Source organism: Sulfuriflexus sp., from assembly GCF_032250955.1.
In the GTDB taxonomy this organism is placed as follows: domain Bacteria; phylum Pseudomonadota; class Gammaproteobacteria; order AKS1; family AKS1; genus Sulfuriflexus.
Genome location: NZ_JAVVES010000019.1, coordinates 1 through 44,006, shown reverse-complemented (window position 1 = coordinate 44,006; position 44,006 = coordinate 1). Strand labels below are relative to the sequence as shown.

Here is a 44,006-nt window from a genome sequence, read left to right as displayed (position 1 = left end):
AGGTCGGATACACATTCATCACACACCCTGATACGCTGATAGCTAAACAGCCTATCGAGAGAGATACAAGGTCGGATCAGCGAAGCGTGATCCGACGTGCCCATGTTAAAGCCCGCGTCGGATTACGTCGTTATCACTCCTAATCCGACAGGTACCTGACCCGATCTATAAAACCAGAAAAACTACACCGTAGGCCGGATCAGCAAAGCGTGACAGTAGAGCCCGGAACAGCCCTGAGCCAGAATCCATGCCTTCTAAAACCGGATGACGGCTGAAACATGCCGTAATGACGAAAGGCGGTAACCCCGAAAGGGTTCTGTGAACGCCGCGGCGTCCACGAAACGATCAGCCCGCCGCGTTCAGCATATTCACTTCAAAACGCGGCGAGTCACCCGGCAACCGGATCATGTCACCGCTATGAAAACCGAACTGGCCGGCCCGGCGATCGGCGAAATACAGCTTCAGGCTTTCGGTAATGACCGGGAAGGCTATCTCGTCCCAGGGGACCTGTTCTTCTTCGAGCAGTTTGACCTCAAGGCTTTCTATGCCGGCGGCAAAGACCGGTTCATGCAGACGGGCACGGTATAAAAGATAAATCTGGTTAATGTGTGGCAGATTAAACAGCGTAAACAGATCCATGATCTCGACCTCGGCACCTGCCTCCTCCAGGGTCTCACGCAATGCCCCCGCCGCTGCGGTCTCGCCGTTTTCCATAAACCCGGCCGGCAACGTCCAGTATCCCAGCCGTGGCGCGATCGCGCGCTTGCAGAACAGCAGTTGTTGCCCGTATTCGGGGATACAGCCGACGACAACCTTGGGGTTCTGGTAATGAATTTCACCACACTGGTCACAGATATGCCGCGGCAGATGGTCGCCTTCGGGAATGGACAGACTCACCCCGGCCCCACATTGACTACAGTAATTCATATCGCTTATCCGTTATCCTGTTAAATCCTACTTTACTACAGTGGCGCATTGTCATTAAATGAAGCCTCCCACAGGAGGGAACCATGTCCGAGGCGCACCCGATTATCGCTATCACCGGTTCCTCCGGTGCCGGTACTACCACGGTACGGGAGGCATTCACCGATATCTTTCGTCGCGAGGGGCTGTGTGCCGCTTTTGTCGATGGTGACAGCTTCCTGCGTTATGAACGGGCCGATATGCACCGGGCCATCGAGACCGCGAACCGCGAGGGCAGACCGATTAGTCACTTCGGTCCCGAGGTTAACCGTTTCGACCTGCTCGAGACCTGCTTCCGGCAGTACGCGGAAACCGGCCAGGCCGAGGTCCGCGATTATATCCGCGAAGACCGTGCCGTCGAGTTCGGCTGTGAACCGGGGAGTTTCGACGCACCACGGATGCTCCCTGAAAACAGTGAGTTACTCGTATACGAGGGGCTGCACGGTGGCGTCGTCGCCAACAGCTGGACTCGTCGACACATGTCGGCCTCGCACAACCCTGTCGTTATCGAGCGTCGCCAGCTTAACAAGCAAAACGGCATTGATGTCGCGCAATACGTGGACTTTCTCATCGGCGTGGTGCCGGTCGTCAATCTCGAGTGGATCCAGAAGATCCACCGCGACATGCAAACTAAGGGCATCCCGGCCGAGGAGACCACGACCACGATTCTCCGCCGCCTGCAGGATTACATCCACTTTATGACCCCGCAATTCTCCCTCACCGATATCAATATCCAGCGTGTACCGCTGGTAGATACCTCGAATCCGTTTATCAGTCGTGACGTGCCAAGCCCGTCCGAGAGCATGCTGGTGTGCCGCTTTCGCGAACCAAAACAGTACGATTTTCCCAACATGCTGAAACAATTTGCGGGGGCATTTATGTCACGATCGAATACGCTGGTGATCCCGGGCGGGAAACTGCGCATGGCACTGGAAGTGATCTGCACACCGCGGATCATGGAGCTGATCCGCACGGCGCGCGATCAATCAAAGACTACTTGACCTTGAGCAACTGGACGTCGAAGACAAGCGTCTCGTTCGGGCCGATTGCATTGCCGGCACCTTTTTCACCGTAGGCCAGGTTCGATGGAATGTAGATTTCCCAACGGGCGCCTTCCTTCATCAGCTGCAGGGCTTCGGTCCAGCCACTGACGACCTTGTCGACGGCAAAACTGACGCTCTCGCCACGCTCGATGGAGCTGTCAAAGACCTTGCCATTGGTAAACCGACCCTCGTAATGCACTTCCACTTCATCCTTGGCGCCGGGTGACTTGCCCGTGCCAGCCTTGACGACCTTGTACTGCAAACCACTGTCGAGGGTCTTGACACCCTCCTTGCCCTTGTTTTCAGCGAGGAAGGCGTCGCCGGCCTTCTGGTTGGCCTCGGCCATCTTTTTGCGCTGTTCGAGGGCCACTTCCTGAACGCGGGTTACTACGGCCTGCATCTCTTCGGCCGTCAATAACGGTTTGGCACCAGAGAAGACATCATGCACCGCGCGCGAGGTCGCCTCGGCATCCAGCGACATACCCTGGCGGGCCAGGTTTTGTGCAATCTGGAAACCCAGCGTGTAGCTGAGCTTTTTCCCGTCATCGTCCAGTTTCAGTTCTTCGGCCTGTACCTGCGCCGCCGCCAGGCCCATTGTGCAGGCCAGTACTATCAATGTTCGTTTCATTATCACTCCTCGTGATGCGTCATAATCTGCCTGCATACTAACACTGATTGCCGGTCAATTTCCTGCCAGACAGCTCGGTATTGCGGCATAAGACAGGTAGAATAGGCGAATGTTTCATTTCACTGCCCTGCCCCCGCTCTCACTCTATATCCATGTGCCATGGTGTGTGCGCAAGTGTCCCTATTGCGATTTTAATTCTCACGCTATGAACGGTGACATACCGGAGACTGCCTATATCGACTGCCTGCTCGCCGACCTGGAACAGGACTTGCCGTCGATCTGGGGACGGGTTGTCAGCAGCATTTTCATCGGTGGCGGCACGCCGAGCCTGCTTTCGGCCGAGGCCGTAGACCGACTCCTGTCCGGGTTACGCATGCGCCTGTCCATCGACGCCTATGCCGAGATCACACTGGAGGCAAACCCCGGCACACTGGAGAGCGGCAAGTTTCATGAATTTCGGGCCACCGGTATCAACCGCCTGTCCATCGGTTGCCAGAGCTTTGACGATGCGCAGTTGCAGACACTCGGTCGCATCCATGACCGGCGCGAGGCTATTCGTGCCGCCGAGGCCGCGCACGCGGCCGGTTTTGAGAATTTCAATCTCGACCTGATGTTTGGCCTCCCCGGGCAAGACGCTTTACAGGCACTGAGTGATATCGACACCGCCATCGCCCTTGAGCCGACGCATATCTCCTACTACCAGCTGACCCTCGAACCGAATACCCTGTTTCACCATAACCCGCCCACCCTGCCGCAGGATGATGCCATCTGGGAAATGCAGACCGCTTCCCAGGCGCGGCTCGCCGCCAAAGGTTTCGGCCAGTACGAGATTTCAGCCTATGCCCGGCCCGGCAAGGAAAGCCGGCATAACCTGAACTATTGGTCCTTTGGTGATTACCTGGGCATCGGGGCCGGGGCGCACGCGAAGATCTCGGCCGCCGATACGCAAAGCATCACGCGTACCTGGAAACAGAAACACCCGGCCACTTACATGCAGACAGTGGCGAATGGCCAACACATTGGCGCCCGTGACCGGCTCTCGGTAGAGGATACCGGCTTTGAATTCATGCTCAATGCCCTGCGCCTGAAAGACGGCTTTGCTACCAGCCTGTTCAATGCCCATACCGGCCTGCCGATTACTGTCATTAGTCAGGCCCTTGCCACGGCCGAACAACGCGGCCTGCTCGAACACACGGTAAAACGCATCAAGCCGACAGAAATGGGGTTTCGCTTCTATAATGACCTGGTAGAGCTCTTTCTGCCTGAAGAGAACACGGCGAAAAAGGAGAGTGCATCATGATCGAGGCAATCCATATCAGCTGCCCGTATTGCGGTGAAGTCTTTGAAACCAGCGCCGACTGCTCGGCCGGCAATCAGGAATATATCGAGGATTGCCAGGTCTGCTGTCAGCCCATCAATATTACGCTGCATGTTGCCGGCACAAGCCTGGTTGATGTTGAGGCAAAGCGTGATGACGAATGACCGCTATACTGGCTCGGCGAAAGCAGAGGGGTGTTTATGCAGCATTATGATTTCATTGTCATTGGCAGTGGCCCGGCCGGCCAACGCGCCGCCATTCAGGCCGCCAAACTCGGTAAGCGCGTAGCGATCATCGACCGCAGCGGCATGCTCGGCGGCGGCTCCGTGCATACCGGCACCATCCCCAGCAAGACCCTGCGCGAGGCGGCTCTGTACCTGAGTGGCTGGGACCAGCGCGGGCTGTACGGACGCAACTACCGCCTCAAGGCGAACCTGGGTATCGACGACCTCATGCAGCGTCTGCATATCACCCTGCAACACGAGACCGACGTCGTTCACAACCAGCTCGTGCGTAACGGCGTCCAGATTATCGACGGCACGGCCTGCTTTGTGGATGCGCACACGCTTACCGTTGAGGATGAAGAGGGCGGCAGCGAGACGTATTACAGCGATTATTTCCTGATCGCCGTCGGCAGCCGGCCGGTTCGTCCCGAAGGCATTCCCTTTGATAACAAACACGTCGTCGACAGTGACGGCGTGCTGGAGGTCACCGACATGCCCTCCAGCCTGGTCGTCGTCGGCGCCGGTGTGATCGGTGTCGAGTACGCCTCGATGTTCAGCACCCTCGACGTCAAGGTCACCCTGCTCGACGGACGTGACTCCATGCTCGGCTTCCTTGATAGCGAGATCGTGGATGAATTGATCCATTCGCTCCGCGAGCGCGGTGTCTCCATACGCCTGGGTGAAAATGTCGAGCGTATCGAGCCCGGGCGTTGTGGTGTTGTCGTGCAAACCAAAAGCGGCAAGCGGATTGATGCCGAGCTGGTGCTCTTCGCCGCCGGGCGCATCGGCTCAACCTGGGCGCTGAAGCCTGAAAATGCCGGCATTGAAACCGACCAGCGCCGGCTTATCGCTGTCAATGAACACTTCCAGACCAGCGTCGCGCATATCTATGCCGCCGGTGACGTGATTGGCTTTCCCAGCCTCGCCTCGACCTCCATGGAACAAGGGCGACTGGTGGCAATACATGCCTTTGGCAAGCACAAGCTGACCATGCCGACCTCCTTTCCCTTCGGTATTTATGCCGTCCCCGAAATCAGCATGGTTGGCAGCACCGAAAAAGAACTGCGCGACAAGGGCATCGGTTACGAAATCGGTATTGCCCGTTTACGCGAGACGGCGCGGGGGCAAATACTGGGCATTGAAGAAGGCCTGTTGAAGATTCTCTTCAGCCTTGAGGATCAGCGCGTACTCGGCGTGCATATTATTGGTGAAGGTGCGACCGAACTCATTCACATTGGCCAGGCCGCCATGGTGCTCGGCGGCACGCTGGACTATTTCCTGAACAACGTCTTTAACTACCCCACCCTGGCCGAGGCCTACAAAACCGCCGCGCTGGATGCGTGGAATAAATTAAATTGTTGATGTCGGCTTGTCAGCGAAAGCAGCCGTTTGGTAAATACATCCCTCAGGTTTGGGTCCACCAAAAGCAGTCGTTCAATAACGTTCCGCGTGAGGTACCGAAGGGAGCGTAGCGTCCCTGAGGTCCTGTGGAGCCGATTGTTAGGGCTTTTTGAATTCAGGAAAATATTCATAATGCTCTGAGTGACTAACATTATAGTTACTCATACCTTCTTTGGTTAAGCAGCCTTTTGGGGCAATATAACTGTGTATGGTTTTTTCTTTGCTTGTTTCATGCCATGTGATATTAAAAGCTGCCAAGGAGGGAAAGAAGTAAAGCCCACAATGTGGCAAATGATCATGAATCCACCAAGCGAGATCTTGCCATGATTTGCCGTTTTCATACTGGTCTGCGAACCAGGGAATAACAACACTTACGGTTGCACCTATCGTGCCCGTTGAATCTTGATAGTCGAAGATATGTGACGCGTAATTGGCCTCATTAGAGGCACAATTTAATTTATTTTCGTTCCCAAATTGGTTTACTGATGGTGAGCGATAACCAGAAAATATTGAAATTCTCCCGAAGGTGCTATTCAGTGGTTCAAGTAGTTCCTGGCATAAACTGGAGCATGCTTTTATTGCCACATCAGGGTAATCGGGAATATTCGGTATACCGTGAAAATTTGATATCTCACTGTACATAAAATCGCGCATGTAAAAGGACTTCGATAAACGAGCCCTTCCAAGCGTTTCCAACGATTTAACTGATTGTGGTTTTCTCATTTTGTAGCCCTAACGCCAAGGTAATCGGCGGCTGGTGCGGAGCGGCGTTTGCGCAATCATGGCGAAGCCATGCGCAAAAAGCCGTAGAGCACCAGACGTCCGAGTGAGCACAGCGAACGGCTTGACCGCCTTGTTAGGCTTGGTACTCACGCTATCCACCCTGTTTCCTTCCCTCGTTGAACACCGGCCAAGTATTCCTGGAACGTATCCGGAAGCCCGACAACTTCATCCGTTTCGGGATCCACTTTCACGGAGAATGCGTTCATAACCACGTACTCCACTCCTTCAGGGACCTGTTGCTTTTGCGACTCAACCTCATGTTTTTGTTCGGCCTCCACATCTTTCTTATTTTTACTTAGAGAATCTTCGATCTCTTTTATGCGTGCGTATACGAGCCCACCGAACTCTAGTGCATCCTCCGTTGTTGCGATCTTTCCCCTGTGCACAACGCTGTTTCGCGTTGTGGCAATCTTTGCGTTCAGATTGAGGGGCTTGCCATGCTCAAGCAACCGCAGAAAGTGGAATGCACCGAACTGGCGCTCAGACTGTGCCGCGACTTCTTTCCATGACTTATCGATTTCTCCTGGGGCGATACCGCGCGATCTCAAAACAACACGGATATAGAACTCGTAACACCTCTCAAGTGCCGTGCTAAATGTGGAAATCGCTTCATTCGCATAGCCAGCCAGTAGCGCGCTAGTTGCCGATTCCAGAAGCACTTCGTAACGCCTCGAATCATAGACAACGATGCTCTTATGCCCCTTATCACAGGCGACATGGACGTACCCAACGTCGTCCAGTTCGCCATCGAAGATTCGAAACTGGTACTTCTTCGGATCGGCCACATTGGCACAGGTTGCACAAGGTACTTTGACGCGCATGTCTTAAAAGCCTAACAGTTGACTATACGGACCCGTCGGTCCGTATAGTTAATATCATAAAACGCTAATATTTTTATATAGATGTTTGTTTTCATTAAAACTTATCCCTTCTCTCTCTATAGTACATCATGTAAATCGTGACAGCCTATTGCACAATGCAATACATGCAATAATGTCTGCTTTTCGATGGAGGTACACTTATGGGGTCACTGCACCATGCCACACATTTACTTCAAAACGGTACTGATATACGTCGGAGTCAAACATTACTCGGACACACCAATATCCAAACCACGATGATTTACACACATATTATTAAGGCAGAGCAAAATACCACGAGTCCTTTAGATAAATTGTGGCTGCTAATGGGGCGGATATTCGCCCCATTTTCTTTAGGATTGAATGACTGCTTTCGGTCTACTTTCGAGCGTACCATTAACCAGCCAGATGGCTGCTTTGTGTATTTACCAGCCGTTCGCTGAGAGTTAATAAACAACTGTGACAGGTGTTATATAGACGAGACATTATGAGACCCCGGTTTTATACCCCCGTGTGGCTCACAACCCAAGTTCAGACAAGCTCGGATGGTCGTCAGGGCGGCGACCGAGCGGCCAGTGATATTTTCGTTCTGAGTCTTTGATTGGCAAGTCATTGATGCTCGCTATGCGGCGCTTCATGAGACCAGCTTCGGTAAATTCCCAATTCTCATTGCCATATGATCGAAACCAATGCCCCGCGCTATCGTGCCACTCATACGCAAACCGGACCGCAATCCTGTTACCGGATGTAACCCATAATTCTTTGATCAGTCGGTAGTCCAATTCTTTATCCCATTTTCGCTGCAGGAATGCGACTATTTCCTGTCTGCCGGACACAAATTCGCTTCTGTTTCGCCACTGGCTGTCACTGGTATATGCGAGCGAAATTCTTTCGGGATCTCTCGAGTTCCAGGCATCTTCTGCCAGGCGAACCTTCTTAACCGCAGCTTCTTGATCGAAAGGCGGAAGTGGAGGCTTGGATTCATCAGTCATTTTATGATCCTCTCAGTAGTGGCTTTAGGGATGAATTCCGGGGACAGTTTACCTAATTAATGTCCGCTTTGGGTCCAAAGTGAGCAATGAACACAATGCCGTTTCTGGTGCCGTATAACATAATGAGTATTTACTTATATTTATGTGTTTGTTTTTATTAAATAGCACTTTATGGAAAAGTTGCTCTCATAGCAAATCGGGACCCCGTATTGCAGAATACAAAAGAACCTGGAGTGGTGAATGACTGCTTTGGGTCTACTTTCCCCCTATCATTATGAAGCCAGATGGCGGCTTCCAGTGTTTACCAGCCGTTCTCTAAGAATTAATAAACGACTGTGACAGGTGTTATATAGACGAGATCACTGCTGTCCTGTTAATTCCCTCTCCCTCTGGGATAACCAGCGCCTTGGCTGTCGTAGTTGGACAGCTTAGGCGAATGGCTAGTTGTTCTATCAGAGGGTTAGGGTGAGGGGGTTTAGATTCGATAACACATTGTTTTATTTATTCCCTCATCCTGGCCTTCTCCCTGTGGGAGAAGGGATAACGCCGATTAAAGGGTGATGAGATTTCATGTATTCATGCGCATCTATTAACCTGGCTACCTTATTTATCCGAAACTTACCTATTGTCAGACTTATATTAACGGGATAGCAGTGAGACGAGATATTATGAGTTTGAGGAGGAAATGCTTGATGGATAAATATTCAAGCGTCTATTTTTTCGAAGACAAGATCCCACACGCCATGGCCTAGCCGATGGCCGCGCTGTTCAAACTTGGTTAGCGGCCGTGAGTCGGGGCGCTCGATATAATCATCCGTTGCTGATGTGTTCCTGAAACCTTCGGCCGCATTCATCACCTTGAGCATATGCTCGGCATAATCCTGCCAGTCGGTCGCCATGTGGAAATGGCCGCCGGGCTTGAGTTTTTTTCGTAATAACCGGGCGAACTCCGGCTGTACGATGCGACGCTTGTGGTGCTTCTTCTTGTGCCAGGGATCGGGGAAAAACAACTGCACCAGGTCAAGACTGGCATCAGGAATTTGTTGCTTGAGAATATCCACCGCATCGTCGGTCATCACACGGATATTCGTGACACCCTCACGCTCTATATTATGTAGCAGGTTACCGGCACCGGGGCGATGTACTTCTATACCGATGTAATCCTTGTCCGGATTGTCCTGCGCCATCTTTAACAAGGAGGCGCCGTTGCCAAAACCTATTTCCAGTATGCGCGGCGCACTGCGACCGAATATCGCATCGAGGTCCAGCTGTTTTTCATCATGGTCAATACCGAACCGCGGCCAGAGTTCATCCAGTGCGCGCTGCTGGCCCGGCGTCAGGCGACCTTCGCGACGCACGAAACTGCGGATACGGCGGAGAAACGGTTTTTTTTCTAATTCGGCCATTTAAAAGTCAAAAAACATAAAAGCCCAACGCAGAGGCGGAAAGTCGCAAAGATCGCGGAGTAGAAAAAATCATTAGATATTATTAATTATTTCTTTGCGTTCCCTGCGCCACTGCGTCTCTGCGTTGGGCTGTTCTAATCGATAGTGCCTTCAATCGGAGAGGAGGCACTGGCAAAGCGCTTGCGCGGGATACGCCCGGCGAGGAAGGCTTCGCGGCCGGCCTCGATGGCCTTTTTCATGGCCGAGGCCATGAGGACCGGGTTGCGCGCACCGGCGATCGCGGTGTTCATGAGCACACCGTCACAGCCCAGTTCCATTGCCACGGCGGCATCCGAAGCGGTACCGACACCGGCATCGACGAGGATCGGCACATTGGCATTCTCGACAATGGTAAGGATATTGTTCGGGTTCTGAATGCCCAGCCCGGAGCCGATCGGCGCGGCCAGCGGCATGACGGCAACACAGCCCATCTCCTCGAGGCGCCTGGCGATGATCGGGTCATCGTTTGTGTAGACCATGACCTGAAAACCATCCTTCACCAGCACCTCGGCCGCCTCGAGGGTCTGTACGATATCCGGAAACAGGGTCTTTTCGTCCCCCAGCACTTCCAGTTTTACAAGGGAATGGCCATCCAGCAGTTCGCGCGCCAGGCGACAGGTACGCACGGCATCTTCGGCGCTGTAGCAACCGGCCGTATTCGGCAACAGGGTGTATTTGTCGGTGGGGATAGCGTCCAGCAGGTTCGGCTCATCGGGGTTCTGGCCGATATTGCTCCGCCGGATGGCCACGGTGACGATCTGCGCCCCACTGGCCTCGGTGGCCAGACGGGTCTCGTCGAGATCCTTGTATTTGCCGGTTCCGACCAGTAGTCGCGACTGGTACTCGACGCCGGCGATGACGAGGGGTTTATCGATACTTGCAGTGTGTAGGGCCTGGCTCATGAATATTTCCCGGAATAATACAAAAACAGGCCGGAATTATAACAGCTATGACGACCTGCGCAGCCATCATCCCGCGCGGGCATATGGCCTAGCCGCCGCCGATGGCATGCACGATCTCAACCCGGTCACCGGCGTTGAGCTGGAAAGAGGGATATTCACTGCGTGGCACGATTTCCAGGTTGACCTCCATGGCGATACGCTTGCCGGACAGCTGCAGCTGTTCGACCAGTCCGGCGGCGGTACAAGCCTCCGGAATATCGTGATTTTCGCCATTGAGCTGAATTTTCATCGCGCAAGCCTACCGGTTCCGGCCCGGGATGGTCAATGCAAAATCGTACCCGTGCCTATACAATACCGGTGAATATAAAGGGACATTGTATGACTACCACCGGCACAGACCTCATCAAGGCAGACGAGGCGGGCACCCTGGACGGACTCTTTCTTGCCCGGCTTCACCACAGCCCGGACGCTATCGCTTATCGCCAATTCGACAAATCCCGTGCACAGTGGCGGGAGTTAAGCTGGCGCGAGCTCGCCGAGCAAGTCTCCTGCTGGCAGCAGGCCCTGCGCAATGAGGGTCTGCAAAGCGGTGACCGTGTTGCCCTGCTCATGCGCAACAGTAGCGAGTGGGTCATTGCCGACCAGGCCGCCTTCGGCCTCGGGCTCGTTATTGTGCCGCTTTACTGCGATGACCGAGCCGACAACATTGCCTACATTATCGGCGACGCCGGTGTTCGCTTACTGATTGCCGACGCCTGTATCTGGCATCGCATCGCTGCCGCGGGTGCCGGGCTTGATTCGCTGCAGCGTGTCATCACCGTCTTCAGCAATACTGACAAAGATGATGACAACCGCGTGCTTGCAGCCGAACAGTGGCTGGAAAAGACCGCCCCGGAACCGCTGCAGAAACGTGAGGCAAACGGTCATGAGCTTGCCACTATCGTCTACACCTCGGGAACGACCGGCCGCCCCAAGGGCGTCATGCTCAGCCATCGGAATATCCTCTCGGTTACCGAGTCTGCGCTCGCCACTTACACGCTGTATCCCGAGGATGTCTTCCTCTCGTTTCTGCCCCTGTCACATACCTTCGAGCGGACTGCTGGCTATTACCTGCCCATGATGGCCGGTGCCAGCGTGGCCTTTGCCCGTTCGATTACCCAGCTTGCCGATGACCTGTTGCAAATAAGGCCAACCGCCATGATCGCCGTGCCACGCATCTTTGAACGCCTGTACAAGCGTATCCTGCAGCAAGTGAAACATCGGCCGCTGCCGGCCCGCCTGCTGTTCCGGCTGACGATCCGTACCGGTTGGTGGCGCTTCGAGTCTCGCCAGGGGCGCGGCGGTCTCCTGACCGGCCTGCTGGCGAGGCTGATCAACCCGTCACTCGACAAACTCATCGCCCGTAAGATTCGTGCCCGCCTGGGCGGTCGCTTGCGTCTGTGCGTCAGTGGCGGCGCGGCACTCCCTTACCGGGTGGCCCAAAGCATGATCGGTCTCGGTCTGAATATTGCCCAGGGCTACGGCCTGACCGAAACGAGCCCGGTTATCAGTGGCAACCCGCTCGATGATAACGACCCGGCCAGTGTCGGCGTCGCACTGCGCGACGTGAATATCAAGATCGACGCCAATCATGAATTGCTGGTCAAGACCCACGGCATGATGCTCGGCTACTGGCATAACCCCGAGGCGACCGCCGCGATAATCGATGCCGATGGCTGGCTACATACCGGCGACCTGGCACGCATCGAAAATAATCACATCTATATAATCGGTCGCATGAAAGATATCCTGGTGCTGTCCAATGGTGAAAAAGTACCACCGGCCGACATGGAGGCCAGCATCTGCCTCGACAGCTTGTGTGAACAGGCCATGGTTCTCGGCGAGGGCGAAGCATTTCTCAGCGCCGTTATCGTGCTCAATAAGGAAGAGTGGACGAAAGTCGCGCCACAACTCGGTATCGAAGACCCCTTCGGGGAAAAGACCCTCACCGCGAAAAAAGTACGCCAGCATGTGCTCGATCGCCTGCGCAAACAGCTGAAGGGTTTCCCCGTCTACGCCAAGGTCCGTCGTCTCATTTTGACCTTTGAACCGTGGACGGTCGACAATGGGCTGCTAACCCCCACTCTCAAGATAAAACGCAATAAAATCCAGGAACGCTATGCCCGGGAGATAAACAGCATATATACTTCATAGGTGCTCCAATGCGGCGGCCTGCAGGCAAGCCGCTCCCATTCAGACCGGCTTACTGCGAATCCCTGCTCACCGGCAGGAAAAAGAACGGGTCTGTAAAGCATCAAAAATATTGCGGGTGTAGTTCAATGGTAGAACGGCAGCTTCCCAAGCTGCATACGGGAGTTCGATTCTCCTCACCCGCTCCATTCTTGTGTCAGATTCTCTATACTATGATAAGTCCGTTTCGCCAGCACCGGCATTGACCTGCCGCCAACTACGGGATACAGCATCATGGGAAAACTACTTAAAATCGTCTTCGCTATCATTGGTGGCCTGATCGGTCTGTTAATCGTTGCCATCATCGTTATTCCGCTGCTGGTGGAGCCCAATGACTTTCGTGATGAGATCACCCAGGTGGTGACCGAGAAGACCGGGCGCTCCATGAAGATCGAAGGCGATCTGAGCCTGAGTGTATTCCCCTGGCTGGGCATCAATACCGGTGCCGTGGAACTGGGTAACGCCCCGGGGTTTGGCGACCAGGCCTTTGCCAAAATCGAGGCCGCCCAGATCCGGGTGCGCCTGCTGCCATTACTGAGAAAAGAACTCGAAATGGATACGCTGGTCCTGAGTGGCCTGGAACTGAATCTGCAACGCAACAAACAGGGCCGGGATAACTGGTCTGACCTGGCCGGCGACAAAAAGCCCGCAGGGAAAGACAAGCCTGGCGCTACGCCACAACTGGCAGCGCTGGCCATCGGCGGCATCGAACTGGATAACGCCAGCATACAATTTCAGGATGCGGCCAATGCGAAATCCTTCCGCCTGACCGCACTCGACCTGAACAGCGGCACGCTGGAGCCCGGTCAGCCTGTCGACATCTCACTCGATGGCAAATTGCAGAGCAGTGATCCCGCTATCAATACGAGCATCAAGCTCCGCACCACGCTCGCCGCAGACCTTGGCAAACAATCCCTGTCCCTGAGCAAGCTCACGCTCCAACTTGGGGAACTGGCACTTAGCGGTAATGTTACGCTCGGTAACCTGCTCGGCAGCGACCCGAGCGTCAACGGCAAGATAGCCCTGGCCAGCTTCAACCCACGCAAGGTCCTGCCACAATTCGGCGTCAGCCTCCCGGCCACGGCCGACAGCAAGGCGCTGCAGCGCATGAGTCTGGACAGCCTGCTTACCGGGACCCTGAAGCGGTTGCAACTCAACGACCTGCAACTGGTTGTGGATGATACCCTGCTCAACGGCGAGCTCGGCCTGCACAACGGGCAGCGCCTGCGACTCCTCCCCAACCTCAGCCTGGATCGAATCGATCTGGATCGCTATTTAACCCCGGCCGCGAACAGCCCGACAAGTGGCCTGCGCCTGATCAACACGGCCCATGCAGCAGCCGCGAGCGACTTGATCCCGACCGACCTGTTACGCAGTGTCGATATCAAGGGGAGCATTCAGGCCGGCGCCGTCACTGTCAGCCGGCTGCTCGCGGAAAATGTCCAGCTTGGCATCGCATTGGAACGTGGCCGTCTGCAGCTTAGTCCGATCACCGCCGCGCTGTACGGTGGCCAGTACAAGGGCAACATCATTGTCGACGCCAGCAGTAACTACGGCAGTCAGCCACTCCTGTCCATCGATGAGTCACTTAACGGCGTCCAGATCGGCCCGGTTACACAGGCCATGTATGACACTGATCTGCTGGTTGGCGAAAGCGATGTCAGGGCCAAACTCACCGCCCGCGGACAAGACATCCTGGCCCTGAAGAAAACCCTGAACGGCGAGATCAGCCTGCAGGTGAACAAGGGGGCCCTGAAAGGCATTGATGTCAGCCAAATCATCAGGGAGACCTACGCCCTCTACAAAGGCCAGCCCAAACCGGCTGCGACGGGCGAAGAAAAAACCGAGTTCAACAGGTTAAGCATCAGTATGCAGGCACAGAACGGTATCTTGCGAAGCCAGGACCTGGTGATTGAGTCGCCACTGCCGCTCGTTCGCGGTGAGGGCATGATTGATATTGTTAGCAACCGTATTGATTACACCTTGAAGACCAATATCGACAAGACCCTGGCCACGCAGCTTGATCTGAAGGAAGAATATGTCGGCATTCCCTTACAGGTTAACCTCACGGGCGACCTGTTAGACCCGTCCTATCAAATCGATTGGCAGCGCGCGATCGGTCGCCTCATTGAAAAGACGCAAAAAAAGAAACTCGAGGAGAAGTTGCTCGACTCCCTGTTTGGTAAAGACAAAAAGGCCAGTGAACCGGCACCCTCGACGCAACCTCAGCCTGCGCCCGAAACACAGCCTGCACCGGCGAAGACGCCGGAAGAACTGCGCAGTGAGCGCAAGCAGCGCGAGAGGGAAGAGAAGAAGGAATTACTCAAGGGTATTCTCGGTCTCTGAAAAAACAACGCATGCTTAAATATTTAATAGTTTCAGGACTTGCCCTGGTCTGTGTATCGGGGCACGCTGGCGAAATCGTGACGGCAACCGTCAGCCATCATGAAAAACGTTACTTCATAGAAGTCGAGGCCTTGCTTGATGCTGATAGCCGGCTTGTGAAACGTGCATTGACGGACTACAACCACCTGAAATCGGTTAACGATATTATTCAGGAAAGCTATGTCATGTACTCCCTCGACGATGTCAGTCACCGCGTCTATGTTAAAACCAGAACCTGTATTACTTTTTTTTGTAAAACGATAATCCAGGTACAGGATGTCGAAGAGCTGGCGGGCAATGTTATTGTCGCCCAGGTAGTGCCGGAAAAAAGTGATTTTGAATATGCCCATGCGCGCTGGAAAATCAGTGCCGAAGACAAGCAGACACGTATTCATTTCAGCACCGACCTGAAGCCCGCCTTCTGGGTGCCGCCTTTGATCGGCCCACCACTGCTCGAGCGCAAGTTACGGCAAGAAGTCCTGCGTACCATCGATGGCCTGGAACGGCTCGCAAACAGTAATTAGCACATGCCTGAAGACGAATTTTCCTCGCGCCTGCTCGAATGGCACCAACGGCATGGCCGTCATGACCTGCCCTGGCAACAGGAGATTAATCCCTACCGGGTCTGGGTTTCCGAGATCATGTTGCAACAGACCCAGGTTGCCACTGTCATCCCCTACTACGAGCGCTTTATGCAGCAGTTCCCGGACCTGCTGACGCTCGCCAACGCCAAACTGGATACGGTTTTGCATTTATGGACCGGGCTTGGCTACTATGCCCGCGCCCGCAATCTGCATCGGGCAGCCCGGCTCGTGCGTGACAAGTATGCCGGCCACTTTCCGCAGACCCTTGAACAGGTCATGGCCCTGCCCGGTATCGGCCGCTCTACGGCCGCCGCCATTCTTACCATCAGCCAGCACCAGCATCACGCCATCCTCGACGGTAACGTCAAACGCGTCCTGTCACGCTTTTATGCCGTCGCCGGCTGGCCGGGCCACAAGCAGGTTGAAACCCGCTTGTGGCAATATGCCGAGGCACTGACCCCGGCCACGCACACGGCCCAATATACGCAGGCAATCATGGATCTCGGTGCGACACTGTGCACGCGCGGCAAGCCCCGCTGCCCGGATTGCCCGGTGGCCGATGCGTGCCAGGCCCACCTGACAAATTCTGTCGCCATGTATCCAGGCAAGAAACCGAAAAAGACCTTGCCGGTACGCGCGACCCTCATGCTGTTACTGAGCAATGAGCATGACGAGGTATTCCTGCAACAGCGCCCACCGACGGGCTTGTGGGGCGGTCTGTGGAGCCTGCCGGAGGCCGACTGCGCACTGCGCAAGGCCAGCCTGAAAAAGTGGTGCTGTGCGCAATTACAGTTCGCCCTGCACGACATGCAAATCTGGCCCGGCCTGCGTCACAGCTTTAGCCACTTTCATCTCGACATCACGCCCGTGCATATACGCGGTGAGTTCAGGGACAGGGCGATAATGGATTCCGCGGACACGCTCTGGTATAACACACGCCAACCGGAGGCGCTGGGTCTTGCCACGCCGGTGAAGAATTTACTCGCTATCTTTCAGAAAAACCTTACAGGAGACAGGACATGAGCCGTACCGTCCAATGTGTAAAACTCGGTAAAGAAGCAGAAGGTCTCGACAAGCCGCCTTATCCTGGTGAACTAGGCCAGCGTATCTATGAAAATGTCAGCAAGGAAGCCTGGCAGCAGTGGATGGGACAGCAAACCATTCTTATCAATGAATACCGCATCAGTGTTGTCGATCCCAAGGGCCGCGCCTTTCTTGAAGAACAGATGGAAAAGTTTTTCTTTGGTGAGGGCTCAGATACGCCCGAGGCCTTTGTACCACCCACCGAATAATGTGCTGGCAGGCCTGCCAGCAGCGTCTTGCCCGGCGAGAAAAACCTGAACCCTGCGCGGTTATTATTCGACCTGTTCATATTTTTTCAGCACAACCCCTTCGTCGCCGCAGCAACTGGCCGCGCATTTCTTGACCGCGTGAATCGCGCTGAGGTCGTCCGCCGCCAGGTATTCGGCCACCGGCATGTTTGACTCGGCACAATCACAGCCCTTGTCGTCATAGACATAAACGTTCTTTAACCCGACCTCGCGTGCCGCATCATGAGCGGCCCACATGATCGCCGAGGGGGTGGCGGGTACATCCGCCAGTTTATACGCCGGGAAAAATTTCGTGATATGCCAGGGGCTGTCTGCACCAAGGTGTTTATAAATCCACTCGGCGATCTGTTTTAGCTCTGCAATATCATCGTTCTTGCCAGGGATGATATTCGTGCGCGTTTCAACATGGATCCCCAGCTGCTGGGCCTTGTGGATGGAATCGAGCACCTGGCTGACCTTCGCAGTCGGGCAGATGTCATGATAGAAGGCATCGCTCAGACTCTTGATATCAGAACACAACACGTCGACATGCGGGGCCATCAGTGCCAGCGCCTCGTCAGTGACAAAGCTGTTTGAGACATACACCGTATACAGGCCGGCGGCATGCGCCAGTCTCGAGACATCCAGCACATACTCGAGCCACACGGCTGGCTCGGAATAGGTAAAGGCAATGCCCTGCACGCCATGGCGCAGCGCCACTGCCACCATCTCCTCGGCTGGCACCCAGGCGGCGGTTGACTCGCCACGGGCCAGGTCATCCAGTGCCGACACGCCCCACGAGATTTCCAGGTTATGGCAACCCCCGCAACGGAAATTGCAGCCGTAGCTGCCGATCGACATAACGCGGGTGCCGGGGCGGTAGTGCTTGACGGGCTTTTCCTCGATCGGGCCGGTATCAATGGCCGAGAGGATGCCGTAAGAAAGGTTGTACAGCGTGCCATGCCGATTCACGTGCGCCTGGCAAAAACCGCGCTGACCATGCTTGAGCTTGCAGCGCCACAGGCACAGGTTACAGCGGGTCGTGCCATCCGACAGTTTTTCCTGCAAACGGGTTTCAATCAGCTGGTAACCAGCTGGCGTTGTCGAATCTTTGCGCATTCCAATGACCTTTTTCAGTGTGCAGAACACGGTATTGCATGCTGTTTCCGCGCGCAAGCCACATATCCCGTCGGTTTCTGTGTGAAGTCACTTGACTCTACCTGCCCCAACCGTTTTAATAGCGCGCTCCTGTGACTCGGGAAAGACACAAAAAATTTGGCCGGGTAGCTCAGTCGGTAGAGCAGGGGATTGAAAATCCCCGTGTCGGCGGTTCGATTCCGTCCCCGGCCACCATTTTTTTCCTGCTAGCCACTGTAATCCGACTTAAAAACCGTCCCCAGACCCACCCGCTTGATGGCAACCCGCCAGACCCTCCTGTTCGCGACTATCGCCGTTTATCCCCTCCACGGGCGTCGACCGGCTGAACTGTACAAATATAAAGCATCGCCGATATATTCTCTTTGGAATAAAAACCCTGAATTTGGCATAATTCCCTGTCCCCCATCACGGCAATCCCAGGCAGATATGGATTCAAACAAGGTCAATCAATGCGTCGAGGCATTATGCAAGAACGGCTGTGAGGCAGTGCGCGCAACGATCAGCAGTATGGAGATGGGGGTCAGGCTCGAACAAACTCGCGATCTGGATCAAGAGGAAGCGGCCAGGGTATTGCGCGAGCTCAGGGCAATCATGGCCGTCTACGACGAGCGCCCGTAAACCTGCCTAGTCTTCGAGATATTCCGACCAATCCCGGTCAGGATCACCAAATACGAAAAAATGCGGATTCAGCAACGAATCCTTCGTGTTATAGCGCAGGGTCTGCATGTTCGTATCGGTGAGGCGGCCACCGGCCTCTTCGACGATGCACTGCGCCGCGGCGGTATCCCACTCAGAGGTCGGACCGAGACGCGGGTAAATATCGGCGTTCCCCTCGGCGACCATGCAGGACTTCAGGGAGCTGCCGACACTGATAACCTCATAATCTTCCAGACGCTCGAGATAGGCGTTCAGCGAGTCGCCACGATGCGATCGACTGCCGGCAACCAGCACCGGTGAGGCACACGGCCGGCGAGTCTGAATCGGACTCGCCGGCTTGCCATTTTCCTTGCGAAAGGCGCCTGCCCCCCGACGCGCGTAATAACTCATCCTGATCACCGGTGCATAGACGACCCCAAGAACCGGCTCGCCATTCTCGATCAGTGCGATGTTGACCGTGAATTCACCATTGCGCTTGATAAACTCGCGCGTGCCGTCCAGCGGGTCTACCAGCCAGTAGCGGGACCATTGCTGTCGTTCCTGGAAAGGTATCTTGGCGGACTCTTCCGAGAGAATCGGGATATCCGGCGTAAGTTGCTGCAGACCGGCATCAATAATATGGTGCGCCGCCATATCCGCCTCGGTCAGCGGGGTCATGTCATCTTTGTGTTCGATGGCGTAGTCGGTTTCATAGATACGCAGGATCTCATGCCCGGCCTTGACGGCGAGCGCCATAACATCCTCGAGTAACTTGTCATCCGGCCAGGACATCAGGCTCTCCTGGTCGCCAGGCGATCGCGAACCATATACAGGGCCGCTATCGTCCTTGCCTCGCTACAGGCTTCATCCTGTAATAGTCCATCGAGGTGGCGCAAAGACCATGGCACAACTTCCATTTCCTCGGGCTCATCACCCGCACAGCGGTGTGGATAGAGATCCTGTGCCAGGACGACCTGGGTGGTCGAGCCAAGATAGCCCGGCGCCAGCGTTAACGCCGTAAGGTGCTCGAGTGAACGAGCGGCGTAACCCACCTCTTCCATGATTTCTCGATTCGCGGCCTCAAGCGGTGATTCGCCCTTTTCGATGAGCCCTTTCGGCAGGGTAAGTTCGTAGCGTTCCACGCCTACGGCGTACTCACGGATCAGGAGCACAGTATCATCATCCAGCATCGGGATAATCAATACTGAACCATTGGGGGAAGCACGTACACGTTCGTACTCGACCTCAATGCCGTTACTGAAGCGTAACTGCACCTGTTCAATATTGAATATCCGGGTCCGGGCGATAGTCTCTGTTTTCAGGATCTGTGGCTTGTCGCGCATGTGCTGCAATGCCCTGCTGGCTGCTGTGTAAAACCGGCGTTATCTCCTGCCGTCTTCGGCGATCTTACCACGGCCCTGTTGTTGTGCGCTGACATTTCCCGGCGCCAGATCATGAAACATGATTTCAGTGCGCAGGCGACCCTCGAACAGGGCTTCGAAATGCACACTCCTGTCGCTGTGCCTGAAATCAAACCCGGCCTGGCTTGCCGGCGTCATGCGGTAAAAACGCAGCCGCTCGCTATCGACCGAGACGTCCAGCGTGACCCGCATCGGGTAATAACCATCAAGAAACCGTCGCATAAAGGGCCCGCTATGCAGACTGTAGGTACCATCACCGTTGTAGACAAAGCTGCGCGTCTCGGCACGGATACATAACAATGCATTCCGCTTGACGCCCTGTAACTGGATCGAGGCGCCTTCGACCCAGGCCATGTCAATGTTGTTAATCCTGTCCACCTTGAGGCCGCGGACGCGGTCCTGGCGAAAGACGATCTGTGCCAATGATATGGGATCGAGATTGCGGTGACACTGCTTCAGACTGATCCAGCCGTCTTCGACACTGTTGTCGCTTATCAGGATACTATTATGGTGGTGATGAACCTGTTTTTTCGGAGATTGTTGCAGAAATACCAGTTCACCCTCGTTAACCTCTTCGGTCAAGCTGTCACTGTCATCAAACAGCCACTCTTCCATCTCCTGCGGGGTCAGTTGCTCGGACAACAGGGGGGGCGAAAAAGCACTAAAAAACAACGCTAACAGGTAAATAATTTCTGGTTTTACAGACATAGTCTTGCTCCCGGGATTGTCCCTGGGAGGCCATGGAGGCCTGTTATCCTGACTATAGTCCAATATGCCGGCCAGAGAAAACCCTGCAGAAAACCTGATCTTCAATATGGCAATCTCTGTTACAGTTATGGCCTGTTTTTTGACCCCGCTATAAATGACATGCTTGACTGGAAAAATATACATACCGTGTTTCTCGACATGGACGGCACCCTGCTGGACCTGCACTTTGATAACCATTTCTGGACAGAACACGTACCGCTGCGCTACGCCGAATATCACGGACTTGAGATCGAGGTATCAAAGCAAACACTGTTTCCACGCATGCGCGCCATAGAAGGCACCATGCAATGGTACTGCGTGGATTACTGGACCCGTGAACTGGGCCTTGATATCGCCGAGCTGAAGCGCGAGGTTGAACACCTGATTGCCGTGCACCCGCATGTCATCGAGTTTCTGGAGGCTGTTCGCGCGGCCGGCAAGCGCACCGTGCTTGTCACGAATGCACATGCCATGAGCCTGGATCTGAAAATGCAGCATACCCGGCTGCGCGGACACTTTGACAACATTATCTGCGCGCATGATTTCGGTATGCCCAAGGAACACCCGGAATTCTGGCAGGCATTACAGGCTTGTGAACACTTCGATCCCGAACACACCTTGCTGGTTGATGACAGCCTGCCGGTATTACGCTCGGCACAAAACTACGGCATGGCACATCTGCTCGCTATCCATAAACCCGACACCCGGGGACCGGCCAGGGACGTCGGCGAGTTTCCTGCAATACACAGCTTTGATGATATTATGCCGGTAACGCAAGCCTAGACCTTTCGACGCAAAAACAAAAATAACCAGGAGGTCATGTCAACATGCCGCTGAAGAGCCTGACCGAGCTTGTTGTACCCGCCCGGGTACGTGATGACCAGGAATACAAATCAGCACTGGTACGCCTTGGTATTGGCATATTTATGTCGATCTACATCGGCGGCGGCACCATCATGGGCTATTTTGATATTGGCACCTATGACTTTTTGATTTTGCTGTTCACCTTCACGCTCTACTCGATCTATGTACTGACCCGCATATTGAAATACCCCGGTAAGATACCGCGGCGCTACATCGTGACCTTTGTAGATATTGTTTTTGTCACCATCTCCAGCCTGCTGGTGGGCAAGTCCGACAGTCCCTTCTATTTACTCTATATTCTTCTTTTCATCAGCCAGGGGGGCCGCTTCGGGCGTTCTTACCTGTATGCCACCGCCGCCTTCAGTATCCTGTCTTACGGGCTCGTTTGTCTGCTCGACCCGCGCTTCTCGACGCACGCGCTGGAGAGCAGCTTCAAGCTGATTGCCTTGATCGTCCTGCCCCTCTATCTGGACGCCATGCTGAAAACCATTCAACGGGCCCGCCAGGCAGCAGATGCCGCGAACGCGTCCAAGAGTCGATTCCTGGCGACAATGAGTCACGAAATTCGGACCCCGATGAGTGCGGCAATCGGCATGATAAACCTGCTCAAGACCACTGCACTGAATAACGACCAGCAGGTTTATATTAATGGCTTGTCGACCTCGGCCAATCGCCTGCATATGCTCATCAATGACCTGCTGGATTTCTCAAAGATCGAGGCAGGTAAACTTTCACTCGAGAAAAGGAACTTCTCTATCGAGGATACCTTGCAGGAAGTGTCGATCGTCCTCAGTCCGCTGGCCCGGCAAAAGAACATCAGATTCAATTACGTCATTGCGCCCGACGTGCCGAAAAACCTGCTTGGCGATTCATACCGTCTCAGCCAGATCCTGCTCAATCTTGCCGGTAATGCGATCAAGTTTACTGAACAGGGTGGGGTCACCATCAGGGCTGGTGTTGATGACACCACGCAACGGTTGCGCATGGAGATCATCGACACGGGCATCGGCATCGATACAGAACAGCTATCGCAGATATTCGAAAGCTTTACCCAGGCTGATTCGTCCACGACACGTCGTTTCGGCGGTACCGGTCTTGGCACCACCATTGCCCGTGAACTGGTGCGCATGATGAATGGCGATATCGGTGTCGACAGTACGCCGGCAAAAGGCAGCACCTTCTGGTTCGAAATTCCGCTACGGTTGACCGGTGCCGGCGCTGTGCCCGAAAAGGTTACAGAGGACGAACCTTATATATCCTCGGCCGAAGATACTGCCGGACGCCATATTCTGCTCGCGGAAGACAGCGAGATTAATGCGTTATTTATCTCAACCACGCTGATAGAGGCCGGGCACAACGTTGAAGTCGTTGAAAACGGCGAGCTGGCACTGGAGCGATTACGCCGCAACCGTTATGACATTGTCTTTATGGATATGCATATGCCGATCATGGACGGCATTACGGCAACGCGTATCTGGCGTGCAGAGGAGGATAGAAATAACAGCGTCCCGATCATAGCCCTGACTGCAAACATTAGTGAAGATGATCGCCTGGCCTGCCTGCAGGCCGGTATGAACGAGTTTCTTTCCAAGCCGGTCAGCACAGAGCGTCTTTTCAGTACCCTGGAAACCTTTACCTTGAAAGCCGTTTCTTCCGTTGCCCTGCCTCGCTAAAAGACACATGTCACCAGGCTCTGGACTAAACCCAGAATGCGTTCGCCTCAGCCATGCTGCAGGATCAATCTGACATTTACCCGGCCCGTTGTAGCATGACGTTCACTAACAAGACTCGACACTTGTATACCATATTCCTGTTCTATCTGACCTAACCAGAGGATTAAATCATCAAAGGCAACCTCTTCAATCCAGACCCGAACACCGCGCTGACGATCTTCCTCAACCCGCTTGAGGGTAGCACCATGCAATAGCGGCTTTGCCGTGCTGTTAATCGTGCCCAGCAGGGAACCGCTGTGCTTTTTAACGTCGGCAGCCTGCCCTGAAAGCTGCCTGATTTCAGCCGCTGCCTGCTGCATCCACGCATAAGTATGACGTTGCGCCTGCAGAGATGTTTGTAATTGAGCGCGCTGGTTACCCAATGGCTCCCACACAAATATATAGACCGATAAAATCAGGAGCACGAGTGCCGCAACAGCTACGCTGCGACGCTCGCGGATGCTCAGGCCCGTAAACCAGTTTTTCATTTGCGTCTCCCGATACGGATACGGCTTTCCAGCCTGTTATCCTTTACTGTCGCAGACTGCACATCGACCTCGATACCCTTAATGGCTATCAGCTGTTGTTTGAGATCATCCAGCTGCTGCAGATCAACCAGCTTCAGATCCAGATCGAGCTTGCCTTGCTTATAACTCAGATTTTGCAAATCAAGCCCCTTCACCTTTGCCAGCGCACCGCCTGCTTCTGCCATCAGGGACAAAAAACCGCCGTCACTCACCGTGCTGCCACGCAGGGCATTCAAACGTTGTTCCATTTGCAAACGGGCATTCACAATGCGTTGTGCAGCAGGGAATGTCTGTTTATATAGATCAGTAATCTTGTCGCGGTATGCCTCGTCCTCGGCACTGAGGCGCGCATATTCGTAAATACTGTTACCTATGGTCAGCGTCAGCCACAACACGAGCATGACCGCGGCCGGTAACCAGCTTCGCGCCCCCTTCAGTAACTGCGAGACATAACTGTATTCACCCTGGCGCAGGTTAATCCCCTGACCTTTTTCATAACCCTCGATCAGGCTCGCCAGGGCACCGCCCGCCTGACAGCCCTCGACACTGACGGGCAAACCAAAGGCCTGTTCAAGCTCTGCGGCATCGGCGTCTTTGTCCGTACAATTGATCACATGCACCCGGTGCACGCCATCAGTTTGCCCGGCCTGGTACCGCGGGGCCAGAATGGAAAGATTTTCGTGGTCACAGGCAAAGCCTGTTTGCTCACCGCTACGCACCACGTATTGCCCGTCCGGCAAGCACAAGGCCGACCAGCCATCCTCCACCTGAGGCAGTGCCAGGGTCTCTGGCATGAGCACCGCCGGCTCGATACCTGCGGCCTGCAGTTCATCCAGCCAGGCCCGCATTTTTGTCCCGGCGACCACTGCCGCAAATACACGACCGTCGCCCTGCTGGCGACCCACGGCCACATGCAGTGACTCAACATCATCGATAAACTGTTCTTCCAGTGCATAGGGAACCGCGCACTGCAGGCGCTGCCGGGACTGCCTTGGCAAGACGGTGGATAGCAGCAAGACATCGCTGCTCGGAACAAACACGATAACCTCGTCAGCGGTGGCCGGGATGTCCGTCAAGGGGCCATGCGCGATCTGACCCGGTAAGGTATCGCCATGCTGACAACAGGCCCAGCTTGCGCCCTGTGCGTGTAAATGTATGAATAATTGCTGCATATCTATAGTTCCACCCGGCTGCGTCGCAATACGCGTATTGTTTCATTCCCGCCGTTCATATCACCGCTTCCCCTGCGCACAAGCGTAGTTAGTGTGGATTGATGCCGGTCAAGTGATACTGTCACCCTGATCGCAAAATAGTCGCTCCTGACGCCCAGCCCGACAGCCTTACGTCCGTCCAGCAAAGGCTCATTGTGAAAGGCATCCACATCTTCATAACCGTTTGTCGGTCTTGCCTGCACAAATGCCTGCGCCTCTGCCAGGCCCATACCCTCGATACTGGCCGCCAGTATCATCGCCGGCGCGGTATTTACATTTATCGCGACCGGCGCGGGCAAGGCGCTTACGTACGGTTCGAGGCGCGCATACTCCGCGCTGCCGATACCCTTCACCAGCAGGAGTTCGCTGCTGCTGGCAAAAGGCGCATTGCCGGTCCGGTGGGCCGGCGGGTCGCGCAGGTATTCATTATCTTCGGCACCGCCGGGAAAGCTGGCATTGATATCGCTATCGATCCAGTCCAGTACCGGGAACACCAGCGCGGTATCCAGTTCCAGCAGCGCCAACAGACGCTGAAAGCGTTCCTGTTCCGCCCTGTTCGGCCGACCTTCCTTGTCTAGCAGATTATTCAGATTAAAGCGCCCCTGCAAATCCTCAACCTGCACCAACAGTTGACCATCTTCTATATCAATAGGCTCCCGCAGTGTCGCCCAGGCCTCCGCCAGGCTGTCCTGTTTGCTTGCCTGCTGGTCGCGCCGCAGTACCTGCATGACCCAGGCCTCTGCCGACTGTGCGTAGAGGCCCGCCTGATCCGCGTTAAAAACATTACTGGCCCGACGAATATCCAGATGTTGTTGTTTCAGCATCGCTGCCGCTGCGGTACTGGCCAGGGCCACAACCAATAAGGCCGTGACCAGTGCGGTGCCGTTCATACGAGAACATGTCGTCCTCATGCCGGTCATCCCGCCACCCGGTAAAGGCGGCGCAGCCTGCCCCAGTGCTCGACTTTCATGTTCACCTCGATTGCTGCCGGCAAGACCGACTCCGCTGTTGTCGGCTCGGTCTCTGCAGGCCATTGGGTTAACCATACCCCTTCCACTGTCAGGTAGCGCAGCTGCAGGTCTTCAATGCCTTCGAGCAGGGTCGATTCATGTGCCACCGTATCCTGCGCCCGGTCCAGTACCGGCCAGCTCAGGCGCAGCAAGGCATCTTCGCGTAATACGTAACCGATGCGTTGCAGCTTGCTGCGGGTCTCGCCCGGTAAGGCCCTGCGCCCGGCAATGGTCAACTCGATGACTGTCTGCAGACCGGCATCGCTATCCACCAGGCTGCGCAAGGCCGGTTGCTGATCGCCATAGGCATCGCGGATCCCGCGCGGTGCTGCCTGTTCGAGATCCCGGCCAATGCGTAAAAAGGCCCGCTGTAATGTAGCCAGCCGCTGTGACTCCACGTCCACGGCCGTGCGCGTCGCAAGCACATTGATCAGTCCGCCGTAGGCCAGTGCCGCGAGAAGGGAGAATATCGCTACCGCGACCAGCAGCTCAATCAGGGTCAGGCCGGCCTCTCGCCTGGCAACAAGCATCAGGGTTTCCTCACGTAGGTGATCAGACTGGCCAGGCTGGCGTCGGCATCAGGCCCTGTTTTTACCTGGATCTCGACCCGCAACAGGCCGCTATCCGCCGTCGGGCTGGCCTTGCTCTGCACCTGCCAGGTCTGCCCGGCCATCCCGGTTTCATAATGGCCATCGCTTTTCGGCGGGGTCAGCTGCAATTGCAATTCGGTGGCATGGTTCATTGCCACCCAGTGCGCGAGGCTGCGCTGCTTGAGGTAACCGGTATTCAGGACCCCGGTATCGACACTGCGAATGGCGGCCGCCAGCGCCAGGGCGACGACCAGCAGGGCGACAAGCACCTCGATCAGGGTCATGCCCTGCTCGCGCCTCTGCCTAGCCGGCATCGTCCGTCTCCTCGAGATGCCGGATCAGTCCCTGCGCGTCACCATTCACATAATGCCGGTACTTACGCTGGCTATCCTGCAGACTCAGCTGGAATGGGCTGATTTCACCACTGCTGTAAAAATACACCAGCCTGGCGGATGCCGTGGCGCTGGTCTGGCTGCGCCCTTCCACCACCAGCTCGGCGTCCAGACCGGCGGGCAAACGACGCTCACGCCAGATATCGTCCGCCGTCATCGCCTGCCAGCGATCCTTGTCCAGCACCAGGAAACGATAGGCCGTGCCATCGAATTGCATGGCCAGCTCGCGGCCTTGCACGACGGCCTCTTCACTGGCCAGTTGCATCAATGTCGCAATCCGCCGTGCTTCTTCCGCCAGGATATCCCTGTCGCTACGCAGGCCGAGTGATAACACGACGAAACTCAGGGTGATACCGACGATCACCAGTACCACGAGTAATTCGAGTAAGGTAAAACCTGTCGGTCGCAACTTCATACAGATGCGGTTCAGAGATCCCAGTTACCAATATCGGCGTTAATGCCTTCACCGCCGGGCTGTTTGTCGGCACCGAGCGAATAGATATCGATGGCACCATGCACACCCGGGTTCAGGTACTGGTATGGCGTATTCCATGGGTCCTTCGGCAGGCGAGCGACATAACCGCCCTGCTTCCAGTTACGCGCCGAGGCCGGCTTGCTGACCAGCGCGTCGAGACCCTCGTCCGTGGAGGGGTAGACATGGTTATCGAGTTTATAAAAACCCAGTGCCCCTTCCAGCGCCAGGATGTCCTGCCTGGCCTTGGTGATGCGCGCCTCATCCGGTTTATCAATGACCCGGACGACGACGACGGAGGCGAGGATGCCGAGAATGACCACGACCACCATGACTTCAATCAGGGTGAAACCTGCCGTATGTCTTTGCCTGTTTGCTTGCTTCATAGTCATTACCTTGCGCTCTTCTCTGGTTATTTCACTAACTGGTTCAAATCAAAAATCGGTAGCAGGATCGCCAGTACGATCACCAATACGACAGCGCCCATGATCAGGATCAGGGCCGGCTCGAATATCTTCATTAACAGGGAAATCCTGTTTTCCAGTTCCCGTTCCTGGTTCTGTGCCGCACGATCCAGCATATCCTCAAGGCGGCCGCTGGTTTCACCGCTGCCGATCAAATGAATGAGCATTGGTGGAAAGCAGCCGCTCTTCTCTAAGGCCTGTTGCAGGCTGCTGCCCTCACGGACGCGCGCCGTCGCCTGCTCGACGGCCTTGCGCATCAGCCGGTTGGCCATCACCCTGGCACTGATGCGCAGGCCCTCGAGGACCGGCACGCCACTCGAGGTCAGGATACTGAAGGTGCGGGCAAAGCGTGCTGTGTTGACACCTTGCACCAGTCGGCGGATCAGGGGCAGGCGTAACAGCAAGCCATCGTAACGCGTACGGATGGCCTCATTGTTTAACAGGCGCTGCCAGGCATAGCCGGCAGCGAGCAACAGCACCACCGCGAGCAGGCCAAAATCCCGGACAAAATGGCTACTGGCGATCAATGCACGCGTCAACCACGGCAGGGTCTGGCCGATATCCGTAAACACCTGAACCACCTGTGGCACGACATAACCCAGTAACAGGCTGACCACGGCCAGTGCCGTAAAGGTCAGGACCGCCGGGTAGATCAGGGCCTGGGAAACAGCCTGCAGCAAGGCCTGGCGGTTCTCGGTGTAATCGGCAAGGCGGGCCAACACTATTTCAAGGTGCCCGGTCTGTTCGCCGGCGGCGACGGTGGCCCGGTACAGCTCGGGAAAAATATTCGGGAAATCACCCAGCGCATCGGCCAGGCTATGGCCCTCCTTGATACGCGCCCGCACCGCCAGAATCGTGCTTTGCATGTGGGCCTTTTCGGTTTGCCGGCCAACGGCGTGCAGCGAGTCCTCCAGCGGCAGGCCGGAATCGAGCAAGGTCGCCAGCTGGCGCGTAAACAGGGCCAGGTCCGTGGCACTGATGCCGCGCCCGCCGCGCTTTTTACCACGACGTGTTTCGCGCTGGCGCACCTCTTCAACATTTAACGGGGTCAGGCCGCGTTCACGTAATTGCTGCCGGATTTGACGCGGGCTATCGCCCTCCAGCACACCCTTGCGGGTACTGCCCGCAGCGTCCAGCGCGGTGAATTCAAAGGCACTCATGACGTGGCCTGCTCAACTCGTTTGCTCAGTCTTCACGGGTAACACGCAACACCTCTTCCAGCGAGGTGCTGCCACTCAGGACGAGGCGGCGTCCCTCTTCGCGGATCCCGTTAGTGTGTTGCCGTGCCTGCTGTTCCATCTCCTGTTCGCTGGCGCCGTCATGGATCATGCCGCGCAGGGTTTCATCAATTACGATCAATTCATACAGACCGATACGGCCACGGTAACCGATTCCATTGCAGCTCGAACAGCCGACCGGCTCATAGAGAGTTGGTGCCTGATCGGTGACGACACCAAGTACATCGCAATCACTGGCCTGCGCGACGTGCGGACGCTTGCATTCAGGACACAAGACCCGTACCAGCCGTTGCGCCAGCACGGCATTCAGGCTCGAAGATAACAGGAACGGCTCCACGCCCATGTCGCGCAGACGGGTGACTGCGCCGACGGCTGTATTCGTATGCAGGGTCGATAACACCATGTGTCCGGTAAGACTGGCCTGTACGGCGATCCGGGCCGTTTCCAGATCGCGGATCTCACCGACCATGACAATATCCGGGTCCTGGCGCAAGATGGCCCGCAGACCACGCACGAAGGTCAGATCAACCTTCGTGTTGACGTGCGTCTGGCTGATGCCATCGATGTAATACTCGATCGGGTCTTCAACTGTCATGATGTTGCGTTGCTGGTTATTCAGGCGCGTCAACATGGCATATAACGAAGTGGTCTTGCCGGAGCCGGTAGGGCCGGTGGTCAACACGATGCCGTGAGGGCGATGGATCACCTCATTGATCAGCTTCAGGGTTTGCGGTGGCATGCCGAGATGCTCGAGATCGAGTCGCCCGGCCTGCTTGTCGAGCAGGCGCATCACCACACGCTCACCACCACCGGCCGGCAAGGTTGACACCCGCACATCCACGGCGCGACCGGCGATACGCAGCGAGATCCGACCATCCTGCGGCAAACGCTTTTCGGCGATATCGAGCTTTGCCATCACCTTGATGCGAGACACCAGTAAGGGGGCGAGGACGCGTTTCGGTTCGAGTATTTCACGCAATACACCATCGACACGCATGCGCACGACCAGTCGGTTCTCGAACGGTTCGATATGAATATCCGAGGCATTTTCTTTTATTGCCGCCGCCAACAACGCATTGATAAGACGAATGATCGGCGCATCATCTTCATCTTCCATCAGATCTTCGGGTTCAGGCAGGTCCTGGGCAATACTGAATAAATCGTTGCCTTCAATATCTTCCATGATATTCAGGGCACCATTCGAGCCCTGTTCATATTGACGTTGCAACAGGGTCTCGAATTCTGCATCACTGATAAAATTCAGCTTCAGGGCCACACCAAAATGACGTCGTATCTCTGCCAGGGTGGTAGCCGTAATACTGTCACGACACGTCAGTGTTACCTGTTGTGGCTGTTGCGCAGTCAACAGAATACCGTGCCGTCGGGCAAATCCAAACGGTAATGGCTGCACCACGGCAGGGGCTTCCTTCACCATGGTATCCTCATCGTTTAGTGCATCAGTTAACATTACCTTGCTGTTTCGTGACTGCATCATTAAAGGTCGGTGGTAATACCAAAAACTCATCCAGGGTCGGCAATACCGGTGCTACTTCATCTGGTAACAAGTGCACGCCATCCTGCTTGGCCTGTATCTGCTGACCACGAATATAGTTATATTTACGGCTGCTGTAGGCGGCATTGGCACTGGCATCGCGCAAGATGACCGGGTGCAGGAAGACCATCAGGTTACGCTTCACCTTGGTAGCTGTTTTACTCCGGAACAACGCCCCCATCAACGGGATATCACCGAGCAGTGGTACCTTCGACACTCCCTCCTGCAGGTCATCCGTAATCAAGCCACCGAGCACCACGACTGCGCCATCGTCTGCCAGTACGCTGGTTTTAATTGAACGCTTGTTGGTAACGATATCGGCGGCGCCACTGGTGCTATCCGCGACGACACTGGAAACCTCCTGGGTGATATCCAGCTTGATGGCATTGCCTTCATTGATCTGTGGTTTCACCTTCAGGGTCAAGCCGACATCCTGACGCTGAATGGTCTGGAAAGGGTTAGCCAGGCCACCGGTAGTCTGTTGCGAGCCGGTCACAAACGGGACGTTCTGACCGACGACAATCTCGGCCTCTTCGTTATCCAGCATCACGAGGCTCGGCGTGGACAAGACATTGGCTTCATCATCCGAGGCAATCGCGCGCACCAGGACAGCGAAACGATTCGTGCCAACAATATCGCCGATACCCATTGTCAGGCCGTTCGCCAGGCTGCCCAGTGCCGTAGCCGGGTCGGTAGCCAGATCGACGATACCCACGCTGCTGCCCGGGAATTGCGATATGACAGCCGGATTCTCTGCCGTGGTAGAACCGTTCGCCAGCCATTGCACGCCGAGTTCGGAACTTTTGGTCGTGGAGATTTCGGCGATCACGGCCTCGACCAGAACCTGCGCACGGCGAATGTCCAATTGCCGGATCACGGACTGCAGGGAACGCATCATGCCGGCGGGCGCGGTAATCACCAGGGCATTGGTGTTGTCGTCGGCCTGGATACTGATGGGTAACGAGGCCGACGCCGCAGCCGCAGCGCCTTTTTTGTCATCACCGATGCTGCTGCTGACGCTGGTCAGCACCGGCACCAGCGACTTGGCGTCAGCGTGTTTGAGATAGATCACCTGCGTATCGCCAGCGACATCGTTTGGCGTATCCAGATGGCTCACGAGGGCACGCAAACGCAGACGGTTGGCCTTGTCGCCACTGAGCAAGATACTATTGGTGCGCTCATCGGCCACCAGCACCAGCTCGGGTGAGCCGCCCTTTGCCGTTGTGTTTTGCTTATTCAAGGCGGAAAGAATGCGCACCAACTCAGTGGCCGAAGCGTGCTGCAGGGTAATCACTTCGACGTCGGCATTACCCGGACGGTCGATGCGGCGAACCAGTTTTATGATACGTGCAATATTTTCAGCGCGATCAGACACAATCAATACATTAGATGAAGGAAAGGCTGCCATGTGTCCCTGTTGCGGAATCAACGGACGCAGAATCGGCACCAGTTGCGTGGCACTGACATAATCAATACTGACCACGCGAGTCACCAGCTCATCACCGCGCCCGGGAGAGCCTGAGGTTGCGGTCGGAATACTGCTTTGTCTGGCGGTCGCATCAGGCACAATCTTGATCGCCTTGTCAGCCGGTACGGCAGCAAAACCATGGACTTCAAGAATTGAGAGAAATATCTGGTAAAGTTCGTCACGGGTTACCGGTTTGTGTGAAATCACCGTAACCTTGCCCTTCACTCGCGGGTCGACAATAAAGTTCTTGCCGGTCTTGTCGGCGACAGTCGATATCAGGGTTTTGATATCGGTATTTTCCATATTCAATACAGCCGTTTCAGCCTCGGCGAGTGATTGGGCCAACGCAGGCGTCATCCCCATAATCAGGAAGAGACCCAGGGCTAACGCTGAGTTGAAAAAAATCTTATAAGCCTTGTTCATCATTGTTCTACCAGCAGCCCATGTGGATTCACCATCAGGATGAAAAATGTTCAGCGGCAATCACACCTGAACACAGAAACATAAAATCGACCACCCTGACCCGTTCCACCGAACAGGCCCGGACTGTTCTTGTCCTGTTTTTTTTTCACGACCTCTACATGCCATTTTATTATTTTATGCTTAATTCTTTATCACTGAGTTTCTTTCTGTGCAGGGTCAGGGTTTCGACACGCCCGCGGTATCTAATAATGACTCTGTCCCTGTATATCTCATCGACTGTAGCACCACCCGGCAGGCGGTCACCAATAGCATAGCTTTTATCCGGTGCATTAATCCCGGCGGCCACTATCGCTACAGCATTCTTCTGGATGGGAGATGCAATCACACCAAGCAGGACCAGGTTGAGCCTGGTTTCGGGCGCGACCGGCGGGTGGCCTGTTGTTATGGTGCTTTGAGCCTGACCGAAGAGATGCCAATTGGCAACTCGCCGTGCCAGAACTTGTGGCGAAGCTCCGGGGGTTATCGCCACTGTCGCTACAGCCTGGGTAGCCGCGTCTTCCTGCGTCGACTCAAGCCAGGGCAAGTTGGCAACTGCCTGTATAACGAGAAACAACAGCAACACATTAACTACCCAGAGAAGCTGCCGCTTCCCGAACCGGCCGGTTATTTTCCTCAACAGTTCAGGCACTTGCTCTCAGCCAATAGAATTATGTGTCAAAAAGCTCGGGGATGATTCCCGGTTTCTTTATTATCTGTTTGATACTAGCAGCTTTATGAGGGGGGGTGAAATGCTGTTCAGGGCGGTTTTATCCTCCGCTTTACGAACTCTGACGACGCGCCTTATGTGGTCCGCTGCGGCCACGCTGCGGTTTGCCGCCGGCCCCGGGCCGGCCACCGCGATCGGGACGCGGTTTGCGCTCGAGCCTCACCATCGGTTTCGGCTCAACCAGAAGACTGGCATCAATGTAGCCAACCGGCAGTTTATGGCCGATGTACTCCTCGATATCCATCAGGTTGAAGGCATAGGTCTCGCAGGCAAAGCTGATGGCGTCACCGGATTCACCGGCACGCGCCGTGCGGCCGATACGATGCACATAGTCTTCGCTGTTATCCGGCAAATCGAAATTAAACACGTGACTGACGCCCGGGATATGCAGGCCGCGCGCGGCCACGTCGGTCGCCACCAGCACCGGCAGCTTGCCTTCGGTAAAGTCACTCAACAGCTGTTGGCGCTTGTTCTGTGGCACATCACCCGAGAGGATACCGGCACCGATGCCGTTACCTTCGAGGTAACCCCAAACCCGCTCGGCGGCACGCTTGGTATTCGTAAAGACGATTGAACGACTCGGGTCGCGGCTCTTCATCAAGCCCAGCAGCAACGGTATCTTTTCCTCGTTGGCGGTGTGATAAACGAGCTGCGTGACCCGATCCGCGGTCATGCTCTCGGCCTCGATCACCACGCTTTCCGGGTTGTTCATATGTTCGTAGGCAAGCTCCATGACGCGGTGTGACAAGGTCGCCGAAAACAGCAGACCCAGGCGCTTTTCCGGTTTGGGCGTGTGCCGTAACAGGTATCGGATATCCTTGATAAAACCGAGATCGAACATGCGGTCCGCCTCATCAAGCACGACGGCCTGCGCTTCCTGCAGATTAAAGACGTGCTGCTTGAAGTAATCGATAATGCGCCCCGGCGTGCCAATAAGAATATCGCAGCCTTCTTCAATAGTCTGCCTTTGCGTCTCGTAGCCTGTGCCGCCATAGGCGAGGGCCAGTTTCAGGCTGGTGTGTTTGCCGAGCTGTTCGGCATCTTTGTGGATCTGGATAGCCAGTTCGCGTGTCGGTGCCAGAATCAATGCCCGTGGCTGGTTTGGCTTGCGCTTGCCGGTCGGGTGTTTGCGCAACAACAGCGCCATGGTTGCCAACAGGAAGGCGGCCGTTTTACCGGTGCCGGTTTGTGCCTGACCAGCGACATCGCGGCCTGCGAGGGCAAGCGGCAAGGTCTTTTCCTGAATCGGCGTACAATACGAAAAACCCGCTTCATCAATGGCTTGCAGGAGTTCCCTGGGCAGTTCGAAAGAAGAAAAGCGGGTTTCTGTCAGGTGTTTTTCACTCATGGGGAAAGGAGCATAGCAGAATTAAAGCGGCCATGGGGCTTGCAATACTAATCTGATTAGGCTCAAATCCTAGTTTATACAGATGAATACATCCCGATACCTGCCTGTCTGGCAGAACACCATAAACAAATATCTTTAAAAATAGCTAAAGATTTAAACATTGGAGGCAATATTTTGAGCGACAGTATCGTTCATGTCACAGATGACACGTTTGAAGAGAATGTCATTAATGCCGAAGGCCCTGTTCTTGTCGATTACTGGGCAGACTGGTGCGGTCCATGCAAGATGATCGCGCCCATCCTTGATGAAATCAGTGCGGAATACGCCGGCAAGATCACCATCGCCAAGCTCAATATCGATGAGAACCCGGGGACACCACCTAAATATGGTATCCGTGGCATCCCGACCCTGATGATTTTCAAGGGTGGGAACGTCGAAGCGACCAAGGTAGGTGCCGTATCCAAGTCACAGTTAACCGCCTTTATTGACAGTAATATCTGAACAATCCGGGCGCGTGCAGTCTTTCTGGACGCGCCCGCTATTTGGTGCTAGTGTTGCAGACGTCGGAAACGCATGGCGTAGAAATCCCCGGTAAATTCCGCCTGAATAACCTGCCCCGACAAACCAGACAAGAACTGTTTTAACCAAACCTCATATATAGAACCTTTAATCCAACCCGTCGAGGGTCCGGCGTGTACGATCTGCCCTTCTGATCGCTCAAAGCACCGACCACCCTCCCCCAAAACCAATCAAAAAACATCATGAATCTAACTGAACTCAAGCAAAAATCCGCCGCCGAACTTGTTGTCATGGCTCAAGAAATGAAAGTCGAAGGCATGGCTCGCTCGCGGAAACAAGACATTATCTTCGCCATTCTCAAGGCCCACGCGAAAGGTGGCGAAGACATCTACGGCGACGGCGTTCTCGAAATCCTCCAGGATGGCTTTGGTTTCCTGCGGTCCGCCGACAGTTCCTACCTCGCCGGACCTGACGATATCTACGTCTCGCCCAGCCAGATCCGCCGCTTCAGCCTGCGCACCGGTGACACCATCTCCGGCAAGATTCGACCGCCAAAAGATGGCGAACGCTACTTCGCCCTGCTCAAGGTACAGGACATCAACTTCGACAAGCCTGAAAATGCCAAGAACAAGGTCCTGTTCGAAAACCTGACCCCGCTACACCCGAGTGAACGGCTCACCCTGGAAATCGGTAACGGCAGTAGCGAAGATATCACTGCGCGGGTCATCGACATGGTCTCGCCGATTGGCAAGGGACAGCGTGGCCTTATCGTCTCGCCGCCGAAGGCCGGCAAGACCATGATGCTCATGAACATTGCCCAGTCGATTACGGCGAAGTGCCCGGATTGTCACCTGATCGTCCTGCTCATCGACGAGCGTCCTGAAGAAGTAACCGAAATGTCCCGCTCGGTACGCGGTGAGGTGGTCTCATCAACCTTTGATGAACCGGCCAGTCGCCACGTGCAGGTGGCCGAAATGGTCATCGAAAAGGCCAAGCGCCTGGTGGAACACAAAAAGGACGTGGTGATCCTGCTCGACTCCATCACCCGTCTCGGCCGCGCCTACAATACCGTCGTACCCTCATCCGGCAAGGTCCTGACCGGTGGTGTCGATGCCAATGCCCTGCAACGCCCGAAGCGTTTCTTCGGCGCCGCGCGAAATATCGAAGAAGGTGGCTCACTGACCATCCTCGCCACCGCGCTGGTCGAGACCGGTTCACGTATGGACGATGTCATCTACGAAGAGTTCAAGGGCACCGGTAACATGGAGCTGCACCTCGACCGTAACATCGCCGAAAAACGCATCTACCCGGCCATTAACCTGAACCGCTCAGGCACACGGCGCGAAGAACTGCTTACCGCCCCGGCCGAACTGCAAAAGCTGTGGATCCTGCGCAAGCTCCTGCACCCGATGGAAGACCTTGCTGCCAGTGAATTCCTGCTCGACAAGATGAAGGCGACCAAGAACAACGCCGAATTCTTCGATTCGATGAAGCGCGGCTAACAACTCTCTCACAAACCACTGTAAAAAAACCCGGCCCGGTGGTCGGGTTTTTTTATGAGACACACGACACCTGAATCTTAATATTTTTCTCGAAAAATCACCTAACTAACTGAGTGACATAGCTCGTAGAACCACGTTTTGACACGCCCGGAAAATCCGGTAATCATCAATCTATATTCGGCCGCTATGGACAGCACCATGAACAGCAGTCTCTATACCGAAATGGGGTTTGACGACTGGAGCAGATTGGCCAGAGAGAACCCTGATGCCTTCGAAGCCGCCCGCCGGGCGGTGATCGAGGAGTTTCTGGCCTCTACCCCCGCCCACTCGCGTAACCGCCTGCGCGGACTGCAATGGCGTATCGATACCATCCGCACGCGCAGCAGTAACCCGATGGCTGCCTGTCTCGATATCTACGCCATGATGTGGGACAAGCTGGCCGGTGAAAACGGCATGATTGAGACCCTTCAGGCCCTCGAAAAGCCGCATTTACTGTGCAAAGACCGACCGGCTGCACAAATCATTGCTTTCCGGCCCCTGTCCACCCGGCCGAAATAGCCACTGCGGTCATTAGGGCTTGCCCTGCGGGCCGGTTTTCCGTATTATTCGCGCCCTTAACCGTGCGCCAGGGCGCGCCAGAAATTCCCAAGGTACACAGATATGAAGCCGGAAATTCATCCTACATACGAAACCGTTAAGGTCACATGCAGCTGTGGTAACAGCTTTGAGACCCGTTCCACCCTCGCGGGTGACAGCATGAACGTCGAAGTCTGCTCGGAATGCCATCCGTTCTACACTGGCAAGCAGAAGCTGCTGGACACCGCTGGCCGCGTCGACAAGTTCAAGCAGAAGTACGGCCGTCGCAAGAGCTGATCCTGCGCACGACGATGCCACAGGCATTTCCTAAAAAGGCGTCCCAGTGTGGACGCCTTTTTTATTTCGGCCTCTGGCTGCTCTGCCTCGGTCCGACCGCACTGGCCGGGAGCCAGTGTCCGCCTTCGCATATCGACGTCAAGACCAGCGTCAGTTATGTCTATGACGGGGATACCGTGCGCCTGCACTCCGGTGACAAGGTGCGCCTTATCGGCATCAACACGCCGGAAATGGCCCGCGATAAGCGCCCTGCCGAACCGCTGGCCAGCGAGGCCCGCCAGGCCCTGATCACGCTGCTGGCCCGGCACGAGCAGCAAATCAGCCTGCGCTATGGGCAACAACAACGTGATCGTTACGGTCGCTTGCTGGCCCACGCCTATACACCACAAGGTGAGAGCATCAGCGCCCACCTGCTTGATGCCGGTCTGGCCAGCCTGATCGCCATACCGCCGAATCTGACCGGGCTCGATTGCTATGCCCGTGTAGAGCAACGCGCCCGTCACCAGCAACGCGGCCTCTGGGCCCAGCCGGGGATTCGCGACTCAGCCAACCTCTCGCGCCATGCCCGCGGGTTTACCATCGTGCGCGGCAGGGTCGTGCGTATTGGCGAGAGCCGACATAATCTGTGGCTGAACATGGCCGGTGGCCTGGCCCTGCGTATCGCGAAAAAAGACCTGCGGTGGTTTGAGCAGGAAAGCCCGCGCGCCCTCGCCGGCAGGCACGTGATCGCGCGTGGCTGGATCTACGCGCGCAAGGGTAAACAACGCATGCAGGTGCATCATCCCTATGCACTTGAGGTGATAGATAATGAGTAATGGAGGTCTATATAATCATGATGATGAAAACGCTCAATAAATTCTTCCCTGTCAGCATGCTGCTGTTAGTCGGCAGTCTCTTGCTCACAGCCGGCTGCGCGACAAACCCGGTCTCCGGGCAATCGGATTTTGTCCTGCTCAGCGAAGACCAGGAAATCGCCATCGGCCGTGATAACCATGCCGAAGTCATCAAACAGTTCGGCCTCTACAAAGATCCCGCACTGCAGGACTATGTCCAAAGCGTCGGCGAACGCCTGGCTGCCGTCAGCCACCGCAGTAACCTGATTTACCGTTTTACTGTCCTCGACAGCCCCCAGGTCAACGCCTTTGCCCTGCCCGGCGGCTATATTTACATTACCCGTGGCCTGCTCGCCTACCTGAATAACGAGGCCGAACTGGCCGCCGTGCTCGGCCACGAGATTGGACATGTGACTGCACGCCACGGCATCCGTCAGCACAGTGCCGCCACGGCAACCGGTATCCTTGCCGGGGTCCTGGCCTCACAGACCGGGGTGCAGGGTGCCGGTGACCTGTTTAACATCATCGGCACGGCATTGGTACGCGGCTATGGCCGTGAGCATGAACTCGAATCCGACCGGCTCGGCGCCGAGTACCTGGCCCGCAGCGGCTATGAGCCGATGGCCATGCTCGAGGTCATTCGCGTCCTGAAAAACCAGGAAGTCTATGACCGTGAACTCGCCGAACGCGAAGGCCGTGAGCCACGCGTTTATCATGGCGTATTCGCGACCCACCCGGATAACGACAAGCGCCTGCAAGAAGTTGTCGGCCAGGCGCAGGCGCTGCAAGCACAAAAGACCTTGAAGCACGTCGATCGTGGCACTTTCCTCGGCCATCTAGAAGGTCTCGTCTATGGAGATAGCGAGGAACAGGGCGTCCTGCATCAGAACCGCTTTTATCACCAGGAACTGAACATCACCCTCAGCCTCCCCGAAGGCTGGCGCATCGAGAATCAGCCGGACCAGCTCGTCGCCATCGCCCCGCAGAACAACGGCCTGCTCCAGGTCAGTGCTCTCGACCTGAACCGGCGGCTGACCCCACGCGAGTTCATGCTGCAGCGCTTGAAGCTCAGCGACCTGCAACAAGGCGAAGATTTCCGCCACCATGGCCTGGAAGGCTATACCGCACTGGTCCACGGCCGCACACCCTACGGCGAGCGCCTGGCGCGCTATATCGTCATCTTCTTGAAAGACAAGGCCTGGGTATTTCGGGGTGTGGCAAAAGACAGCGACAAGCCCTACCGCTTCGACCGCCTGATTATCGACACGGCGAAAAGCTTCCGCACCCTGAGAAGCGATGAGCGCCAGCTTGCCGAGGCCCGCCGCCTGCATATCATTACTGCCGGCGCCTCCACCCGCTTTGCCGCACTGGCCAAGGACTCGCCTCTCGCCACGGATGCCGAGAGCCTGTTGCGCCTGCTCAACCACTTTTACCCGCAGGGCGAACCGCCCGCTGGCATGCTGTTGAAGGTCGTGCGATAAACCGGCGTGTCGCAATCCTGCCGATCCGTGTAAAATGCCCGCTCTTTACTCAAGGTCCTGATTACCCATGTCCGAAGATCTGAAAACCGCCGCCCTGCGCTACCACGCCGAACCCAAACCCGGCAAACTCGAAACCGCCGTGAGCAAACCCTGTGCCACACAGGAAGACCTCTCGCTGGCCTACACCCCGGGAGTGGCCGCGCCCTGTCTCGAGATCCAGGCAGATGCCGAAAATGCCTATCGCTACACCGGCAAGGGTAATCTCGTCGCCGTGATTACCGATGGCACGGCCGTGCTCGGCCTTGGCAATATCGGTGCGCTGGCCGGCAAGCCCGTTATGGAAGGCAAGGGTGTGCTGTTCAAACGCTTTGCCGACATCGACTGTTTCGATATCGAGGTAGACACTGACAACCCGGATGACTTTGTCGACACCGTGGCCCGGATCGCCCCCGGCTTCGGTGGCATCAACCTTGAAGACATTGCCGCCCCGCACTGCTTTGAGATTGAAAGACGCCTGATCGAAAAACTCGATATCCCGGTCTTTCATGACGACCAACATGGCACGGCCATTATCATTACCGCCGGCCTGAAAAACTCCCTCGAACTGCAGGGCAAGACCTTTGGCGAGGCCCGTATCGTCTGTCTCGGTGCAGGGTCCGCCGGTATCGCCTCCATGCAAATGCTCATCGCCATGGGCGCAAAGAAGGACAATATCCTGCTCTGTGACCGTAACGGGGTGGTGCATTCAGGTCGTGATAATCTGAATGCGCAAAAACAGGCCTTTGCCGGCGCGCACAAGGAACGCAGCCTCGAAGAGGCGATGCAGGGTGCTGATGTATTTATCGGCGTCTCAGGGGCAAACCTCGTCAGCCAGGATATGATCAGGAGCATGGCCGCCAGACCCATCGTGTTTGCCCTTTCCAACCCCGACCCTGAAATCAGCCCGACCGATGCCCTGGCTGTACGTGACGACCTCATCATGGGTACCGGCCGTTCCGATTACCCGAACCAGGTCAATAACGTGCTGGGCTTTCCCTATATCTTCCGGGGCGCACTCGATGTCCGCGCCACCGGCATCAACACGCAAATGAAGATCGCCGCCGTCAACGCGCTAGCCGCGCTCGCCCGTGAAGACGTACCCACCGAGGTCATCAAGGCATACGCTGATCAGCCCTTGCGTTTTGGTCCCGCTTACATCATTCCCAAGCCACTCGACCCGCGCCTGAAAGACTTTGTTTCCGCGGCAGTCGCGCGCGCCGCTGTCGATAGCGGCATAGCCCGGACACCTTACCCGAGCCACTACCCGGACTCCATCTAGGCCTGCGCCAGAGCTTGCCGGGCCGTCCGGATTTGCCTACAGGAATTATCGCCTGCTGATGGCGTGCGTTTTCTTTTTCATGGCGCTAGGATAGTCCTTCAATCATGCAGAAGGAGACCACGGATGGTCCGCTTCAGTCTTTTGCTCTACCTGCTTTTTGCTGCACCATTACAGGCCGGCCCCGTCTACCACTCTACTGATGAGTACGGTCGCAGTACCTATAGCGACGTCGCACCAGAACATCCCCACAGTGAGATCAACATCGAACAGGCCAATGATTATGACTGGCATCAGTTTGACTACACCCCGCCGAAGAAACGTAAAAGAAAAAAACGTAAAGCAATACGTAAAAAGAAAGCTGAGCCCAAACTCAGTTTCGACCAGCTTCGCGCCAAATGCAAAATGGCCAGATACCGCTATCAGAATTACCGTGGCCGTGCCGGTAATGATGACTGGGGGAAATATAAGGCGAAGTTGATAAAGTATTCCGGCAAGCGGGATTACTGGTGTAGTCGATATTTGAGGAGGAAATAGCGAAGCTGTTTTGATTTTCTTTTTCTAAGAGCTTTTTACATTTTTTAAAGGCAGTTGTTTTTTTCGCGCTTCCCCCGTGCGAAGGCATTGTGAGTTCTTATTTCCCCCCTTTGACGCAGCCGAGTACCACAGCGGAAACGGGATCATAGCGAGCACTGTTTGAGCGCGATCAGTGCGGAGCACAGCGCGAGTTACGCGACCAGAATGAACAAAGTGAGTTCAGGAAGTGCCTGATGAAACGCGAAGCGGTTCTGAGGTCAGCGCCTGAGGGATCCCCACATAATCACCCATAACATTGGCTCTTAAAATCTTGAGTCAGCGTTCGCAATGCTGATTGGTACTCTTCTCGACGAAAATCTAGCGCTTGTTTTCTCAATACCTCACAACCGAGGTAAAAAGTGGATAGAACATTGCGCATTTTAATTGTATTAGCTTGATAGTGTCGATGTAGATTTTTTGACTCTGCCACTTTGCCGACTAGCCACACAACATACGTCGCCAAGGTGCCAATTAACAATAAATTTTCATAACGTTTTGCCGTGCTCGCGCGTGCTTCATTAAAACCAAACCCCCAACGACTATTTTTGACATCACGAAAAGACTCTTCAATTTGCATTCGTGTTTTATAAAGACTTATCACACGTTTAGTTATCAAAGCCCCTCCAGCTAATGAGGTGGCAATCAACCAAGGTGTTCGTTCACGATGCGCATTTTTCTTGCTACTAGCCCCTATGCAACGTTGTTCTTTTTGTGTTTTCTTGCTGCGGCCTTTAGGTAAGCGTTTCAGTAAATAAGCATGACAAGGTAAAGGACTTCGACGCACAATATCTACAAACCCAAGGTAACGCGGCCGTGCGGTGGCTGTCTCAAAGATAGGCTCAGAGCGTATCCAGTCAGCTTTCGCGTGTGGTGTTATCATCGTTTTGCCGGGTATCCGACCCACAAAATCCCAACCCATGGCTTGTACTGCTCTAAACCACGGCGTACGAAAACCGGCATCCGTAATAATGATAGGCCGGCAATGAGAGGGCAAACAGGTTTTTAATCTTTCTAAAAATCGTTCGTGGACATTATTATTGTTAACCCGTTTTTGCTCATGGACTTCGTCATAAAGTGTCAGTGCGCGTCCACCGATAGGCAATGACGCGCGTAATAAGTGAAACTCACCATCAGCACTTAAGTCTGACCAATCAACCAGTACAACAGGTTGCTTTTGGTTGCCAATGATCTGCTCTGCCATGGCACGATGAATCATGATACTGGCCTGATTGATGGACGAGTTACCGACAAGTCTGTCAACACGTTTTATATTGTGCTTTGTGTAAACCGTATTTTTGATACTTCTGCCCAATCCTGTGACAGTGAGTTTTTTGCCAATAATCAGCGCATCAACAACGGCCATTAAAGCTGCCCAGCGTTTTTTGTGTATGGCTTGACACTGTTTACTTAAATGCGTATTTAATAGTTTGGTGACATGCATGGTGTGATCCCTTTGTTTCTAGACAAAACATGAGATCGTTATGCACCATGTATGTTCACTTTATTTATCAATAACTGTCTAACTGTTTGTTTTTGATCGAAATTATGTGGGGATACCTCAGGGTCAGCGCCCGTTTTCGCGAGGAACACAGGGTACCCCTTTAACAAATGAAATTTGTTAAAGGGGCAAGTCGTGGGGCGTGCTTTCTTTGGTTATCTTTCTTTGCACGAGCAAAGAAAGTAACTCGCGCCGGGGAAGCGCGAAAAAAAAACAACTGCCTTTAAAAATTAAAAAATCTTTAATAAAAAGAATATCCGAGGTAAACATATATCCCCTCATCCTACCCTCTGATGGAACAACTAGCCATTCGCCTAAGCTGTCAAACTACGACAGCCAAGGC

At 55.1% G+C, this 44,006-nt stretch carries 46 protein-coding genes and 2 tRNA genes; 23 read left to right on the top strand and 25 right to left on the bottom strand.

Translation table 11 applies throughout. The features are described 5' to 3' along the window. Nucleotides 1–345 precede the first annotated feature (345 nt). The gene (locus RQ738_RS05325; RefSeq protein ID WP_314162656.1) at nucleotides 346–927 is read right to left on the bottom strand and encodes an NUDIX hydrolase; all 582 of its coding nucleotides are present in this window, start codon (nucleotides 925–927) and stop codon (nucleotides 346–348) included. An 83-nt stretch (nucleotides 928–1,010) separates the two neighbouring features. On the opposite strand from RQ738_RS05325, the gene RQ738_RS05320 reads away from it, so the two are divergent. Beyond that, nucleotides 1,011–1,964 (top strand): phosphoribulokinase, encoded by a 954-nt coding sequence (locus tag RQ738_RS05320; RefSeq protein ID WP_314162654.1) that lies wholly within the window; start codon nucleotides 1,011–1,013, stop codon nucleotides 1,962–1,964. Here the strand turns inward: RQ738_RS05320 and RQ738_RS05315 are convergent. Beyond that, nucleotides 1,957–2,634 (bottom strand): FKBP-type peptidyl-prolyl cis-trans isomerase, encoded by a 678-nt coding sequence (locus RQ738_RS05315; protein WP_314162653.1) that lies wholly within the window; start codon nucleotides 2,632–2,634, stop codon nucleotides 1,957–1,959. The two genes, RQ738_RS05320 and RQ738_RS05315, sit on opposite strands and share 8 nt — an antisense overlap. 109 nt (nucleotides 2,635–2,743) lie before the next feature. Between RQ738_RS05315 and hemW the strand changes: the two genes are divergently transcribed. From hemW to sthA, 3 genes are read left to right on the top strand one after another with little or no spacing between them, the layout of a single operon-like run. Next, nucleotides 2,744–3,934: a radical SAM family heme chaperone HemW gene (gene hemW / locus RQ738_RS05310; protein ID WP_314162651.1), complete on the top strand. Its 1,191-nt coding sequence runs from the start codon at nucleotides 2,744–2,746 to the stop codon at nucleotides 3,932–3,934. Further along, nucleotides 3,931–4,116: a CPXCG motif-containing cysteine-rich protein gene (locus tag RQ738_RS05305; RefSeq protein WP_314162650.1), complete on the top strand. Its 186-nt coding sequence runs from the start codon at nucleotides 3,931–3,933 to the stop codon at nucleotides 4,114–4,116. The genes hemW and RQ738_RS05305 overlap by 4 nt, the downstream gene beginning before the upstream one ends. 36 nt (nucleotides 4,117–4,152) lie before the next feature. After that, nucleotides 4,153–5,538, top strand: coding sequence for a Si-specific NAD(P)(+) transhydrogenase (gene sthA, locus RQ738_RS05300; RefSeq protein ID WP_314162647.1), 1,386 nt, complete (start codon nucleotides 4,153–4,155; stop codon nucleotides 5,536–5,538). Nucleotides 5,539–5,676: 138 nt separating this feature from the next. On the opposite strand, the gene RQ738_RS05295 is transcribed toward sthA, so the two are convergent. Beyond that, nucleotides 5,677–6,300, bottom strand: a complete 624-nt coding sequence (locus RQ738_RS05295; protein WP_314162646.1) for a hypothetical protein — start codon at nucleotides 6,298–6,300, stop codon at nucleotides 5,677–5,679. A gap of 146 nt (nucleotides 6,301–6,446) precedes the next feature. Then, nucleotides 6,447–7,181, bottom strand: coding sequence for a hypothetical protein (locus tag RQ738_RS05290; RefSeq protein WP_314162645.1), 735 nt, complete (start codon nucleotides 7,179–7,181; stop codon nucleotides 6,447–6,449). A gap of 200 nt (nucleotides 7,182–7,381) precedes the next feature. On the opposite strand from RQ738_RS05290, the gene RQ738_RS13725 reads away from it, so the two are divergent. After that, nucleotides 7,382–7,663: a tyrosine-type recombinase/integrase gene (locus tag RQ738_RS13725; RefSeq protein WP_409929527.1), complete on the top strand. Its 282-nt coding sequence runs from the start codon at nucleotides 7,382–7,384 to the stop codon at nucleotides 7,661–7,663. Between the two features lie 75 nt (nucleotides 7,664–7,738). Here the strand turns inward: RQ738_RS13725 and RQ738_RS05285 are convergent, their stop codons facing one another. The 4 genes from RQ738_RS05285 to thiS form a co-directional block, all read right to left on the bottom strand. Continuing rightward, entirely contained in the window at nucleotides 7,739–8,212 is a 474-nt protein-coding gene (locus RQ738_RS05285) for a nuclear transport factor 2 family protein (protein WP_314162644.1), read from the bottom strand. A 704-nt stretch (nucleotides 8,213–8,916) separates the two neighbouring features. Beyond that, on the bottom strand, nucleotides 8,917–9,618 hold the full coding sequence (gene trmB, locus RQ738_RS05280) for a tRNA (guanosine(46)-N7)-methyltransferase TrmB (RefSeq protein ID WP_314162643.1): 702 nt from the start codon (nucleotides 9,616–9,618) through the stop codon (nucleotides 8,917–8,919). A gap of 134 nt (nucleotides 9,619–9,752) precedes the next feature. Continuing rightward, nucleotides 9,753–10,559, bottom strand: a complete 807-nt coding sequence (locus tag RQ738_RS05275) for a thiazole synthase (protein WP_314162642.1) — start codon at nucleotides 10,557–10,559, stop codon at nucleotides 9,753–9,755. A gap of 88 nt (nucleotides 10,560–10,647) precedes the next feature. Then, nucleotides 10,648–10,848: a sulfur carrier protein ThiS gene (gene thiS / locus RQ738_RS05270; RefSeq protein ID WP_314162641.1), complete on the bottom strand. Its 201-nt coding sequence runs from the start codon at nucleotides 10,846–10,848 to the stop codon at nucleotides 10,648–10,650. 89 nt (nucleotides 10,849–10,937) lie between these two features. On the opposite strand from thiS, the gene RQ738_RS05265 reads away from it, so the two are divergent. The 6 genes from RQ738_RS05265 (at nucleotide 10,938) to RQ738_RS05240 (ending at nucleotide 17,049) form a co-directional block, all read left to right on the top strand. Beyond that, complete coding sequence (locus RQ738_RS05265) at nucleotides 10,938–12,752, top strand: AMP-dependent synthetase/ligase (protein WP_314162640.1); 1,815 nt, start codon at nucleotides 10,938–10,940, stop codon at nucleotides 12,750–12,752. A gap of 111 nt (nucleotides 12,753–12,863) precedes the next feature. Then, nucleotides 12,864–12,937, top strand: a tRNA-Gly gene (locus RQ738_RS05260). An 85-nt stretch (nucleotides 12,938–13,022) separates the two neighbouring features. Beyond that, nucleotides 13,023–15,134, top strand: coding sequence for an AsmA family protein (locus RQ738_RS05255; RefSeq protein ID WP_314162639.1), 2,112 nt, complete (start codon nucleotides 13,023–13,025; stop codon nucleotides 15,132–15,134). Between the two features lie 11 nt (nucleotides 15,135–15,145). Next, the gene (locus tag RQ738_RS05250; protein WP_314162638.1) at nucleotides 15,146–15,697 is read left to right on the top strand and encodes a hypothetical protein; all 552 of its coding nucleotides are present in this window, start codon (nucleotides 15,146–15,148) and stop codon (nucleotides 15,695–15,697) included. Between the two features lie 3 nt (nucleotides 15,698–15,700). Beyond that, nucleotides 15,701–16,780 (top strand): A/G-specific adenine glycosylase, encoded by a 1,080-nt coding sequence (mutY, locus tag RQ738_RS05245; RefSeq protein ID WP_314162637.1) that lies wholly within the window; start codon nucleotides 15,701–15,703, stop codon nucleotides 16,778–16,780. Further along, complete coding sequence (locus RQ738_RS05240) at nucleotides 16,777–17,049, top strand: oxidative damage protection protein (RefSeq protein ID WP_314162636.1); 273 nt, start codon at nucleotides 16,777–16,779, stop codon at nucleotides 17,047–17,049. The genes mutY and RQ738_RS05240 overlap by 4 nt, the downstream gene beginning before the upstream one ends. A 63-nt stretch (nucleotides 17,050–17,112) precedes the next feature. Here the strand turns inward: RQ738_RS05240 and amrS are convergent, their stop codons facing one another. Beyond that, the gene (amrS, locus tag RQ738_RS05235) at nucleotides 17,113–18,186 is read right to left on the bottom strand and encodes an AmmeMemoRadiSam system radical SAM enzyme (RefSeq protein WP_314162635.1); all 1,074 of its coding nucleotides are present in this window, start codon (nucleotides 18,184–18,186) and stop codon (nucleotides 17,113–17,115) included. Nucleotides 18,187–18,344: 158 nt separating this feature from the next. On the opposite strand from amrS, the gene RQ738_RS05230 reads away from it, so the two are divergent. Together RQ738_RS05230 and RQ738_RS05225 are read left to right on the top strand one after the other, a co-directional pair. Continuing rightward, nucleotides 18,345–18,420, top strand: a tRNA-Phe gene (locus RQ738_RS05230). Nucleotides 18,421–18,651: 231 nt separating this feature from the next. Beyond that, nucleotides 18,652–18,843, top strand: coding sequence for a hypothetical protein (locus RQ738_RS05225; RefSeq protein ID WP_314162633.1), 192 nt, complete (start codon nucleotides 18,652–18,654; stop codon nucleotides 18,841–18,843). Nucleotides 18,844–18,849: 6 nt separating this feature from the next. Here the strand turns inward: RQ738_RS05225 and cysQ are convergent, their stop codons facing one another. The 3 genes from cysQ to RQ738_RS05210 are packed head-to-tail and all read right to left on the bottom strand — an operon-like array spanning nucleotide 18,850 to nucleotide 20,990. Next, a complete protein-coding gene (gene cysQ, locus RQ738_RS05220) occupies nucleotides 18,850–19,653 on the bottom strand; it encodes a 3'(2'),5'-bisphosphate nucleotidase CysQ (protein ID WP_314162631.1) in 804 nt (267 codons plus the stop codon). Then, nucleotides 19,653–20,204, bottom strand: coding sequence for an ADP compounds hydrolase NudE (gene nudE / locus RQ738_RS05215; RefSeq protein WP_314162630.1), 552 nt, complete (start codon nucleotides 20,202–20,204; stop codon nucleotides 19,653–19,655). The genes cysQ and nudE overlap by 1 nt, the downstream gene beginning before the upstream one ends. A gap of 39 nt (nucleotides 20,205–20,243) precedes the next feature. After that, nucleotides 20,244–20,990 carry an alpha/beta hydrolase gene (locus RQ738_RS05210; RefSeq protein WP_314162629.1) on the bottom strand — a complete coding sequence of 249 codons (747 nt, stop codon included), beginning with the start codon at nucleotides 20,988–20,990 and terminating at the stop codon, nucleotides 20,244–20,246. A gap of 159 nt (nucleotides 20,991–21,149) precedes the next feature. On the opposite strand from RQ738_RS05210, the gene yrfG reads away from it, so the two are divergent. Together yrfG and RQ738_RS05200 are read left to right on the top strand one after the other, a co-directional pair. Continuing rightward, nucleotides 21,150–21,812, top strand: a complete 663-nt coding sequence (gene yrfG, locus RQ738_RS05205; protein WP_314162628.1) for a GMP/IMP nucleotidase — start codon at nucleotides 21,150–21,152, stop codon at nucleotides 21,810–21,812. A gap of 44 nt (nucleotides 21,813–21,856) precedes the next feature. After that, nucleotides 21,857–23,566 carry an ATP-binding protein gene (locus tag RQ738_RS05200; protein ID WP_314162626.1) on the top strand — a complete coding sequence of 570 codons (1,710 nt, stop codon included), beginning with the start codon at nucleotides 21,857–21,859 and terminating at the stop codon, nucleotides 23,564–23,566. A 47-nt stretch (nucleotides 23,567–23,613) separates the two neighbouring features. Here the strand turns inward: RQ738_RS05200 and RQ738_RS05195 are convergent, their stop codons facing one another. The 12 genes from RQ738_RS05195 to rhlB all read right to left on the bottom strand — a co-directional run bounded on the left by RQ738_RS05195 (nucleotide 23,614) and on the right by rhlB (nucleotide 35,066). Then, nucleotides 23,614–24,093, bottom strand: coding sequence for a type II secretion system protein M (locus tag RQ738_RS05195; protein WP_314162625.1), 480 nt, complete (start codon nucleotides 24,091–24,093; stop codon nucleotides 23,614–23,616). After that, on the bottom strand, nucleotides 24,090–25,304 hold the full coding sequence (gspL, locus tag RQ738_RS05190) for a type II secretion system protein GspL (protein ID WP_314162624.1): 1,215 nt from the start codon (nucleotides 25,302–25,304) through the stop codon (nucleotides 24,090–24,092). The genes RQ738_RS05195 and gspL overlap by 4 nt, the downstream gene beginning before the upstream one ends. 2 nt (nucleotides 25,305–25,306) lie before the next feature. Further along, nucleotides 25,307–26,254 carry a type II secretion system minor pseudopilin GspK gene (gene gspK, locus RQ738_RS05185; RefSeq protein ID WP_314162622.1) on the bottom strand — a complete coding sequence of 316 codons (948 nt, stop codon included), beginning with the start codon at nucleotides 26,252–26,254 and terminating at the stop codon, nucleotides 25,307–25,309. 5 nt (nucleotides 26,255–26,259) lie between these two features. After that, nucleotides 26,260–26,883 carry a type II secretion system minor pseudopilin GspJ gene (gene gspJ, locus RQ738_RS05180; protein ID WP_314162619.1) on the bottom strand — a complete coding sequence of 208 codons (624 nt, stop codon included), beginning with the start codon at nucleotides 26,881–26,883 and terminating at the stop codon, nucleotides 26,260–26,262. Then, nucleotides 26,883–27,257, bottom strand: a complete 375-nt coding sequence (gene gspI, locus RQ738_RS05175) for a type II secretion system minor pseudopilin GspI (protein ID WP_314162616.1) — start codon at nucleotides 27,255–27,257, stop codon at nucleotides 26,883–26,885. The genes gspJ and gspI overlap by 1 nt, the downstream gene beginning before the upstream one ends. Continuing rightward, the gene (gspH, locus tag RQ738_RS05170; protein ID WP_314162611.1) at nucleotides 27,247–27,750 is read right to left on the bottom strand and encodes a type II secretion system minor pseudopilin GspH; all 504 of its coding nucleotides are present in this window, start codon (nucleotides 27,748–27,750) and stop codon (nucleotides 27,247–27,249) included. Before gspH ends, gspI begins: the two co-directional genes overlap by 11 nt. An 11-nt stretch (nucleotides 27,751–27,761) precedes the next feature. Continuing rightward, nucleotides 27,762–28,193: a type II secretion system major pseudopilin GspG gene (gene gspG / locus RQ738_RS05165; protein ID WP_314162610.1), complete on the bottom strand. Its 432-nt coding sequence runs from the start codon at nucleotides 28,191–28,193 to the stop codon at nucleotides 27,762–27,764. 26 nt (nucleotides 28,194–28,219) lie between these two features. Then, nucleotides 28,220–29,431, bottom strand: coding sequence for a type II secretion system inner membrane protein GspF (gene gspF, locus RQ738_RS05160; RefSeq protein ID WP_314162609.1), 1,212 nt, complete (start codon nucleotides 29,429–29,431; stop codon nucleotides 28,220–28,222). A gap of 25 nt (nucleotides 29,432–29,456) precedes the next feature. Continuing rightward, nucleotides 29,457–30,977 (bottom strand): type II secretion system ATPase GspE, encoded by a 1,521-nt coding sequence (gene gspE / locus RQ738_RS05155; protein ID WP_314162608.1) that lies wholly within the window; start codon nucleotides 30,975–30,977, stop codon nucleotides 29,457–29,459. Further along, nucleotides 30,967–32,874 (bottom strand): type II secretion system secretin GspD, encoded by a 1,908-nt coding sequence (gene gspD / locus RQ738_RS05150; RefSeq protein ID WP_314162607.1) that lies wholly within the window; start codon nucleotides 32,872–32,874, stop codon nucleotides 30,967–30,969. The genes gspE and gspD overlap by 11 nt, the downstream gene beginning before the upstream one ends. 247 nt (nucleotides 32,875–33,121) lie before the next feature. Next, nucleotides 33,122–33,565 (bottom strand): type II secretion system protein N, encoded by a 444-nt coding sequence (locus RQ738_RS05145; protein ID WP_314162606.1) that lies wholly within the window; start codon nucleotides 33,563–33,565, stop codon nucleotides 33,122–33,124. 205 nt (nucleotides 33,566–33,770) lie between these two features. Further along, on the bottom strand, nucleotides 33,771–35,066 hold the full coding sequence (rhlB, locus tag RQ738_RS05140; protein WP_314162603.1) for an ATP-dependent RNA helicase RhlB: 1,296 nt from the start codon (nucleotides 35,064–35,066) through the stop codon (nucleotides 33,771–33,773). Between the two features lie 171 nt (nucleotides 35,067–35,237). On the opposite strand from rhlB, the gene trxA reads away from it, so the two are divergent. The 8 genes from trxA (at nucleotide 35,238) to RQ738_RS05100 (ending at nucleotide 42,126) form a co-directional block, all read left to right on the top strand. Next, entirely contained in the window at nucleotides 35,238–35,567 is a 330-nt protein-coding gene (trxA, locus tag RQ738_RS05135) for a thioredoxin TrxA (protein WP_409929528.1), read from the top strand. A gap of 260 nt (nucleotides 35,568–35,827) precedes the next feature. Beyond that, complete coding sequence (rho, locus tag RQ738_RS05130; RefSeq protein WP_314162599.1) at nucleotides 35,828–37,087, top strand: transcription termination factor Rho; 1,260 nt, start codon at nucleotides 35,828–35,830, stop codon at nucleotides 37,085–37,087. A 198-nt stretch (nucleotides 37,088–37,285) separates the two neighbouring features. Then, nucleotides 37,286–37,645, top strand: a complete 360-nt coding sequence (locus RQ738_RS05125) for a DUF3135 domain-containing protein (RefSeq protein WP_314162598.1) — start codon at nucleotides 37,286–37,288, stop codon at nucleotides 37,643–37,645. A gap of 102 nt (nucleotides 37,646–37,747) precedes the next feature. Then, nucleotides 37,748–37,960, top strand: coding sequence for a 50S ribosomal protein L31 (rpmE, locus tag RQ738_RS05120; RefSeq protein WP_314162595.1), 213 nt, complete (start codon nucleotides 37,748–37,750; stop codon nucleotides 37,958–37,960). Nucleotides 37,961–37,974: 14 nt separating this feature from the next. Beyond that, nucleotides 37,975–38,775, top strand: a complete 801-nt coding sequence (locus tag RQ738_RS05115; RefSeq protein WP_314162593.1) for a thermonuclease family protein — start codon at nucleotides 37,975–37,977, stop codon at nucleotides 38,773–38,775. Between the two features lie 17 nt (nucleotides 38,776–38,792). Continuing rightward, nucleotides 38,793–40,274, top strand: a complete 1,482-nt coding sequence (locus RQ738_RS05110; protein WP_314162590.1) for a M48 family metalloprotease — start codon at nucleotides 38,793–38,795, stop codon at nucleotides 40,272–40,274. A gap of 67 nt (nucleotides 40,275–40,341) precedes the next feature. Further along, nucleotides 40,342–41,592 (top strand): malic enzyme-like NAD(P)-binding protein, encoded by a 1,251-nt coding sequence (locus RQ738_RS05105; RefSeq protein ID WP_314162588.1) that lies wholly within the window; start codon nucleotides 40,342–40,344, stop codon nucleotides 41,590–41,592. A 123-nt stretch (nucleotides 41,593–41,715) separates the two neighbouring features. Next, nucleotides 41,716–42,126 carry a DUF4124 domain-containing protein gene (locus tag RQ738_RS05100; RefSeq protein WP_314162587.1) on the top strand — a complete coding sequence of 137 codons (411 nt, stop codon included), beginning with the start codon at nucleotides 41,716–41,718 and terminating at the stop codon, nucleotides 42,124–42,126. Between the two features lie 283 nt (nucleotides 42,127–42,409). Here RQ738_RS05100 and RQ738_RS05095 read toward each other — a convergent pair whose 3' ends face one another. Then, a complete protein-coding gene (locus RQ738_RS05095) occupies nucleotides 42,410–43,606 on the bottom strand; it encodes an IS4 family transposase (RefSeq protein WP_314162586.1) in 1,197 nt (398 codons plus the stop codon). Nucleotides 43,607–44,006 lie beyond the last annotated feature (400 nt).

Bases quoted from the DNA above. Each gene is read 5' to 3' on its own strand.
- RQ738_RS05325 (WP_314162656.1), bottom strand. From the start codon at position 927: ATGAATTACTGTAGTCAATGTGGGGCCGGGGTGAGTCTGTCCATTCCC.
- RQ738_RS05320 (WP_314162654.1), top strand. From the start codon at position 1,011: ATGTCCGAGGCGCACCCGATTATCGCTATCACCGGTTCCTCCGGTGCC.
- RQ738_RS05315 (WP_314162653.1), bottom strand. From the start codon at position 2,634: ATGAAACGAACATTGATAGTACTGGCCTGCACAATGGGCCTGGCGGCG.
- hemW (WP_314162651.1), top strand. From the start codon at position 2,744: ATGTTTCATTTCACTGCCCTGCCCCCGCTCTCACTCTATATCCATGTG.
- RQ738_RS05305 (WP_314162650.1), top strand. From the start codon at position 3,931: ATGATCGAGGCAATCCATATCAGCTGCCCGTATTGCGGTGAAGTCTTT.
- sthA (WP_314162647.1), top strand. From the start codon at position 4,153: ATGCAGCATTATGATTTCATTGTCATTGGCAGTGGCCCGGCCGGCCAA.
- RQ738_RS05295 (WP_314162646.1), bottom strand. From the start codon at position 6,300: ATGAGAAAACCACAATCAGTTAAATCGTTGGAAACGCTTGGAAGGGCT.
- RQ738_RS05290 (WP_314162645.1), bottom strand. From the start codon at position 7,181: ATGCGCGTCAAAGTACCTTGTGCAACCTGTGCCAATGTGGCCGATCCG.
- RQ738_RS13725 (WP_409929527.1), top strand. From the start codon at position 7,382: ATGGGGTCACTGCACCATGCCACACATTTACTTCAAAACGGTACTGAT.
- RQ738_RS05285 (WP_314162644.1), bottom strand. From the start codon at position 8,212: ATGACTGATGAATCCAAGCCTCCACTTCCGCCTTTCGATCAAGAAGCT.
- trmB (WP_314162643.1), bottom strand. From the start codon at position 9,618: ATGGCCGAATTAGAAAAAAAACCGTTTCTCCGCCGTATCCGCAGTTTC.
- RQ738_RS05275 (WP_314162642.1), bottom strand. From the start codon at position 10,559: ATGAGCCAGGCCCTACACACTGCAAGTATCGATAAACCCCTCGTCATC.
- thiS (WP_314162641.1), bottom strand. From the start codon at position 10,848: ATGAAAATTCAGCTCAATGGCGAAAATCACGATATTCCGGAGGCTTGT.
- RQ738_RS05265 (WP_314162640.1), top strand. From the start codon at position 10,938: ATGACTACCACCGGCACAGACCTCATCAAGGCAGACGAGGCGGGCACC.
- RQ738_RS05255 (WP_314162639.1), top strand. From the start codon at position 13,023: ATGGGAAAACTACTTAAAATCGTCTTCGCTATCATTGGTGGCCTGATC.
- RQ738_RS05250 (WP_314162638.1), top strand. From the start codon at position 15,146: ATGCTTAAATATTTAATAGTTTCAGGACTTGCCCTGGTCTGTGTATCG.
- mutY (WP_314162637.1), top strand. From the start codon at position 15,701: ATGCCTGAAGACGAATTTTCCTCGCGCCTGCTCGAATGGCACCAACGG.
- RQ738_RS05240 (WP_314162636.1), top strand. From the start codon at position 16,777: ATGAGCCGTACCGTCCAATGTGTAAAACTCGGTAAAGAAGCAGAAGGT.
- amrS (WP_314162635.1), bottom strand. From the start codon at position 18,186: ATGCGCAAAGATTCGACAACGCCAGCTGGTTACCAGCTGATTGAAACC.
- RQ738_RS05225 (WP_314162633.1), top strand. From the start codon at position 18,652: ATGGATTCAAACAAGGTCAATCAATGCGTCGAGGCATTATGCAAGAAC.
- cysQ (WP_314162631.1), bottom strand. From the start codon at position 19,653: ATGTCCTGGCCGGATGACAAGTTACTCGAGGATGTTATGGCGCTCGCC.
- nudE (WP_314162630.1), bottom strand. From the start codon at position 20,204: ATGCGCGACAAGCCACAGATCCTGAAAACAGAGACTATCGCCCGGACC.
- RQ738_RS05210 (WP_314162629.1), bottom strand. From the start codon at position 20,990: ATGTCTGTAAAACCAGAAATTATTTACCTGTTAGCGTTGTTTTTTAGT.
- yrfG (WP_314162628.1), top strand. From the start codon at position 21,150: ATGCTTGACTGGAAAAATATACATACCGTGTTTCTCGACATGGACGGC.
- RQ738_RS05200 (WP_314162626.1), top strand. From the start codon at position 21,857: ATGCCGCTGAAGAGCCTGACCGAGCTTGTTGTACCCGCCCGGGTACGT.
- RQ738_RS05195 (WP_314162625.1), bottom strand. From the start codon at position 24,093: ATGAAAAACTGGTTTACGGGCCTGAGCATCCGCGAGCGTCGCAGCGTA.
- gspL (WP_314162624.1), bottom strand. From the start codon at position 25,304: ATGCAGCAATTATTCATACATTTACACGCACAGGGCGCAAGCTGGGCC.
- gspK (WP_314162622.1), bottom strand. From the start codon at position 26,254: ATGAGGACGACATGTTCTCGTATGAACGGCACCGCACTGGTCACGGCC.
- gspJ (WP_314162619.1), bottom strand. From the start codon at position 26,883: ATGCTTGTTGCCAGGCGAGAGGCCGGCCTGACCCTGATTGAGCTGCTG.
- gspI (WP_314162616.1), bottom strand. From the start codon at position 27,257: ATGCCGGCTAGGCAGAGGCGCGAGCAGGGCATGACCCTGATCGAGGTG.
- gspH (WP_314162611.1), bottom strand. From the start codon at position 27,750: ATGAAGTTGCGACCGACAGGTTTTACCTTACTCGAATTACTCGTGGTA.
- gspG (WP_314162610.1), bottom strand. From the start codon at position 28,193: ATGAAGCAAGCAAACAGGCAAAGACATACGGCAGGTTTCACCCTGATT.
- gspF (WP_314162609.1), bottom strand. From the start codon at position 29,431: ATGAGTGCCTTTGAATTCACCGCGCTGGACGCTGCGGGCAGTACCCGC.
- gspE (WP_314162608.1), bottom strand. From the start codon at position 30,977: ATGTTAACTGATGCACTAAACGATGAGGATACCATGGTGAAGGAAGCC.
- rhlB (WP_314162603.1), bottom strand. From the start codon at position 35,066: ATGAGTGAAAAACACCTGACAGAAACCCGCTTTTCTTCTTTCGAACTG.
- rho (WP_314162599.1), top strand. From the start codon at position 35,828: ATGAATCTAACTGAACTCAAGCAAAAATCCGCCGCCGAACTTGTTGTC.
- RQ738_RS05125 (WP_314162598.1), top strand. From the start codon at position 37,286: ATGAACAGCAGTCTCTATACCGAAATGGGGTTTGACGACTGGAGCAGA.
- rpmE (WP_314162595.1), top strand. From the start codon at position 37,748: ATGAAGCCGGAAATTCATCCTACATACGAAACCGTTAAGGTCACATGC.
- RQ738_RS05115 (WP_314162593.1), top strand. From the start codon at position 37,975: ATGCCACAGGCATTTCCTAAAAAGGCGTCCCAGTGTGGACGCCTTTTT.
- RQ738_RS05110 (WP_314162590.1), top strand. From the start codon at position 38,793: ATGATGATGAAAACGCTCAATAAATTCTTCCCTGTCAGCATGCTGCTG.
- RQ738_RS05105 (WP_314162588.1), top strand. From the start codon at position 40,342: ATGTCCGAAGATCTGAAAACCGCCGCCCTGCGCTACCACGCCGAACCC.
- RQ738_RS05100 (WP_314162587.1), top strand. From the start codon at position 41,716: ATGGTCCGCTTCAGTCTTTTGCTCTACCTGCTTTTTGCTGCACCATTA.
- RQ738_RS05095 (WP_314162586.1), bottom strand. From the start codon at position 43,606: ATGCATGTCACCAAACTATTAAATACGCATTTAAGTAAACAGTGTCAA.